This window comes from Desulfospira joergensenii DSM 10085, assembly GCF_000420085.1.
GTDB classification, from domain to species: Bacteria; Desulfobacterota; Desulfobacteria; order Desulfobacterales; family Desulfobacteraceae; genus Desulfospira; species Desulfospira joergensenii.
The window spans coordinates 1093036-1150706 of record NZ_ATUG01000001.1 but is presented as its reverse complement, the minus strand read 5'-3'; the positions used below and the strand labels follow the sequence as shown (position 1 = coordinate 1150706).

The window sequence follows — 57671 nt, the reverse complement described above, 5'->3', positions numbered from 1 at the left end:
GGGCGTTGCATCACGAAATCCACAATCCCGGGCATCTCTTCAATTTTATCAAGTCCTTGAATGGACACGATCTTACCGGGTTCGTGAAAGAAGAAACGGCAGGATACATATTTTTTCCTGTCAGGAAGGAAGTCTTTATCTTCAACAGGCAGACCGCAGGCCTGCTTGATCGTGGGAATGACGAGATTGACACCGGTCTGGTTATAGACGATCCGCGTACAGAACCCGCCTCCGCTGAGACGGGAAGTCACCTCTATCACATAGACCTTATTGTCATGAAGGATCAGATCTCCTTTGGTGGGGCCGTTTTCTATCCCGAGAATTTGAGCCGCTTTTTCAAAGGCTTGGATTGCCTGGTCCTTGAACTCATCATACTTGGAAGGACTGTCTCCGCCGTCTTCAACAAAAAAAGGATAAAAATCAGGATTTCTGTCATAATTTCTATCCCCATATGCGGTGCAATGCAATTTGTTGTTGACCATCAATCCTTCAATGCTGATCTGGGCCCCGTCCAGATATTCTTCGATTAAGGCCATGCCGTCTGTTGACAATCGCCTGGCATCTTCAAAGGATGATTTCAGATCCTTTTCATTTGCAATGAACCGGACGCCCCGTGAAGCAGAATTATCGCTTGGCTTAATGACAAAGGGGTAGTCCATGCCAATCGAAGCCATATCTTTCACGATCTGAAATTTGGGAATCAATACACCGGTATCTGCCAGCATCTCGTAGCGGGCACATTTATTTGTGGTTAGATAGGCGGTTTTTTCTGAAACGCCGTTCAATCCGAATTCCTTTGCAATCGCGGCAACAACAGGGGATATTTCCACTCCCAGGGTGAGTACGCCGCAATACTCCTGATTGAGATTTTTCAGGGCCTTTATGGTCTCTTCCCTATCCTTTACACTGGCGATCAGGGAAATATCTGCATTCGTGAACGCCACAGACTTGGGGTTGTAATCCACTGCAATCGTTTTGATGCCCAGCTTTTTTGCCTCAACATAGGCGGGAACCTGGTCCGGGCCTGCACCTAAGACGATCAGGTATTTATCGTCACAAGCCATTATCCTAAATATATCCCCCCGTTCACGTTCAATGTGTGCCCGGTTATATAATTCTGTTCATCTGATGCAAGGTGAAGGCAAGCCTGGAGGACATCATTGATTTCCCCTGGTTTTTTAACCAGGGTCCCCTCCACCAGTGTTTTCCCCATCGGCCCCTCAAGTTCTTTTTTGGTCATATCTGTTTTAATGATCCCCGGGGCAATGGCATTGACCAGGATATTATCTTTGGCTCCATATCTGGAAAGACCTTGGGTCAAAGAGATAATTCCGGCTTTTGAGGTTGCATAGTGCAATGTCTTGGGGCCGCCGTACTGCCCTGAAACAGAGGCAATATTAATGATTCTTCCCCAGTTGTTTTCCGCCATAACAGGCATAAACTCCTGGGCGCAGATGAATACGGATTTTAAATTCACCTTCATCAGAAGATCCCATTCCTCATCGGTGATATCCCAGAAAAAATTCTGCCGGTTCATCCCTGCATTGTTGACCAGAATATCCAGGCGACCCAAATTATGCATAATCTCATTTTTCATCCTGACGACATCCTTGCGTTCAGACACGTCCGCCTGGATGGCCATCGCCCGACCGCCCTGGTCAATGATTTGATTAACCGTTTTGTCTGCCTCTTCTCTGGATTTCCGATAATTGACAACAACTTGGGCGCCTGCCCTGGCAAATCCAACAGCAAGGCCTCTTCCAATACCCCTTGATGCCCCTGTAATTAATGCAACTCTTTCTTTTACGCCCATGATTACTCCTTAACCATTTGATTGATCATTGAAACAATCGCCTTTACATCCAGTTCATACTTGGCGGCCAGGTCATTTGGATCCCCTGATTCCGTAAATCTGTCATTAATACCGATCCTGTATTGCTTAACCGGGTATTGGCTTGTAACAGTTTCAGAAACGGCGGCTCCAAGCCCATTGATTACATTATGATCTTCCGCAGTGATTACCCGGTTAGTTTTTTTAATCGAAGCAAGAATTAATTCCTTGTCAATGGGTTTAATGGTAGAGATATTAATCACCTCAATATCGATATTTTTTTTGCCCAGAATATTGGCTGCCTCCATGGCTCTTTGGACCATGATCCCACTGGCAACAATGGTTAAATCTTTGCCTTTTTTCAGCACTTGCCCCTGGCCGATTCTGCTGTTCCTGCCGGAGAGGGTTTCTGTTTTTGAACGGATCGTTCTCATATAAACAGGTTTTTTTAAGGAAATGGCCTCTGCCAGTAAATATTTCATCTCCCTTTCATCCGCAGGCTGCAAAACAATTGTATTGGGTATGGATCTAAAAATGGCTATATCTTCAATGGCCTGATGGGTAACACCGTCAGGTCCTGCGTCCGCACCGGAGTGGCTCCCGATAAGAACAACGGGAAGATTGCTGTAAGCGATAAGGGTCCTGTACTGCTCAATCGCCCTCATGCTCAGGAAGACTCCAAAGGTCGCTGCAACAACAGGGATGCCTGTGGATGCAAAACCCGCAGCCGCTCCGACCATGTTCTGTTCGGCAACACCAAACTGGAAGAATCTTTTTGGAAATTTTTTAGCAAAAAGATCGGTGCAGGTTGCACCGGCCACATCCGCGTCAAAAACAACAAAGTTATTATCATTTTTGCCGCAGTTTACCAATTCGATTCCGAAGCTTTCTCTTGTCGACATCATTGGCCGTCAATATCCTTTATTGCCCTTTGCAGTTCTTCCTGGCTGGGCACATTGCTTCCATGCCAATTCGCCTGATTTTCCATATATGAAACGCCTTTTCCCTTTATGGTGTCCGCAATGATGACGCTTGGCTTGTTTTTTATATTTTTAATTTCAGTAAACGCAGTCTCCATGGAAATAAAATTATGCCCATCACAGGAAACAACATTCCAGTTAAAAGAGGACCATTTGGCGGCCAGACTGTTCAATCCCATAACCTCGTCGTTGCTTCCCATAATCTGAAGTTTATTATAGTCTACAATGGCAATCAGGTTATCCAGCTTATGGTGTGCGGCTGACATGGCCGCTTCCCATACCTGTCCCTCATTCAACTCTCCGTCACCGAGTATGGTATACGTTTTATAACTCATCCCCGTGTATCTGGCACTCAAAGCCATCCCTACTCCGGCAGACAGCCCCATTCCAAGAGAGCCTGCCGTCATGTCCACACCAGGAGTTTTTCCCAAAACAGGATGTCCCTGCAGGTCGGAGCCTATTTTTCTCAATGTATGAAACTTTTTTTTAGAAACAACCCCCAGATCGATCAATATGGCAAACAGGGCAGGGGCGGAGTGGCCTTTTGACAAAATCAGGCGGTCACGCTCTTCCCACTGGGGTTGTCCGGGGTCATAATTCATTTCATGGTAGTATAAATATACAAGCAGATCGGTAATGGACAGGCTTCCGCCGGGATGGCCTGTTCCGGCGGCACAGACCATCTGTAGCAGATCCTTCCTGATCTGTGCTGACTTTTTTTTTAAAAGATCAATTTTCATATAATTTAAATACCTTATCGATGTCATATATTTCTTTTAAGTTGTTGTAGATCTCATCTTCAAACGCAAAAGAGGATATAATAATCACATCAGGGGATATTTCTCTCAAGTTTGTTTTATGGTAGATGGGTTTTCCAAACAGGGTTTTATCGATACTTTTAGGATCAGAATCAAAGAAGCCTTCAATCCGGTCTAATGTCCGGGGATGCAGTCCCAGTAAATCGTTCGCATGCTGGCCGGCTCCGTAGAGGAAAATACTTTTCCCCTTATTTTTTTCAAAAATAGTTTCCAGCCTGCAGATGATTTTTTCTTTCATTTGGTTCTGGTCAGCGGAATTTTTTTCTGAGGATTTTATCAGGGATTCCAGATATTGAGCACTTATCTTGCTTACGGGTCTTTTACGGCTGCTTTTTTTGGCCAATACCTGGAGCACATATTTGCCTCTGGTGTTCTCATTGACTTCTTTAATCTCCATCCCCACTTTGGCCAGCAGATTATCCATACTGGGAATAGTGTAATTGAAGATATGCTCGGGCGTATAGAAATAATCTGTGGGAAATTCAGCATTCGGTACTTCAATAAAGAGCAGACCGTCTTCTGTTAGATGATCACAGGCAGACTGCATTTCTTCAATCGGATTTTCCAGATGCTCTAAGACAGCGCAATATGCAATCAGGCTGTATCTCTTGTGTTTCGGTAAAAATTTTAACGGCTGATTATAAACAACAAACCCTTTTCTCTGTAGCGAGGAATTGTAAAAATCGGTTACCTCAATGCCCTCAACCTCCCATCCAAACTGATTTGCGATGGTTAAGAACTCCCCGGAGGAACAGCCGACATCCAGCAAGGTATGTTTTTTAAACCTATTTTTATATTTATTGATAAACTCGATTCGATTCAAATTGATTTTATGAAACCTTCCTTTTTCACCCTCTAAATGAAAAATTCCTTTATGTTTGTAATAGTCTGCATGATGAAATATTCCTACCCGGGGATTGATAAAGATCAGACCGCAGTACATGCAGATCACATTATTGAAAACATAGGTTCCCCCGGAAATTTTTTTGGTCTCCCGGAAAATTAGTTTAAAATCCTGCCCCCCGCATATGCAACATTCTTCAATCATTTTATCCATAAAAGTCTCTATTCTTTGGATCGAAACTCCAGATCAATTTTCAGTTGGTCAATCATTTCTTTAAATTCATATAGGGGGATGCATTTTTCATTTAAATATATGATCTTATCCCAATCAAATTTATCATTCAAAAAATCCATGGTCATATCTTTCCAATCTATTTTATCGGGTAAAAGCATTTGTTCTTGAGCGTACTGCCATAAAGATGTGCCGGGATAGGGTGTCATATGGTAAAATCCATGAACGGTTAGCTGGCCTTTATTTTTTAAAATAAAATCTCTTGTCATCAGAATATCGGCCTTTGTTTCACCCGGGGTTCCGAAAATAAATGGCGCATAGCATTCTATATGATATTTGCTGCACAGGTCTATAAGTTTCTGGTGATCTTTCACGGAAATCAGGTCCCCTTTTAATTTTTTCAACAACGAGTCGGAACCGGTTTCAGCACCGAATTTTAGAGTGTTGATCCCCATTCCCTTGGCTTTTTTTATAAGTTCTTCGCTTACCAGGTTCGATCGAATAAAGGCTTCAAATTTTATCTTTTCGTTTATTTTCCTGTTCACAACAGCTTCGGCAATTGCATAAAACCTTTTTTTATTCGCAAAGAAGAGGTCATCAAGAATGAGGATGCTTTGAGCCTGATACTCATCTACCAAAAACTCGATTTCGCTGATCACTCTTTCGGCAGAGTGAAATCTGACATTTCCCCACATGTTCTGGGATGCACAAAATATGCATTTATACGGGCACCCCCGGGAGGTATACAGGTATACATTTCTTGCTTTCTTTCCAATATTTCTGTCAGGGAACGACAGAGCGTCAATATCCTTGATATAGGGTTGCTTCTCATTTACCAGGATTTGATTGATATGGTGATAGCAGATCCCTTTAACTCCGGTCAGGTTGTCGTGGCGGTATTCCCCGTCGTTCATATAGATCCTTACCAGATTTTCCGCGATAAATTCACCCTCACACATAACCCCGATATCAACGGAATCCATAAGCGTTTGAGGGGCGGCGCTGATATGAGTCCCTCCGAGGATTACCGGAATGGACAGCTTTTCCTTTACCTTCTGTGCTATTCTTTCTGCAATATCTATTACCTGGGTTGTGGAACTTAGCATTAGCAGATCCGGATGGTGTTCATAAATCTCCTCTTCTTTTGCCATCATTCTGATGTCGACTTCATCTTGAAACACTTTTTTTAAATGGGCGGATAGATAACCAACACCTAATGGGAATTGATGTTTCCAGATTTCATCACTTTTATAGCCTACTGTAAAAATAGAAATTTTCATAAATAGCTCCGTTTATAAGGATCTTATAAAAGAAAAAAGCCTGTATGTATTTTATCTCTCGCCAGACTTAAAAGCTCTCTTTTGATTTGCGTAAAAATGGTGCCTATCCTCTTTTAACATTAAAAGCCTCTGAAAATAATGTCAGACTCAGGATAGTCGGGTTTATCATTTCACAGGGTGATTTGAGTCGGCTTGTATCATCCATCTCAGAAATGGAAAGAGCCAACCGGTAAAAATAGTTATCTTTGGCGATACGATAGGTTAACATCCCGATTGGGGCCTCTGCGGCTTTATCAACCCTGAGCGATAGAAAAAGTCCGTTGTCTCCAATTTCAATGTTTTTTTCGGTCATCCCCACGGCACTGGCCCCTGAAACCAAGAACGATACGGTTGATCCGTGATCAAAAGGGTCTTTTAGGGGAAAGGTCTCTGGCTGCATCCCGCCGTTATGTGACCTGTAGAATAATGAATGTCGATCAAAAGAAGAGGGAATCAGAGTGATATGTCCAAGTCGCAACGAACCGATCGGGATGTCATCCCAGTCAAGCTGATAGCTCAATTTAACCTCAGATTTTTTCTTTGAAATTGAGTAAAGCTTATGGACATCACCCATTATCGTCGGCACTCTCACGGAAACGACGATAGATGCGCCGTCATCCGTATCATAAACCAAAGGCTTGACAGGATTGAGGTCCGTTACCTTGGGTTTTCCAGGAGTCTCAAAGATAAGGTGGCCGGAATAAAAATCCGCCCCAAGGGAAATATCATCGTAATAACCGTGCGGAAGGGTCCCGATCAGGGGATTTTGGGAAACATTTTTAAACCAGAGACTGTCAATGGCCAGACCCCGGCGGCAGTTCAAACGGATGCGGATGGAATCGGTCTCAATGGTTAAATATTTTCCCTGTTGATCAATTTTTCCTGTGTTCAGGCTCGGGGATTGCAATTCGTTGGAATGACTGAAGTCACTTGGAGGCGGTTCTGTCTTTTTAGATTTGAATTTTTTTTCAAAAGCCTTCAACCGTTTACAATAAGCTTCCCATCGTTTCCGGGTGATATGAGTCCTAAAATCACTGCTCCACAGGTAACATAACTCTTTCCAGTCGTTCATAGATGCCTGGGATTTTTTCCCCAGAGCGTTGTAAATCCGCCAGCATGTTGTATTGATTCTCAAGTCATCCCTGCCGGTCACGGCCCAGCGGGTGATATTGTATTTTCCCTGCTTCTTTACCGGGGTCGGGCATTCTGATGATTCAAGATGAAGGGAGTTCCCCCCGTTTGCGTGTTTTAACATTTTCAATACATCGCTTGGGAATATCAATTCGAACCGGCTGTCGTCAGCAAGTTTTTTAAATAAATTTTCAATTCTTGCCCATTCACTCATATCCCCCAGAAACGCCTCGGTCTGAAAACGCCCGGGCCTGAAATCAAAGATTTCCACATCATTCCCATATAAGGGAAACACTCTTCTGGTATCTGAAAAATGTGTCGCAAGATATTTAAGATATTCATTCAATTCTATTTCATTGTGAGAATATCTTTGAAATTTCTGGAAAGAGATGGAGTTGTTCCATATCAACGCGATCCTGTTTCCATGTTGGTCGCATGCATATTGGGGATAATATCGCCAGTCAGGGTCCCATTCAGGATTGGAACGGGCAGGATTATCCCATTCCATAACAATTGCTCTGTATCCGGCGTCCAGATAATGTCGGATTAAACCAGAAGAGTAGGCTTGTTCATTTACAAGAGCTACAGTCGGGTGTGTTCCTAAAATTTTTTTATATATGTCATTGCCAATACTTAAGTTCTTTATATTGACTTGAGCTGGCACAAGAGGGCCAATGATTTGGGAGTACCCACTGCCAATAAACTCGCAAACGCCTTCATTTATCAAATTTCGCAGTTCATCCACCCATGAAGAGTCTATTTCTGCAATTGATTCCAAGGTGTACCCTGTCAGTTCGATTCCAATGGGCAAAACAAGTTTCCGGGCTAATCTTAAAAGCGGCCAGTAACACTTTCTTATGACTTCTTTCCTTTGTTCAACTTCTATGGATGAAAAACAAATATTGATATGAAAAAAAGCATACAAAGAAAGTGATTGCATTAATTCCTCCATCCGACAGATATTTTAGACAAACGGTTTATCCTCATAGCTCTTTATGCAATCTTCGGGTTTCGATGACAAGCAATCTTGTCAACCACCTTTTATACCCCTTTGAACATAATCAAGAGTAATTTGTTTCATCTTATCTGTAGCGCCAATAATTTCCCCCATTTCATTTTAATACTCATACAGGTTTTTCACTTAAAAATAGTCTGACACCAAATCGCTGTACTGAGTCACTCTTTTCTTCTGGCCTTTGATTTGGACTTTCAGGCGGCGAGATAAAAGATCTTTTTCCGCCCTGATTTTTTTAATCAGTCTTAATATGCTTTCCTTCCGGAATTCATCCGTGTTAACGCAAAAATCGCTGAGCTTGATGCTGTCCATGAAGCCTGCTACTTTGGGCAGGTAATTGACTGCGATGACAGGGGTTCCTGCGATGGCGCTAAATACAGCCGAGTGCAGGCGGATTGACAAGGTAAGATCACAGATTCCGTAGAGGCCGATCAACTCCCGGGGATCATAACGATTCTGTATGATATAAAACTGAACATCTTCATCCAGCAGTTCTGAAAATTTTTTGGCTGTCTTGCGATCATCGTCAAATTCATATGTCGACTGCGGGATAAATATATAGCTTGCCTGATCTTTGTGAGCATTCAGGCAACCCGCCAACTCATCCATGAAACTTCCGGTCTCTTCAGATGGCAGGAGTCCGTCTAAATTCCTCATTCCGATGGCAATTTTGTCTTTGTCCCCGTCAAACCGGATGCCTTCTTTATCAAGAATCTTTTCAATAATGACCGGATCACACGGCTGCGCCCCAATGGTTGAATCCGGGAGAAGATGAGTGGTTTTGGGAGAATGACTTATGTCTTCAAGCAGATGTTTTGAATCCTTGTCTCTGACAGTCACGATATCTGCGTTGTCAATAATCCAACCGGTTAGTTCCCGTCCCCATTCTGTTCTGAGAGGACCTGCACTCATGCCGTAAAGCATGACAGGTTTATGATAGACTTTTGCCAGGAAGACATATAGGGCAAGCAGTGGGATAGGGCCCCTGAAAATATCAATGGATAGATCAATCAACCAGTTCCCGGCACCCAGAATCAGGATGTCGGCCTTTTTTATTTCCTGTCTGATGCGGCAGATGGGTTCATGATTATCATCCGGATTCAGTCCGTTGAACCATTTTCCCATGGCCTGATCCCGATTCTCATATTCAATATTTTTTATCATCTTTACGCCATAGGTTTTTTCTTCCCATGAATTGGGATGACGGGAAAGAACATGAAAATTAAAACAGATATGCGGATGTTGTTTCCTTAATTGTTCGCACATTACAATCAGCGGCAGATCATCACCTGCATTTTCGATTCCGTAGGCACCGGCAAATAAAATTGTTTTACACGTATCCATAATGATCCACCGCTTTTGTATCTATTGAATCCAGAAGAATAACCTTATGCGTCTGGTATTGCTTTTTTTTAGACATTTCAAATCCTTTCCGAAATCAATGCTGCGATCCGGCGCGCGCCATCCATTTTGGGTATTTTTTTAAACTGCTCTGCCATTTTTATACGCCGGTGCTCATCGCTCAAATACCTGGAAATTGTATTGGCGAGTTCCATTTTTGAAACCGAATCATGGACTCCCATATTCAATGCTATTCCCTTGTTCACAAAAATGGATGCTGATTGTGAATGATCGCCGGTTAAGCAAAGATAAATTGCAGGAACCCCCATTGCCGAGAGTTCATATGCCGTTGTGCCAAAAGAAATCACTGCCAGATCTGATCCGGCCATAATTTCAGCCATATTCTGGACATCGTTTTGAATCCGAAAGCATTGCTTGGTCTTTAACAGCAGTTCATGGAGTTCTTCGTGATGTTGAAAGCCCTTTCCTAAAATGACAATGGCGTCAAAATTCTGCTGGACCATATCAAGTGCGGCAACCGCCTTCAGGGTCAGTCCCTCCGGATCACTTCCTCCCATTGTCACCAGAATCACAGGCCTTTTATTTTTTATTCTTTTGCTGGTTTTGGTGAACTCTTTTCGCAAAATCACCCATTCCCAGCCAGCGTACAGGACCCCTTTAAAACCGTCCCAGTTCATCTCCCTTAACTGGGGAACCGGAGGATAAAAAGCCAGATCAGCATCAAGCCTTCTGTCGCTCGGATCATCGATGGTGACGATTAAGATCCTGCCGGACCTTAAGTCTTTTAATACGTCGCTGGGCAGATCGTCCCTGACATCGAGAACAACGGCATCCGCTTTGGTTTCCTGAATGATACCCTTCATCCACTGGTGGTAGTTAAAATTTTCTGCAGCCCCGGGAGTCATGACGGCATATCCATGTTCACGGACTTCCTGGAAACCGATTTCAGCCGATCTCATGGCAAAAACGACCTTGCATCCCTGATTGCCCCGGAGTTCTTCGGCCAGGGCAAGGCATCTCATCATATGTCCAAACCCCACTTCATGGGATGCATCACAGCGTATTAGGATTGTTTTATTATTCATGGGGTTCAGGTAAGGGATAAAATGTCAGGTATGATTTGTTTATATTCCCACAGGCCTGCCTTTTTTATGGCCTGCCATTTTTTGAATTTTTCCTGGAGTTCTATATTCAGCAGTTTATGTTCTACGGTCTGATTGATCGAGGCTATATCCTCTCTTTTTTTTAGAAATTCAATTGCATCATCCAGTTCAATCCACTTGTTTTGCGGCCACAGATGATCATACAATTTAGAGAACATCAAAAAATCATTTTCCTCATCAACAGTTAACCTTAATTTATCTGAGACAAAGTGTGTAGGGGGCGGCGTTATCTCAACGATCCGGAGCATTTCAGGGTGATCTGACATGAAAACAGAACCCACATGCTCAAGGTCCAGAGGATTATTAGACCTATCGGCGATGTAAAAAAGGGATCTGGCGGAATGGACTCCCTGGCCTCCGAATGCCGTGCCCAGATTTTCGCACCAGGTCAGGTCTCCGTTGAATTTTAAGAGAGCCATGATCTGGTTATCGATGAACTGGGGATGGATTAAGGGGCAGTCACCCGTGATTCTGACATAGTAAAGGTATTCTTCGTTGCTGAGAATTTCTGTATAACGGGAAAGCACGTTGTCCAGACTGCCCCTGTACACATTCATGCCATTGGCATTGCAGAAATCTGCAAGGGGGGTATCAGAAGGTTCGTCTGAAGTGGCGACAATTACTTTGTCGACCAGTTTACATCGTGAAGCCCTGTTATAAATATGCCAGATTACAGGTTTTCCGGCCAGGGGCTTCAGCACTTTCCCCGGAAGCCTGCTTGATGACATTCTCGCCTGGATGATGGCGATTGCTTTTTGTTTCATTTTCTAAAAATTCTTTCGTATGTGTTTCAACGGGCGCAGCCCGTCTTCCGGATCAGCCCTCCATTCCCTATCGGAAAGTTCTGACGCGGCAGGCTCTTTTTGCCCATTCCCATCAGCAATAATACCGCCCCTGGTCTCATCAATTACGTAGCGTATTTGATCCGGCAGCCAGCAATGCCGTGATTTGTACTCGGCGCCTTTTCCTTCAAGATCCAAATGAAACTCAATTGTCCTGGCTTTCCACCTGTGTACGGCCCGGAACAGTACCCCCGGGCTTACACTGTGATCAGACCATCCCACAGAGTATTTTATTGTGGAAAGTACGGGTTGAAGGGCCGAACGGAGGGTTTCAATGGCCGCAAGGTTGCAGTCTGATTTCGGAGTCGGATAACTGGAAACGCAGTGAAGAACCGTAAGGTTGCTACATCCATTCTGGCAGAGAACATCTGCAGAGGATTTTATTTCGTCCATTGTTGCCATACCGGTTGATAAGATAATGGGTTTTTCGGTTTCTGCACATTTTTTCAACAGGTCTTCCCACAGAAGTTCATAGGAGGCAATTTTAAAAAAATCTGTGTGCGGCAGAAGTTCATCCACAGCTTCCAGATAAAAAGGGGTGCATCCGAACTGGATCTTTCTGTCATGGCATCGTTTTGCAAGATGGGGAAGAAAGGAGACCGGAAGTTCCCATTCCTTTCTGGCCCGGTGCGTTTCACTCTTTGCCAGGATTTCTTTGGAAAAGAGCTTCTCGATTTTAAATAACTGGAACTTTACGGCTGAACATCCAATTTCCGCAGAGGTATCAATGAATTCAAAGCAGCGGTTTAAATCCTGATGATGATTACTGGATATTTCTGAAATAAATGTAACAGCCATTTTCATCTGCTCTTTCGTTTGAATACCATAACCTCGGATTTAAATTCTTCTTTTATGCAGCCAAATATTTTTGAGTCAATTGCAAGACATTCATAGTTGGGGAAGAACCGGATGTAATCTTCCCGGGTTGTCTGTTTGATGACACCGACCTTCCCCGGTTTTTCTGCCAGTTTTTGTCCTCCTCTCTGGTTTCTTAAAAGCAGATAATCCGGTCTGCATTTATCCACGAACTTGGCATAGTTTTCCACAACGGCCGGTTCCATTTCCTGAAAAGAGAAAAAATTGACAAAAAGATCAACTTTTCCTCTTAGGCAAGGGATCTGCCAGGGCATAAGAACTGCGCTTTTATAAGATTTCTCAATTTCATCTATTTCAATGCGTTCATTTCCCCGGGTTAGTGAATATTCAAGGGTATGCCTTTTTCCAAACACCTCCTGCAGATATCGTGTCGCAATATATGCGGTTGGCGGGATATCAATATCGATATAGCAGTAGCGCTCAAAATTGCTCTTTAAAAAAACTTCTCCCAAAGTCCCGTACCCTCCGCCGATTTCAAGTACTCTCCGGATGGATGAGGTGTCCACGTTTTTTTTCAGAAAGGTCAATCCTCTCAAATAGTTCAGCATTGAGCGGCTATACCAGTTTTTACCGAATAAGTAGTGCTGCGTGGGATTGCCCACTTTGCTTTCACTGATATGGCTCAACCTAGGTTCAACATCCTGGTCTGCAGCAAGAAAAATCCGGTAGTCGTCCATGGCTGAAACAAAGTACTGTTCTTCTTCTTTTCTGTAATGGGGGACAAAATGGGTTCTCACATCCTCTTTTCTGAAGGATTCAATGCCAAATTGTCTGATATTTGTAATGACCTGGGCGAGTAATGAGGACCAGAAATTTGTGGGCTGATATATTTTAGGGGCTGCCTTTAAATCTGACAACATTACATCCATTAAACTTTGCTTCTTATCTTGGCCTGATTCCAGTTGATTTGCCATACATCATGCCCCTTTTTTAGTCTTTTTTAAATCTAAACAGATCATTTTAAAAATAACCATCGTCTTCTAAGTTTAACTTGAAAAGAGATTCAAGCAGCCATAGTACTAATAAGTATCGGTTGCTGCTTATTAAAATTTTAGGTTGTGGTCAGTTCTGGATTGGCGGCTTCCTCTATTAACAGGTTCTTTTGACAAGCATTGAATTTTAATATCCAAGAGTGATTATGAATTTTTTGACTCGTTCCTAAATAGCCGTGTGATGATTCGGTGGGAATACGCATTAGATGCCTCAATCACTTCTTATTGTATCCTATAATTTCTTTACTTGACAGAAAATGCGGATTTGTTCCGGAATTATATTCAAATCCTTGCCTAACAGGACTTCCTTTTTCTCCCACATTATTTATGGTCTTATCTCTGGTCGTGCCACGGAACTGGATGGATGGGAAGATGACATAGTGATCTTCAAATTCAACGGTAAGGTGGGAATCATCGCTGGGGCACATGACTTCATGAAGCTTCTCACCAGGCCTTATACCGATGATTTTCTGGGGGAGAGCCGGAGCCATGGCCGAGGCAAGATCAGTGATCTTTACGGACGGAATCTTCGGTACATAAATTTCTCCCCCGGACATGCGTGAAAAGTTCTTGATGACAAAATCGACACCTTCCTGAAGGGTGATCCAGAACCGGGTCATTTTGGGGTCGGTTATGGGTAAGGAATCTTTTTTCTTTTCAATAAACTTTTTGAAGAGCGGAACCACAGACCCTCTTGACCCCACTACATTGCCGTATCTGACAACGCTGAAAATGGTCTTTTTTGTGCCGGCAAAGTTATTGGCAGCCACAAAGAGTTTGTCCGAGCACAGCTTGGTCGCACCGTAAAGATTGATCGGATTCGCAGCTTTGTCCGTGGACAGGGCGATGACTTTTTCAACGTGATTATAAAGGGCAGCGTGGATAACGTTTTCTGCTCCCTGGACATTGGTTTTGATGCATTCCGTGGGATTGTATTCCGCTGCCGGAACCTGCTTGAGTGCAGCGGCATGGATGACATAGTCAATGTCGTTCATGGCCATTAATAAGCGGTCTTTATCTCTGACGTCTCCGATGAAATAGCGCATGCACTTCTGGTTGAAAAGCTGCTGCATCTCAAATTGCTTGAGTTCGTCTCGGGAAAAGATAACCACTTTTCTGGGTGTGTAGTTTTTGATTATTGTTTCAGTAAATTTATGCCCAAAAGAGCCTGTGCCGCCGGTAATTAATATGGATTTGTTGTTTAGCATAATTTTTATCACCTGATTTTGTTGAAGTTACTCAATTAAGTTCGCACTTGACATGGAGTGTGAAATATATGCGGCATTGAGCTCCGGCTGTGAAATATTATCCGTTTTGTATAGTGCATCCTGGTTTTCCCAAAGCACCCCGTTCCATTTTCCGAAAAAATAAATTGAATCATCTGGGTTGAATCTTTCTTTTTTTGTATTTATGGATACCATATCTACATTGGGAAGATAAATACAGTTTCTTTTGCTCGGGTATTTTTCATTTATTTTAAGGCAGAGATCCATCATGAAAAAACGGCCCGATATTTCTGAAAAACCTCCGTTTTGATGAAAGAATTTTTTATCGCTACATAGGAAATGATCAAGAATCTGGAAAGGGCGCTCTTTATTTGCAACAGGGAAGGTGGCTGCTAAATGCCTGTAAGCGGATACAGGCGTGTGGTTCTTATCCAGTACGAGTCCTGCGTGTAATAAACTGCCCTTCGAGTCAATGATTTTGGCTCCAAAAATTTTTGAGTTCCCATATTTTTGCATACTCTTTTTAATTGAGATAAGCCAGTTCGATAGAGGAATGATTCCTTTTTCCATAAAAATAAGCCTTTTCCCGGCAGCAATTTTGGAGGCGGTGTTCATCATCTCCGGAAGGGGCTGGTCATCTGTAATTCTCAGGCAGGTGACATTCCCCTCTAAAGTATTTAAAATATCCGAACATGCTTTGGGTATGTTCTTTGGTTCAATTAAAATGACTTCATATGCACCTGCATTTTTTGAATGTACTGCAATAGCCTCAAGCTGCATCAGCAAATGATCTGGATTGTCTGTCAAGGCTGCAATTATGGACCAGTCTTTATCTGTTTTAGTTAAGATTTTAATTGGCGGGGAACCCTGGATCTGGTTGGCAGAGACCGCTTTTTGCGCAACATCCGCCACGGCATCAACGGCATCCGTGCGGCATGATAATTCATTATTCAGATAGTTGTCTATGTCCTCTGTTTTAGAGAGTGTATTAAAATCCATATTTTTTAAAATGGCATCTCCCAATTCCGAAGGCGTCATTTGGACGGCAACCTTTAAATTTGAGAAAGAATAGGGGGATTTATACTCCATGTTTAATTCGAGCTGGACAAGCGGCTTGCCAAAAGAGAGGGCTTCAAGCCCTGTTGTACTTGGCCGAGTCATAACGCACAGGTCGCTCATGGATATCAGGTCATAGGTGTTTTCGTCATTGTGAAAACAATTTGTCCTTTTGAGATGTTCTTTGGGGATCGATGATAACCAGGAGTTGATTTGCGCCTGGCTTGCAACTGGGTGAAATTTTAGAAAAAGACGGTTTCGGTCGGTATTAACCATGGAGTCAAATAAAGGGATCAATTCCTGCGGTATAGGCAGCCTCCCTGAAAGCAAAATAAGTATGACAAAAGAATCCGTACAATTGTATTGCACTCTTTTTTTGTCTCGGATATTGTTTTTTTTCTGATGTGCGATTTCATTGGCCAGATGGGTATTGCCGACAGGCAGGATCTTCTCTTCAGGGGCCTCATAATCCACCAATTTTTTTTTTATTCTATTTCCCCAGACAAGGTTGAGAGTTGAGTTCTGTACATGGCCTTTAAGCCCGAAATCAAGACCGTAGTAAAGCCCCTCTTGAAAGGTAAGCACCGGTATATTGAATTTTTTGGCCCAGAATGCAAACATCTTTCCCCAGCGATTAAGTTCGTGAAGGGCAAAGCAGATGTCAGGCTTTGTTTTCTGAATCAAATTTCGAAATCCGATATATTCGACGGCGGTGGCGTATAAGGTTTTATCGATAACGGTAACAGGCACTGCGTTAAACAGATGGCCGGAACTCAGCGTTTTTACAAATGTTTTTTTAAGACGAAGATAATTGTCTTGAACGTCTGTATGGTCTTTATCTGATACACAATCAAATACATGTGTATAATTCAGCCCCAGGTTTATAGCTGTGATTTCTTGGGATCGTTCAGCCTGGCCAACTACATATTGGATGTCAGCACCTTGTTTAGCGAGCCTGTCCATAACAGGGGAAAGAAAACGGGTATGATGGGATAGTGCAATATAAACCAGCGCTTTTCTGTTTTTCCAGAAATCAGGCATTTGTTTTTCCTGTTCGGGCAAGCAGCATCATGATATCTGCTAGTTCGATTTTTTGTTTGTGACTGTCTATCAGTGCTTCAATCATATCCAAAAGCTTTTTGGAACAGCGGACTCTTTTTTTATTTCCCCTTGATGCCTCTGGGAGTTCCGGGTCAAAGATGATGCAGGAAAGTTCTTTTTCTCCCACCAGGGTACTGATGCAGGCGGAACAGGCCACAACAGCGTCAGCCATCATCATTTCCCAGGGATTGTTTAAATCGTGGAATGAATAGGAGGCAATCTGTTTGAGATCTTCCTCATAGATTAATTCAATTGTCTGCTTATGAGTGTAGCTGCCCCTTACCTGATCTTTCCCCACACTGAACATGAGATGGAGCCTTTTTCCGAAAGGTACGAGAGTCTGAAGCAGTTTTTTATATTCATAGATCATGGCCACATTATGGGGGAGGTATAGAACGGTCCGATCGGCCGGGATGGAAAGCTGGTTCCGGTAGTGGTAGCTTGCCTTTACCCCGTTAAGATGAAAGCCTGTGGCCACGGGAGAAAAGATGGCTGCCTCGTATAATGGAATCTGCCAGATGTGGTTATGGCCAAGATGGTTTTTCATATGCGCACGGCTTTCGGGACATCTTGTGATGACACCATCCGGCAGGGAGGGGGAGAGGGTCCATTTTATATCAAGGGGTAAAAGCTCATACCCAATCGAGACAATTCCGTGCTGCCTGGCCCAGAGAGTTGCCGAATGAAATACCCGCTCTTCCATATCAGAGGATCCCAGGGGGGTTGGTATCTGAAGGATGAGTCCGCAGGTCTGCTCCGGCGGGATTAGCTCAAGGGTGGTCTGCATGGCGTTGCCTCCCCCCAGATCATCCAGGAGCAGGGTGTCTGCCACGGAAAGACCGTCTGAAAAATATCCTTCACTCAAAGCTTCCCGTTTGACTGAAAATGCCTGGTGTGGGTTTGCAGCTGTTTTTGTTGTTGTCTTAAACGATTGGGGGGTTAACGATTTTAATTTGGGAAGAATATCTGAAGACGACTCTGGAACGATGAATATTAGGTCAATATACTGCTGGATTCTTATTTGGAATGTTTCCAGGAAAGATATAATGGTCGGGGTTAGCTGGTTGGATTGAATCAGCCAGAGTATTTTTTTGGTCGCTTTCATCCGGGCAGCCTCTCCTCCGGGAATTTCAGGTAAACCAGCAAGTAATTCTGATTCAATATAGGTTTATTTGGCGGTATGATCAACATAAAACAGACCTTATCATCCGTTCTGATCAAGCTCGGTAATCAGGCTCAGGAGGTGAGAGGTTCGGGAAGGGGTGGCGGACAGGGCAAATCTTCCGGCCTGGGCCAGGATCTCCAGTTTTTTTAAGTTCTGGACCTCCTCGGACAGATCAACATCCCGGATGGCGGAAGCCGAGGCGCGGACGTTCACCCGGGTTGTGCTGATTCCTGCGATGGTGGAGGTCAACTGGTTCTGGACAGATCCAAGACTTGCCCGGATCCTGTCAATATCCTTGAGTGCTTCATCTGCCAGTCCGATGGCCAGTTGAGCCTCTTCTCCGGACAGGACCTGGATATCGGCAAGGGTTGACAATTGGGTGTTTGTTACCCGGGTACTGGTATGCCTCTGGATGGAGTTGGCCTTTAGAAGGCTGCCTTCTGCGATTTCAGAGCCCGTCATCAATATCATGGTATTGGATAATTCCGTCTCCTGAATAAAAATATCTTCATCCAGAGACGAGCCCTCCGGGTAGAAACTGCCGTCTGTCCCGGTAATATCATTGGCCAGGAGGGTCCCTTTTGAGAGCAGGCTTCCCTCGGCCAGTACAGAACCCTTACCTATAGCCATGGGCAGGAGAACGGTTTCCCGGTTGAGGGTTCGGATGTCTCCCCCGATATCAGATCCGTTTTTGAGCATGGAAGTCTTTTTTAAGATGGATTCACCGGGCAGGATAAAATCATTTTGAACCTCCAAAACCTCAGCGAATGAAGCCTCTCCTCCTACGGTTGTGCCTGAAACAATAAGGGTTTCTGAATCATTGGAGAACTTTGATCCAGGATCCAGGACAAGGGGATCCGCCAATCTTATGGTCTCTAATAATTCCAGGGGCAAGTAGATTGAGGATCCCTGGAAGATCAGGGAATTGTCTCCAAGGGAGGAACCCGTCCCCAGGATCAGATCGGAATTGAGTTCCATATCACTGGCCAGGGTGACCGATTCTTTCAGGGTCATGTCTGAGAGCAGGGTGGCGTCGGCCCACAGGTAAGAGCCATACTGGATGGCTGTGCCTTTCCCCATACTGGATCCTGCTGCAAGCGTCATATCCTGATCCAGAGTCATGGCCGAGGCCAGGGTGATTTTATCGCTCGAAACCAGGCTGCTCTGTTCCAGGGTGCTGAGTCCGGCAATGGAAGATCCTGCGGCCAGGTTCATGGGGCTATTGACGGTAAGGTTTGCAATCAGAATCACATCTTCAGGTCCGATCAGTGAGCCTGTATTGAAGGAGGATGAGGTGTTGATCTGAGATCCTGCTTGAAGATCCATGTCCGCGGTCAGGCCCATGACCGCTGACAGGCGCAGCCCCTCGGCCCCGACAATCGATCCCTGGTTGAGACGGCTGCCTGCCGCAATGGTGCAGCCCGGAGGCAGGGTCATGGTCACTCCGGTCAGCGTGAGAGAAGAGAAGAGCGACACCCCGCCGGGCCCGACTGTCGAGCCCTGGAAAAGCCTGGAGTTGTCGGCCATTGACGATCCCATGGTCAGGGTCATGGGATTGGTCAGGGTCAGGTCAGCGGAAAGGGATGCGCTGTCTGGGCCGATCACGGATCCTGCGACAAGGCTGGTGTTGTTACCGAGAACACTTCCCGCCCTCAGGGTGGTCAGGGCCGTGGGATTCATTGCCGTTTGGAGAGAAAAGGCTGGGGTTCCTGCAACAGAGCCGTTGGCCAGAACAGAGCCCGCAGCAATTGAGCCGGAGGTAAGAAAAAAGGTGTTGACTCCGGTCGTGGTTTTGCTCCCCGCAAGGAAAAGGGGGCCGTTGAGCACGCCGCTGGTTGTGGATATTGAATTGCCGGATTCGATATAGGTCCCGGCAGCTAAAACCGTGCCTGCCGCCAGGGTGATGTCATCTCCGGGGTTGCCGGTCGCGGTGATCTGGTTGATTGTTGCGGTTCCGTTGAGGATTGAGCCGTCCCCGAAAACAGTGCCTGCAGTCAGGGTAGATCCGCTCTCCACAATATAGTTCCCAGTGGTCGGCCCGGTAGTGGAGATTACGGCCGTGTCCGCGAGGGTCGTTCCGGCCCCTATGGAGGACCCGGCTCTCAGAATCGATCCGGCAATCAGGTTGAATCCGGCCGGGATAGGGCCGGTGTCGGCAATGACAGCGGTTCTGCTCAGGACAGCTCCCGAGGTCAGGACAGAACCGGTCTGGAGAATGGAATTGGCCGTAAGGTCGTAGGAACTGGATATGTTGGGTACCTGGTTGCACCACGCATCTCCCCCCAGAATCGTACCCGAGGCAATCTCGGAGTTGGCTGCCAGAGTGGAGCCGGCGGTCAGGGAATAGACCCCAGTGGTGTTGGCAATCCCTGCCACAACCGCATTTCCGCCCAGGGTGGTCCCGGAAGCAATGACAGATCCGGCCCTGAGAACAGAGTTCGAGGAGATCAGTGCGCTTCCGTTCAGGGGGCCGACTGCATTGATCTGGGCAGTTCCGGTCAGGGTGCTGCCCGAGGCGATCACGGATCCGGCCGCAAGAACAGAGTCCTGTTTGACCATGCTTGACGCCGTGGTGGCCAGGGTGGCGTCAATCAGTACATCTCCTTTGTACAGGGTGCCTGCGCTCACGATATTGCCGGCAGGGATCTGGGTGCCCGGGCCCAGGATGCTGTCTTTGGCAAGGATGGAGCCTGTTTTAACCAGACTCTCAGTGAAGGTCGTTCCTTCAGAGTTTACACTCAGGGTAACGGGCAGGTCATCCGGGGTCAGCACAACAGAGTCCTTGCCGAGGATGGTCCCCGGAAGTAAACGGGTGGTCTCCTCGATGAAAATATCTTCTTGAAGCTGGTCCCCGGAGATGTTCTGGTTCATTGTCCAGGAGGAGGCGAGAATGGACTGGGCAGCCAGAATCGAACCGGCCTTTACAAGAGCGTCCTGCCCGGTCAGGGTATCTCCTTTGATTTCCAGGCCGGCATCGGCCACTCCGATGGGATCTCCCTTGCTCAGATCCCGGATATCCAAAGGAGAAGCGGCACTGCCCTGGATGTCCAGAACCCCGAAAGTACTCAGGTCTTTTCCTCCGAAGATATCTCTGCCCTCTATTTCCAGGTCCGGGCCGGGCTCGACGAGGATGCCCCTGCCGTCGGTTGCGGTCAAGGAGAGCCTGCCTGCCGGGTCCACCGAAGCAACCACCCCGTGCTGGGCCGTCCTCTGGTTGATGGCCTTGACCAGGGCGCCGTCCCCATCGTTTTCCATGACCGTGATTTTGCCGATTTTTACATTGTTGATGGAAAAGGCTTCATCCGTGGTTCCTGCCTGGACTCCCGTGTCTGTGCCTGAAGCCACACGGGCCGAAACCCGGATGCCGGTCAAATCGGATATCTGGTTGACGGCATCGGCAAGGGCACCCAGGCCGTGTTCCGGGTCATTGTCAAAGAGCATCTCAACCGGCGTGATCTCATAATGCTGCCCAGTATATCTGTTCTGGATACTCAAAGCGGCAAGGCCTTCCTTATTTCCGGTAATTTCCAGTTCCCCAGTGTTGATATGGCCTATTTTTCCGGAAGATGACCCATCTATGGAAAGATTGACCACCTCATTGGAGTAGGCCCCGATCTGGAATGCCTTGTTGGTGAAGTTGCCGGAAAGCAGTTTTTGGCCATTAAAAGAGGTGGTCTTGGCAATGGTATCCAGCTCTTCCATGAGCTTGTCAATATCCGCCTGGATGGCTGCCCTGGACTCTGTAGTCTGGCCGTCCTGGGCCGCCTGGATGCTCTTGGTCTTGATGGTGTTCAAAATATTGACGGATTCTTCCAGGGCTGCGTCGGCAATCTGGACAATGGAGATGGCATCATTGGCATTCCGGATGGCCTGCCCCAGTCCCCTGGCCTGGGAATTTAAGGAATCGGCTATCAGCATTCCGGAGCTGTCATCGGCTGCCTTGTTCACCCTCAGGCCGCTGGACAGCCTTTCCAGGGAGGCGGAAAGGCGCCCGTCGTTTTTACCCAGATGGCGGACAGCCGTCTCCGCACCCGTATTGCTTTTGATACTTAAAACCATAATATATGCCTTACATAGCAAGGAGCGTACCAAGCTGAATAGCGGATGTTTTAAGGAAAATTTAGCGTTTCAGGGACATCGGCGGACCCGTGCCCGGTATAATTTTCCCAATAACAGGGCAGGGAACCCGGCAATAGTTTCGCCCTGCATCCTGTTCAGGAGTTCATGAATGGGAATGCCTGTAAAAAATAAAAAGGTGTTGACAAAACCATCCCAAACCTATAAAGTGCCTCTGTTTTTCGGAACCATCTGCGGGCCGTTAACTCAGTCGGTAGAGTATCTGCCTTTTAAGCAGAGAGTCGCTGGTTCGAGCCCAGCACGGCCCACCAGCCAGAAGATCTGAAAAACCCACGCGTCCCCATCGTCTAGCCCGGTCCAGGACACCGGCCTTTCACGCCGGCGACAGGGGTTCGAATCCCCTTGGGGACGCCATTTAAACGACAAAGGCTTTCAGCGTTTCGCTGAAAGCCTTTTTGCTTTTATGCACCAGTTCCGGCGCAGCAGGGTCCCCGTGGCTTGGAGATGAAAGCTCTTTGTCCGATGATGTACAGGGGAGTGACCACATTCGGAATGATGTCAAATCTGATTGTATCAGCCGTATCTGGCCTCTGCCGTGTCAAGTGAGATCAATCTTCGTTACATCAGGGGTTTCATCAGGTCAATGATCTCACCCGGTTCCGGCCTGACCGTGTGGTCCGGGTTCACTTTCCTGTGTCTGATAATCCCGTTTCGGTCAATAATGAATCTTGCGGCCATGGGAAGCTCCCAGGAAGCGTTGCCGTTGAACCGCTCAAGATCAATACCCAAGGTTTTGTAGACTTCTTTCAATTTCTCCGGGAGGATAAAGTCCAGATTCAATTTCTTTGCATAGGCGTTGTCTTTATCCGCAAGTACGGGAAAGGTGAGGCTGTTTTTCTTTACTATCTGTTTGGTGTATTTTCCCAGTTGGGGGGAAATGGAGATTAAAAATCCGCCCATGTCCCGGATCTGTACAGAAATTTCTTGCAGAGCTGCCAGCTCTATATTGCAATAAGGTCACCAGATACCCCGGTAAAAATTGATGGCCAGCGGCCCCTGTGCCAGCAGGTTCGCTGAGCGGACCAGATTGCCTTTTTCATCGGGCAGGGTAAACTCAGGAAGGGGCTCACCCGCTTTTATCACTTTGTCAGCGATACCTGATTTTACAAGGTTTGCAGCCTCCTCAAGCATTATGGAGACCAGCTCCGGCGGTCTTGTGGCAATGGTCTTTTTCTTTATGGCAGTCAGTTGTTCTTCAAGTGACATATTATTCTCCTTAAAATGGAAACCGGTTGAAATGGGTATGGGTGAAAACATGATTTTGAATATACGTTCAAAATAAAACCGCCTTGCATATTGTCAATGATATTTTGAACAATCGCTCAAAATAATTTGTAAATCATGGAAATGATGTATACTCTATCTTAAAATCCAAGGATTCAAATACAAACGAGGACCGGTTATGGCAAAATCCCTATTTGATAGAAATGAGGTCATTGATAAGTCCATTCAGCTTTTCTGGAAGAACGGCTTCAGTTTTTCATCCATGCAGCAGGTGGTGAAAATCACAGGTCTCAATCCCGGATCCATTTATCATGCCTTTGGCAGTAAAGAGGACCTGTTCCGGGAAGCCCTGGAGGCCTATGGCCGGAAAAGTCTTGCCTTGATATCCAGCACGCTGGAAGCGGCGCCTAGTGTTGGGGAAGGTATTCTAATGATTCTGGAAAAAAATATTCAGGAATCTGCCAAAAAAGATTACTGCAGTTGTTTTCTGGTCAAAACCCAGTTGGAACTGGCTGCCGCAGGTAACCGGCTCCATGTTCTGGCATCTGAAAAGCTTGGTGAGATCGAAGCTCTTTATGAGAGTTATCTTGAAAAGGAATTCGGCCAGCCTTTGAGCCGGAAGCGTGCAACCAGTCTCATGATCAATATCTTCGGCATGCGGGTGTACGGGTATCGGCAGGGCTCTGCTGAACGCATGCGCCAGGGGTTGCGGGAAGGACTGCCCTGGCTGCCCTGGTCATAGAGCATAATCTTGAGTCCGGCACCTGAGTCAATAGGAAAAATCCAGCCGGAAAAAACGAGCGGACAGGCCGCCTTTTTTGATCAAAGTAATTGACAGAATCTCTATTCATACGTATAGTTTATACACAGATCCGGTGACGGATCAAAACCATGCCCGAAGGGTGTGGCACCCGATCCGAGGCCGGAAGAACAGCAGCCCGGAGCTGTCCGGGTAAAAAGAGGTAAATAAAATGCTGACCGCAATATCCAATTTAAGCAATTTTACCGGATACAGGGTCCAGCCGGCTGTTTTACCTGAAGTTCAGCTGAATAACGATGATTCCTCCCAAAGTCAAAAGCCTGTTGATGACAAAGTAACCGTTTCCCAGAAAGAGGACTCCCTCAAGCAGGCCTACGCCCAGAAAAAATCAAAACTGGAACAGACCTACGACAATGAAACCCGGAAGCTTGAAAGGGAGTACGCCCAGGAGAAAGACCGGATCGAGAAAGAGTTCAGGAGAAAAAGTCAGGCCCTAGGAATTGACCTTTACGCCTGAGACTGGACCGGGATCTTTTTTTATCCATTCCTTCCCCTTGCCCAGAAACAATATGGACTTTATTGCCTTTGAACAGGCCCATTATGGGGCTGCAATTCAAAGGCTTTTTATTTTTCAAAAAATTCATTTGTAATAAAAAATTAAACTTGATATTTGCGTTTCAGTATCAGGTAATTATGGAAGGCTCAGGCAAAATGAAAAATATCATTGAAGTGGAGAACCTGAACAAGGCATACAACGGCACAATAGCAGTTGACGATCTCTGTCTGGCCATTGAAGAGGGAACCTGTTTCGGGCTTCTCGGACCCAACGGGGCCGGGAAGACCACCACCGTGGAAATCATGGAGAATATCCTGGATCCGGATTCGGGCCGGATCCTTTACAGGGGAGGAGACCGGGGAACTTCTTTTAACCAGGAAGTCGGGATCCAGTTCCAGCACACTGAACTGCTGGCATATCTCACCGTTGAGGAAACCCTGAAGACCTTTGCCGCATTTTATAATCGCCACCTGCCCATAGACCGGATCCTGTCCATGTGCATGCTGGAAAATATCAAAAAAAAGCTGAACAACAGGATCTCCGGGGGCCAGCGCCAGCGCCTGCTCCTGGGACTGGCCCTGATCAACGATCCGGATCTGATTTTCCTGGACGAACCTTCCACCGGCCTTGATCCCCAGGCCAGGCAGCATGTCTGGCAGATCATCAAGGATATCAAAGCCCGGGGCAGGACCATTGTCCTGACCACCCATTACATGGAAGAAGCCCAGGTTCTGTGTGATATGCTGGCCATCATGGACAGGGGGAAGATCATCGAAACCGGATCTCCCCGTGAGTTGATTGATAGTCACTGCTCAGGAATGGAAGCCAAAGATCAGAACCTGGAATGCGTATTTTTGAAACTGACCGGAAAGAACCTGAGGGAATAGGCAGATGGGAATGAAAAGAATGTGGGTCCTTTTTCTGGCCAGGAACTATGAATTTTTCCGGGACCGGGCCGGGTTCGGCTGGAATATTCTGTTTCCTTTTCTGATTGTGGCCGGATTCGGTCTTCTGTTCGGGGCCGACTCCGGCCAGGAGTTCAAGGCCGGGGTATTCCCGGTTTCCGGCCCGGCCAACAGCGCCCCGGCCTGGATGGAGTCCCTTGATATCCCGGAAAAACTCAAAACCTATTCCTTTGTAAAGCTCATCCCCTTTGATTCCCGGGAAACGGCCATGGACAGGCTTGTCCATCATAAGGTAGATATCCTTTTGAAAAACGGGGGCAGGGCGGTTCAATACTGGATCAGCGACTCCTCCCCCAGGGGACGGCTCATGGAAAAGGTGGTCAAAGAGGCCATGGTGCCGGAATCCCAATTTGCTGGAAAGGTCATCCGGCAGGAGATCCAGGGAGATCAGGTCCGGTATATCGACTGGCTGTTCCCCGGAATCCTGGGCATGAACATCATGTTCTCCGCCTTTTTCGGGGTGGGGTATGTGATTGTCAGGTACCGGAGAAGCGGGGTGCTCAAACGCCTCAAGGCTACCCCGGTCACATCGTTCGAGTATCTGACCGCCCAGCTCCTTTCCCGGGTGGTGATTCTCATGGGATCGTCGGCCCTGGTCTGGGCCGGCTGTGACCTGATCTTTTCATTCCAGGTCAGGGGATCCTATTTGGATGCTTTTTTGGTGTTTCTGGCCGGCACCCTCTGCCTGGTATCATTTGGTCTGATCCTGGCCTCCCGGGGCACCAACGAGGAACTGACCTCCGGGGTGATCAACTTTATCTGCTGGCCCATGATGTTTTTGTCGGAAGTCTGGTTTTCCATTGAAGGCTCGTCGGACTGGATAAAAACAATCTCTTCTTTCCTGCCCCTGACCCATTTTCTAAAGGCTGCAAGACGGGTGATCAACGACGGTGCAGATCTTTCCCAGGTATCCCATGAACTTTTTCTCATGATCCTCATGAGTCTGGTGTTCTTAAGCCTGGGTTCCTGGATGTTTTCCTGGACAAAATAAGCCCGGTAAAGCGTTTTGGAAGATTTCAAGACTTCTATCGTTTGTTTATGTGTAACCTCCATGTTTATAAAAACAGCGGAATGATGTATACTGTCACACTTTAAATTTAAATTGTTCCTAGTCTTTCGGAGGTGAAAAATATGAAACCGGTTGTGGCCCTTCTCGGCCGGCCCAACGTGGGAAAATCAACCCTGTTCAACAGGATCGTCCGGTCCCGGCAGGCCCTTGTGGACGATCTGCCCGGGGTGACCCGGGACCGCCACTACGGGGATGCCCTCTGGGAGGACAGGGAATTTACCATTATCGACACGGGCGGCTTCCTGAGCGAGGATGACGATTATTTTGCCTCCCAGATCAAGGAGCAGCTTACCGCTGCCGTGGACCAGGCCGATTTCCTGGTCTTTATCATGGACGGCCGGGCAGGGCTTTCCCCCTATGACCGGGACCTGGCCGATCTCCTGCGGAAAACAGAAAAGCCCGTATTCTACCTGATCAACAAGATCGAAAGCCACCGTCAGGAGGATGAACTGGGGGAATTTTACGCCCTTGGGATTGACCGTTTTTACCAGGTGTCCGCCGAGCACGGCATCGGCGTGGGGGAGTTTCTGGATGATCTGGTCAGGGATTTTCCCGAACCCGGAGAAATTGAAGAGGATGAAACCGCCCCCATCCGGGTGGCCATTGTGGGCCGGCCCAATGTGGGCAAGTCTTCCCTGGCCAATCGGCTGTTCGGGGAAAAACGGGTGGTGGTCAACGAGAAAGCCGGCACCACCCGGGATGCCATAGAACTCAGTGTGGTCCATAAAAATCAGGAGTTTGTCCTTGTGGATACGGCCGGGATCCGGAGAAAGGGAAAAGTCAGGGAGAAGCTGGAAAAATTTTCCATCCTAAAATCCCTAAAATCCCTGGATGACTGTGATGTGGCCCTCATCCTCATTGACTGCGAAGAGGGGATCACGGACCAGGATATCACCATTGCCGGGTATGCGGAGAAGCGGGGGTGCGGTGCCGTTTTTATCCTGAACAAATGGGATCTGGTGGACAAGGAGGAAAAAAGCGAGAAAGAATTTTTAAAGGACCTCCGGTACATGTCCAAGTTTTTATCCTATGCTCCGGCTCTGACCGTTTCGGCCCTGACCGGCCAGCGCTGCCATAAGATCCTGGGATTGGCGGCAAAGGTCTATGGAGAATACTGCCACAGGATCAACACCGGGACCCTGAACCGGATCATTGAGGATGCCGTATACCGGGAGGAGCCCTCCCTTCACAAGGGCAGGCGGCTGAAATTTTTCTACGCCACCCAGGTGGCTGCCAAGCCCCCCTGTTTTGTCTGTTTTGTCAACTATCCCAATGCGGTTCATTTTTCCTATCAACGGTATCTGAAGAACCAGCTCCGTCAGATGATCCCTTTGAGTCTGACACCCATCCGTCTCTATTTCAGGGAAAAAACCGGAAAAATCGATTTTTCCGGCAAGACAAAAGAAACCGAGCGGATTCGAAAGAAAAAGAGCCGGATCACGTCCAAACGGCAGAAGCTTCGCAAGGAACAGAGCCGGAAAAAAAGACAAAGGGATAAAAACCAGGCAGGGTAATGGATCTCTTTGAATCAAATACCCGGGAAGATATGGAGGGATCCGGCCCCCTGGCGGACCGGATGCGGCCCCAGAGTCTTTCCCAACTCATCGGCCAGGAGCATATTACCCGGGAGGGAAGTCTTCTGCACCAGGCCATTGCCCATGACCGGGTCTTTTCCATGATTCTCTGGGGACCTCCCGGATGCGGCAAGACCACCCTGGCCGGGATCATTGCCAATGAAACCCAATGCGATTTTATCAGAATCTCTGCGGTCCTGTCCGGGGTCAAGGAAGTGCGCCGGATCATTGAAAAGGCCGGGGAGGTCCGGCGGCTCTACAAGCGCCGCACCCTTCTTTTTGTGGATGAGATCCACAGGTTCAACAAGGCCCAGCAGGATGCCTTTCTCCATCACGTGGAAACCGGCCTGATCACCCTGGTGGGCGCCACCACTGAAAATCCCTCCTTTGAGGTGATCCCGGCCCTGGTGTCCCGGTGCCGGGTTTTTGCCCTGAAAAGCCTTGAATCCGATGATATCATAAAGATCCTGGAAAGAGCCGCAGCAGATCCGGAAAAAGGGCTGGGGATCTCGGAAGAGTTTTTTTCCCAAGAGGCCCTGGAACACATTGCCCGGGTGTCGGACGGAGATGCCAGGACCGCCCTGACCAATCTTGAAACGGCGGCCATCCACTTCCAGGGCCAGGAGACCATCTCCTCCGCCGACGTTGAAACGGCTGTGGAGAAAAAATCCCTGCTCTATGACAAGGCCGGGGAAGAACATTATAATCTGATCTCCGCATTCATCAAGAGCATGCGGGGCTCTGATCCGGACGCGGCCATGTACTGGATGGAACGCATGCTGGCCGCCGGGGAAGATCCCTATTACATGATCCGGCGCATGATCCGGTTCGCCACCGAAGACATTGGCCTGGCCGATCCCGGTGCCCTGACCATGGCCTTGAATGCCGGGGAATCCTTCCGCATCCTGGGCCGGCCCGAAGGGGACGGTTCCCTGTTCCAGGCCGCCGTATACCTGGCCACGGCCCCCAAGAGCAACTCCGTATATGCCGCCCAGAAGCAGGTGAGGCAGACGGTTGAAGACAAAGGATATGCCCCGGTTCCCCTCCATATCCGTAACGCCCCCACAGGTCTGATGAAGAAGATGAACTATGGTAAAGGGTACCGCTACGCCCATGACCATAAAGACGGCTTTATCCCCCAGTCCTATCTTCCCGACAATCTGGAGGGAACCCGGTTTTATTTTCCCACGGACCGGGGATATGAAAATACGGTTAAACAGAGGCTGGAAGCCTGGCTGGAATTAAAAAAAGGAAAGCCGGGAAAATAAAGAAGAGTTTTCCCTTCTTATCCATCCGGCCTCGGCTTAAATTCTTTTATCCTTTTTTTCAGGACGAATTTCAACTCTTCCGGGCTGTTCCGATGGAACCGGATCCGGACGTAAAGATCTGAAATCCTTTCCACCTCAAATTTCAGATCCGGCCGTTCCCGGCAGATTCTGGAGGCATAATCCACAGCCCCCTGGCCCTGAGCTTTGGGGGGCAGCCCTGCCCGGGCCAGGCGCCGGCAGAATTCAAGATAGGCCTTTTTCACCGGATCCCGGGAAGAAAAAGAAGAACCGTGGATCCGTCTTAGAAAGAGAAAAAACAAAACCAGGACAAGACCGGTGCCCCCCAGAAACAGGGCCATGGTTTTGGCTGGACTCAAGGGAGTGAGGATCCCCAGCCGCTGGAGAAGGGCCTTCTGGGCCTCATGGGAAAATCCCGTGAACCAGGCCTCCCACCTGAGGTTGATACTCTCCATCAAATATTCCAGTTTTTTAAAAATTGAGATCCGATCCAGGGAAGTTCGGGCCGGGCTGCCGTCCGGGTTCTGAAAGATCCGTTCCGGTGATACGGAAAGGGTGGGATCGATCCGGATCCATCCTCTGTCCGGCACAAAGACCTCGGCCCATGCATGGGCGGAAGACTGGCGGACGATGAGATGATTGGCATAGGGGTTGAGTTCTCCCCCCAGGTATCCGCCCACCACCCGGGCCGGAACCCCGAGCACATTCATCATAAAAGCAAAGGCCGAGGCATAATGTTCGCAGTATCCTTTTTTGTTTTCCAGGAGAAAATGGTCCAGGGAGTCTGCATCGATCCTGCCCGGGGACAGGGTATAGATAAAACCGTTTGTCTTGAAAAAGTCCAGGATCCTCTGGATTTTTTCCTCAACCCCCGGGGCGCCCATAGCAAGGTCTCTGGCCAGGCGCCGGGTTCCGGGATTGCTGTCCGGGTCGATGGAAATCAATGGGACCCGGCCCGGGTCCGGAACAGGGCCCGGCCTGGAAATCACCCGGTAGGTTGTTTTTCTGCGGATTTTCCACCGGGATCTCAGGGTATGGGATTGGGTGATAAGGGCATTTCCCTGGACCTGAACCGGAACATCCAGTCCGAACAGCCAACGGCTGTGATGGGGTTCCAGGATAATGGTGTGGGGAAAAAGTTCCTTGGATCCGGGGCTGGCCTTTGCCGGAACCCCCTGCTGCTCCGCAGGTAGCCATGATTTTCCGTTGAATTGTTCAAATACGATCCCCCGCCAGTAAAGGCCCCCGGCCGGAAGGGTTTTAAATTGGACCCGGAATGCAGTGGAATTGTCCCTGGCCAGACCGGAGACACTGCCGGGGGTGAGTCTCTCCGAAAAACCGGTCCTTCCCCTCCGGATATCCTTCATTCCGAACACTCCGTCCTGGAGTCGGGGAAAAAGGAAAAAGAGAAGAATCACCAGGGGCAGGGCCTGGCCCATGATCCGGCAGGCCAGGGCAAGGCTTGCTCGGAACCGGCCCGTAAGATCGTTGATCCGGATCAGGGAAATGGTGGTCACCAGGACGGAAAAGAACATATAGAGCAGGATCCAGAGGGAGTCGGATTGAAACAGACTGGTGATGATGATGAAGTAGGTGAGCAGGATGGTGATCATCCTATGGCGGTGGGTGGCGGTCTCAAAGGGCTTGACCGCAGCCATGACTGCCATGAGTCCCACAAAGGTGTTCGAGTCCAGGCGGGTTTTATAGGTGAGGATCAGGCCGGCCAGACCGGCAAAGGCAAGGAAGTGCCTGAAAATCCCCCCGGGCAGGGGCCACCCGGTTTTCAGCCGGACCAGCATATATCCCCACATGATCAGACACCAGGCATTGATCCAGAGGGGCAGCCCCGGGGTATGGGGGGCGATGGCAATCACCAGGGCCAGGATGATGGGAACCACATGTCTGTTCTCCTCTTTCACGGCCTCTCCCCTTCCCGGCCGAACAGGGCAAGGGCCCTGAGGCAGGTTTTTGTATGGGGGCTTCCCCCGGAAGGCCGGATGAATTTACCCGGCAGTTTCAGGCCAAAGATCTCCCGGTTCCGGTCAGACGTAAGAACCATGTGGCAGAGGAGGGAGAGCCTGAACTCAATATCCTTTACCGGGACAGCATGGAAATCCAGGATCTGGAACCGGTCTGCCTTGGTCGTGAAATCTTTGATGAACAATCCCTGTCCCCGGGAAACCGCTTTCCAAGCCATCCGCCCCACTTCATGTCCGGGCTGGTAAGGCGTCAGACCCTGGAAATCGTCGGGCCCCTGCCGGCGGGTATCCATATCTCCTTCAAAACCGTTTCCGCCTCCCGAGGCCCGGATCCGGCCCGGCAGGGGGGAAGGATAGACCAGGCAGCTCATCTTCAGGGGGATTCTCGCCCGGATGCAAAAAAGTCCAAAGGGGTAAACCGAATTCAAGGCCAGGACCCGGGGGGAGACCCGACCCCGGGCCGGGGCCGGGATCTCGACTTGAAAGAGGCTATTCATCTGCCGTTCTATGGTTTGGGGCTCATCCATACCCGGATTCCCGGGGAAATAAGATTCCAGGGAAAACCGGTCCCTTTCCTTTGAATGGATCCGGATGTGGAAGACGGCCTTTTGACCGGCAAACACCGGCGGTGCCGACACAAAGGTGATTTCAAGGCCCATCAGATTTTTAAACGAGTAAAACAGGGAGATCAGGGCCATGCCGCCCAGGAGAAAGACCAGGATAAAACCGGCATTGTTGTTGTAGTTGACAGAGCCTGCCAGCATGGCCCCCAGGATGGCCAGGAAAAGAATTCCATGCTGGGTGGGAAGGATTGAGAGATGTTTTTGGGTTACTTTCATGGATAGGGTTTCCGGGTCCCCGGGGAAGGGCAGGGGGACTAAATGGGAACCGGCAGTTCCGTGAACAGTTCCAGAAGCCTGTCTTCGGGAATCTCTTCATAGGTTTCCCCGGCCCTGAGCCGGTGGCCTGCCACCCAGGGCAGTACTTCCTGGAGGTCTTCGGGAAGGGTATGATCCCGGCCGTTAAGGCAGGCCCAGGCCCGGGCCGCCCGGGACAGGGCCAGGCCGGCCCGGGGGGAGAGGCCGATCTGGAAATTCCCGGAGTTCCGGGTAAAATCCAGGATATCCTGGAGATAGTCCAGGAAAAGATCTGATACATGGATCCGGTCCACCCGGTCCTGGATTTTCAGGACATCCCTTTTTTCCATACAGCAGTCCAGGGCCGCCATGACCCGGTCAGCACCGATGCCTTTTAATATGCTTTTTTCAGCTTTCCGGTCCGGGTAGCCCAGGCGGATCCGCATGAGAAACCGGTCCATCTGGGATTCGGGCAGGGGAAAAGTGCCGGCCTGCTCCAGGGGATTCTGGGTGGCAATGACAAAAAACGGGGATTCCAGGCGCCGGGTCTCCCCCTCAATGGTGACCTGCTCTTCTTCCATGGCCTCCAGCAGGGCGCTCTGGCTTTTGGGGGTGGCCCGGTTGATCTCATCGGCCAGGAATACCTGGGTGAAGATGGGACCCGGGTGGAAACTGAAACTGGCCGAATGCTGGTCAAATACGGACAGACCTAAGATATCTCCGGGAAGCAGGTCAGAGGTGAACTGCATACGCTGGAATTTGAGCCCCATACACTTGGCCAGCACCTTGGCCAGGGTGGTTTTGCCGATACCGGGAAAATCCTCGATGAGCAAATGGCCCCGGGCGAATAAACAGGTCAGGGCCAGACGAATCTGGGGCTCTTTTCCCAGAACCACACTGCCCACCTGGGAGACGATTTTTTCAAATTCCGGTGTCATCATGGGCGATCCTTTTGATGGGAACCAAATGAAAAAGTTCTAATTATAGATCCTTTCGGATCTTCCATTATCCCATAAACCGGCAGCCGGGAAAAGAAATAATTAATGATCCCGGCTACAACTGGAGGGATAAGTATGCCAATGACCAAAAGGGCGGGTATGTGCCCCGGTCCAACCTTCCCTATTCCTTTTTCAGACAACCGGTTTTATCATTTCCACTGACCGGGGATATGAAAATGCGGTGAAGCAGCGTCTGGAGGCCTGGGTGGAGCTGAAAAAACTTAATAAAAAAGAAGTGAAATGTTAGCGGCTTTTCAGGAAGGTAGACTATTTTGCAGGCCAATCAGCGGAGGCAACCGAAAATGGAATTAAGGAAGCGATTTTTTATATATAGGTTTCATTCAGTTGCAGGGTCGGTATCCTGCAACTGAATGATTCTGTTCAAAATGGAGATTATGACGTTCTTCGCCTTGAAATCGCGGCAGCGACCAGAAGGCCCGACCCAAGAAGCATCATGGAAGCGGGTTCCGGTACCGTGGAGGCTTCAATATTATCGATTTGGTAATATCCTGAACTGAAAGTCACAGAAGTAAGAAAAGAAAAGGTTTCGTCAAAGGCAATGGTCTCATACCCAAAATCCAGATCCAGAGCAATGTAAGCCGAGATATTCGTCCCGTCGGTATAAGTTCCTGTGACAATGAGATCGAAAACGTCATCATCTCCATACTCATAGTTCCATAATTCTGAAAGGTCGATGGATGTCAGATTGAACAAGGAACCATCCTCAGCTGTCAGAATCGTATCGGTATAGGAATCGTTGTAAATAGCAGCAGATCCTGTGTAATCATCGGACAAAGACCCCCATGAGTAGAAGATGCCGTTCTCATCTGCCGTGAGAACAAAATCACTTTCCATATACGGGTTAGCAACCTCAGAACCAGAATCAGTGGACAGGTCGTCAAATGTTAAAGTGGTCGCGTTTGCCAGGGGGCTCAGAATCATGACACAGCTCAGAAAAGCGAATAATAAAATTGTTTTTTTCATTTTTTATTTTCCTATTATTTTGAATTTGAAATATTAGATCAATTTGGCAACAAAATCGCCTTCATGGTTGAGAACGGCCCAGACCGTTTTGGTGCTGGGATCAACACCGTAGGTCCCCACTGCATATCCGGATTTCCAGGGGCCGCGTTTAAAGGTTTTGGTCCCGCCGGTGTTCAGGTCAACAGCATTGACCCATTCATCGTCTTCATTCCTGGCGGCAATGGCAAAATTCCCCCTCATGAGCTGGGAGGTGCGTATTTTCCTGGGGTTATAGGTAAGAGAGAGGGTGTATGTGTCAGTTTCCTGGCTTTCATCTTCACTGGGCAGCTGGCCGGTAAGATCACCATTATACAGGCTAAGGTTATCCGCCATCCCCCACAGTGTGAAGATTTGGCTTGCGGCATCATCCACCTGATCGGATTGGGCCCAGCCTGTGTTGACGGCTTTTGTCAGATCCCGGCCCACGTAATCGGTCTCGCTGTTGCCGTTTGTCCCGTCAAGAATTTTTGCGGTGGTTCCGGAATAGCTGTCGACCACATCTGTGTAGGAGTCACCCTGGGCGATTTCAAACTGCTGGCCGTTGAGGCTGTATCCGAATCTTTCCCTCAGGTAAAAGGCAAAGGAGGGGCAAGCAGAGAGGCTGACCGAACCGTAATCCTGGCCGTGGCTGGACGAATAAAAGTCCACGGTAACCCTGGGGCCGTCCACGGTGACAATATAGTATCCGACGGTGTAGAGTTCATGCTGGAGGGGGGTTTCCCGTCCGTCGTCTCCACTCCTGGGGGTATAGAATTTATAGCTGTTGGAGGAAGTGATGATCTGGGACACCTTGGCAGATCCGTCAGCGGTGTAAACCAGGGACCGGTGATGCATGTGGTCGTGGCCGCCCATGTAGTATCCCACGCGGTTGTTATAAAGACTGGTCAGGAACTGATCCCTGGGACCCGGGTTGGAGGTTAGGCCGCCTCCGAACAGGTTGTCCTTGTGATTCTGGCCGATGAGGTTTTTATGGGCAAAAACAAAGGAATGGTTTCCTTCAGGGTTGGAGGACAGCATGGCATCCACCCAGTCCACCTGGTCTACCATGTTGTCGTTGTAGCTGCTGCCGTTGTAATCGGTTCCGTCTTTCCGGTGAAACTGGTCGAGCATGACGCACCGGACATTGTTGTAGTCAAATGAGTAGGTCAGGCCTACCAGTCCTGAAATGTCCGCCGGCTGGAAGTTGGTAGCGCCATATAGGTTGGAGCCCTGTCCCAGTGTCTGGGGGAAAAGAACCGGAAGCTCATTGGCGGCGGTTGAGCTGGATTCGTGGTTGCCCCTAAGGGGAAAAAACCCGATGCCGGCATCGTAAAGGGCCTGGGAATGTTCTGCCCTTGTGGGCATGGAGCGCACCTCGTTGACCGATTCATTGTTACAAAGGTCACCTACCTGAATGACAAATTTAACGTCCTGCTGGATGAACTGTTCATTCAGGGCGTCGATAATTCCTGTGGCGCAAGTCATCTCGCCTCCGGGAGTGCTTTTCCACTGGGTGTCGGACATAACCCCGAACTGCCAGGCATTGCTGGAAATGGCTGCACTGGCTTTTCCCATGCGGAAAAAGGGCACATTGAGGGCGGACAGCCCAAGGCCGGCCAGTCCGGCACCGCCGTATTTTAAAAATTGTCTCCTATCCATGGTTTTTTTCATCGATCTCCTCCGAAAATTAAAATTAGTAATCTTTTGCTGAAAACTTCCATGTTTTGTCCAGGAATTTTAAAAAATCCAATGTGTTGCTTATTCATCTAAAAAAAGGGCGGTTGAAACTCTGAAAGCCTTTTGGGGCCGCCTTCAGTGTTTGTGCACCTTCTTTAAGAAGGGGAGCGATACACCGGGTTGAATCACCGGACAATCCAAACGGTAAAGCTGTGGAAAGGAATACTCCCTGATTGTTAGAATCAGATGTTGCGTTTACTATCTGTTTGTTTGGCGATTAGTATAAAACAGATGAATCCCGTTCATTGAGGCTTTTCATGGGGCAATCAGGGTATCGACCGGATTTATGCTTGGGAAGGGGCCGGGATCAGGCAAAAAGTTGAATCAGAGGCGTGAAAATCAACTCCTCCCGGCTGGATCGGATTCCAATCGGGTGACCTCAAATAAACCGTTTCGTATTTCAACTCTGGACAGATGGGAAAATCCCTCGTCAAAGGATGGAGGCTCCAGGCACTTATATGCCCCTGCCACCCCCTTTTCCGGTATTGCACGGTGTCCCCGGAGCCTGTTCCGGCCAAGGGCATCCTCCAGGGAAGAAGCAAAATAGTATCCGTGCAGTACAATACCGTGTTCCATTATTTTTGGGATATATCTCTGCCGGTCCCCACGGGTAAGATTGGTGTTGTCAATGACAAAGGACTGCTGAATCTCCAGGCAGCATTCAAAGAGCTTTTTTTCCCGGTGTCTTGTCTTGAGCATATCCAGGTTGATCCGGATATGGGTGTCGGCAAATCTTTCTTTGTAAAATGTGGATTTGCCCGCTGCCTGAATCCCTGTGAACAGAATCGCTTCCATGCCGGAGTCTTTACAAAGCAAAAGGATCCCTGTCAAGCAAACGGATCTGAATTAACCATCTTCAAACAATCAAGCCCGGGGGCAGGGAGAATCAATCCGGTCTGAACCTGAACTGCCGGTCCGGATCTTTGGCGGGAACTCCAGGAAAGTGGGATCTTTCCGTTACGGCAAACTCTCCATCCCGATTGATGGTCAGGAGAGTGGAAGACCGGGTGCCGTAAGTTGGGCTTTGGACAAACAGGGGCGACAGAATCCGTTCCCATTCGATTCCCACCCCGGTATTTGGAAGTTTTGAATCTTCGGGTTGTTGAGAATCTTCCAAAATTGTGAAAAGATTTTTTTTGTCAAGCCGGGACGGTTCTTTTTTGCGTTCATGCCCTTTGTCCGGATTCAATGCCTGCTCCAGCATGGCTTTGCCCCTGGATACCTTGGGCCAGTCCGTGTCCAGAAAACAATTGCTGAGGCCGTGGATTCCGGGACTGACCAGGACGGTCTCCCGGGCCCGGTTGGAGTACCAATAGAGTATGATATCCCGGTTTCGGATCTCCCCGGCCAGGAGGTTGAATCCATTGTATAGGTCCGCGCCCCGGTCCAGGATTTTGAGAAAATCCCGGATTTTGCCCCGGGATTCCAGGAATTCCGGAATGATACTTCCCCGGGAGGGTGCGTTTTTTCTAACCTGGGTGGGCTCCCTGTAATTGGTCAGGGCCGCAAACCTGCCCCGGGCGTGAATCCCCAGCCAGGTGCCTCCCTGTTCCAGATCCCTGCCAGCCAGGATGGACGGGGATTCATCCCAGAAATCCATGGGGGCCGTGGGGCGGGAGTAGAATTCGTCCCGGTTGGCTGCCAGGACCAGGGGCCAGGATTTTGAGGCTTTAAAGCTGAACAGAATAAGGCACATGGAGAATTCCTTGTTTTTTGCGTTTTGGTCTGCTATCAACCCTAGGTTGACGGCTAAAATGTAATGGTTCGTCCGGTAAAAATCAATATATAGGAAAATGAATATTAAAACGGAGGCATGATATGAAAAACGCTGTCATAGTAAGTGGTGTAAGAACCCCGGTGGGCTCGTTCGGTGGATCCCTGAAGAACGTTCCAGTGGTGGATCTGGGCAAGCTCGTCATGAAGGAAGTGCTCAAGCGGGCCGGCCTGCGGCCTGAAGCCTCTGGGGAACAGGCAGACTTTTCCCCTCAAACCCTTAAGGACCAGGGCAGGATTGATCTTGAGTCCGGAGGGTATGATTACGATGATTCACTGGCTCCGGTATTCCTGGACGAGGTGATCATGGGCAATGTTCTCCAGGCCGGCCAGGGACAGAATACGGCCAGGCAGGCCATGATCAATGCCGGTATCACAAGATTCACACCGGCCGTGACCGTCAACAAGATCTGCGGTTCAGGACTCAAAGCCATTGCCCTGGGGGCCCAGGCCATCATGGCCGGCCAGGCAGATGTGATTCTTGCCGGGGGGCAGGAAAGCATGAGCAACGCACCCATGGCCCTGTTGAAGGCGAGATGGGGTCATCGCATGGAGCTTACCGGCCAGGGACCTGTCCATGACCTCATGGTCTTTGACGGGCTGTATGAGATCTTCTACGGATATCATATGGGCATGACCGCTGAAAATATTGTGGACCAGTACGGGATTTCCCGGGAAGAACAGGATCAGCTGGCCTGCCTGAGCCATGAAAGGGCCCTTGCAGCGGTCCAGGACGGCACATTTGCCCAGGAAATCGTTCCGGTGACTATCTCTTCCAGAAAGGGAGACATCATCGTGGACAAGGATGAGCGCCCCATGGAGACCAGCATGGAAAAGCTGGGCAGACTTCGTCCGGCCTTTAAGAAAGAGGGCAGCGTGACTGCGGGCAATGCATCGGGAATCAACGATGCCGCCGCCGCCGTCCTGCTCATGTCCGAGGAAAAGGCAGATGAACTGGGCCTTGAAAAACTGGCCAAAATCAAGGGATTTGCCTCGGGCGGCGTGGATCCTGCTTATATGGGGCTGGGACCGGTGCCTGCCGTGAAAAATGTGATGAAACAGACCGGCATGACCGTTGGGGACATAGATCTCATTGAGCTGAACGAAGCCTTTGCCGCCCAGGCCATCGGCTGCATGAGGGAGCTTTCCATTGATGTGGAAAAACCCAATGAACTGGGTTCGGGAATTTCCATCGGCCATCCCATTGGATGTACCGGTGCCCGCCAGGTGGTTACGGCCATCCATCAGATGAAGAGGAAAAATTACTCCACCGGTCTGATCTCCATGTGCATCGGCGGTGGCATGGGGATGGCCATGATCATCGAAAAATAAAGTGTGTCGGGTCGAATATCTACCCATCTGCGGCGTTGCTCCAGGCGTTTGAAATCCTCACGTACAGGAGTACGCTCCGGTTTCAAACGCCTTTGCTCCCTGCACCTGGGTAGATTTTCAACCTGACACCTGGATTCGGTTCTGGTGGAATTCTAAGGGTAATCCGTATTCTAACAAAAATATACTGACGGAGACAAGCCGCAGATGTTTGCGTTGGAGGGAAAAGTGAAAATACTCGCATTGGAACAGGAATTAAAACACGATAAGATCCCTGAAGATCTACTTAGGGAGGAAGCAGCACGAATTTGGGAGCTTCAGAAGAATGGAGCAGTGCGTGAAATATTCTTCACGAAAGAAAAAAAGGAGGCAGTACTCCTTCTGGAGTCCGGGAGCGTTCAGGAAGCGGAGGAATTACTCGCCAATCTGCCTTTAGTAACTGAAGGATACATTCGATTCATAGTAAAAGAGTTGGTGCCTTACGATGGATATGAAAGACTCTTTAAATGATTGTATTATGGGGGTTCCAACCGTTGTTGCAGAATACTGCCTGGGGCGGCTTGGTCTTTCCGGTACTTTTCGCCGGGATCCGGCATGGGCAGAACATATGCCTTACGGGGATGGGAGAGAAAGGCAGCGGCAGGCCGGGCAATCTTTTTCTGAAGGTCAATACCCGGCCATCTCTGCTGAATTCTATTCGGAGACTCCTTCCCTTTTAAAGAAAGAACGCCCGGTGGGATTAATAGATGGTTACGCTGTGCTCTTTTTTTAATTCCAGGATCATTTCATCCACGTATTGTTTCTGCCGGGTATTGTTCAGCTTCCGTTCCAGATCGGCCCTGGCCTCTTCAAAGGATTTTGTTTCGGCGGATTTTTTGTCATAGACTTTGATAATATGGTATCCGAACTGGGTCTTCACAGGATCGCTGAGGCCATCTTTCTCCAGGCTGAAGGCCATGTTTCCGAATTCAGGAACCATTTGCTCCTTTGAAAACCACCCCAGGTCTCCCCCTTTTTTACCGCTGGGTCCCGTGGAAACATCCATGGCCACATCTTCAAAGGATTCTCCCTTGAGGACACGTTCTTTGGCGGCCTTGGCCTCTTCCTCGGTATTGCACAGAATATGTTTTGCCTTGACCTGCGCCTTTCCCATGAATTCAGCTGAATTCTCATTGTAATATTTTTTGAGTTCCTCTTCAGAGGCCTTGATTCCTGCAAGGGTATCGGTCATGAATTGCCGGATCATGAGGCCCTGCTTCACCCGGTCCAGCTGTTTTAAAACTTGGGTATTGGCATCATATTTCTCTTTTTTTGCCTTAAGATAGATGAGTTTTTCCTGGACAAGCTGGTCAATAAATTGTTTTTTCCCCTCTTCCGAGGCAAATGCGGTTTTATACTGGGGAGGAAGCTGCTGCATCCTCTCCGTCACTTCCTGGTCGTCGATTTCCAGATCCCCGACTTTGGCCACCACCTTAGCATGGGCTGCCGGCAAAAACATCAGGCTGATCAATATGCTCATTACGATTTTTTTCATAGGTTTGCTCCTTAGAATCAATTTAAAATGAGGTAGTATATACCCCCGGAAAGAGAAAGTCCCGGAAAATATAGAATTTTATATTAAAAAAATATCATTCAACTTTGGTTCGTTGGTCTGTGAATGCCCCATACAAGCTCGCCACAAATGTTGCCCCAATTGATAATGAGCAGGCAATTGTAATGCCTGCCCAACCGTAAAGATCCCGACAGGACCGGGAACGATCGTTGAAACACTGCCTCCTTCGATACGACCTGGGATGTAAAGAGAAGATCCAAAGCCGATTTTCGATGCCGGGATGCGATCTGCTATAAGCAAAAACAGCAAAGGCTGACAGGAGTATACCCCTAAAAAAAGCGGAAGAAGCCCCAGCACAAGAGAAAAGGTTGATGTAAACCATCCCATAAGATGAAGAGCAATATTCACGGATAATGAATTTTGATACAGAAAATATTATTAGAAAGTCCGCAAGAACGGAAGACTCAAAAAAAATCCGGAAAAATGCCTGAAAATCTAAACAGAGATAGACAAACGAGATAGTAAAAATATGGGCCATCCCGAAATCCCCTCCTTTTCAGGACCGGCTCTGGATTCCGGATTAAAATGAGACAATCTGATCAGTGAAGAAAGCCTGTCTGGACAAGGCTTTCGGGCCGAAACGAAAATTAAAAAGGCGCTGTAACATCCTTTTCCCGCTTTTTTGGCTTTCCCTGCGGCCTGAGCCGCCTCCCAAGTTCTGTTTTTTTTTCTCAATTTCCGGGGATTTGGGTTTACTTGAGCCCATATAAATGGTAAGAATTTCCAAGATTTATCTTGAACGTGATTGAGATGGAAACAGAAGACTAAAGAGGTGGTTTTATTATGGATATTCCTAGGAAATTGGGTATACTGATTTACACGGCTGTTCCCGCCATTGTCGGAGGCGGAATTGTCTATCATTTTTTTGGAAGCTTTGTTCAGGTCATTGTCTTTGAAATCCTTCTGGCCCTTGCTGCGCTGGGAATCATCAGCAGCTAATTCAGAGGTTCTTTTCAATGTGAGTAAAGCCGTATCCGTGCAAGCCCATTGCATGTTACGGCTTTACATGGTTTTTTAATCCTTGTTTTCCGGGCCCATCCATTGGTGACATTTTGGAACAGAATATTATCAAAAGAGCAGTGTTTTTCTTTTTCCTTGCCCTGTTTTGCATATCCATCTTCCTTCTGGGCAACCTCATTGCACCTTTTTTTGCCACCATCATCCTGGGGGTCGTGACCACCGGGATATTTAAACCGCTTTTCAGAAGGGTTTCCAAAAGAACATCCCCAAGGGTCGCCTCGATACTGACCTGCATCATCATTTTTTTCACGGTTTTCATTCCCGTGCTTTTTTTTGTCGGTATCCTGTCCAGGGAAGCCCTGGGATTATACAGCATGGCCAGGGATGCCGTTTTTTCCAACCAGTTGATTCACGTACTTGAGAATACCCAGGCCCTGGAGCGGATCAATGATCTCCTGGCCCGGGCCGGGATAGAAAAGACCGTCTCCTGGAACGAGCTGATCAATCCTGTGTCCGAATTGGGAAAACTGGTTGGGTTTTCCCTGTTCCAGCAGGCAAAATTCGTCACATCCAACCTGCTCAGCCTGGTATTCTATTTCTGTCTCATGCTCATTGTGGTCTTTTACATGTTCATGGACGGGGAAAGGTTTATCCGTTATCTTTACGACCTGTCCCCGCTCCAGGACGAACATGATAAAAAGCTATTTGACAAGTTCAATGACATGGCCGGTGCCGTCCTCATCGGAAACGGGCTGGGCGGAGTGATCCAGGGCTTTGCCGGCGGGATGCTGTTCTGGTTCCTGGGACATAATTCCCCTTTCCTGTGGGGGGTCATCATGGGGTTTCTGGCCTTTCTCCCCATTGTGGGCATCGGCGTGGTGCTCATCCCCACGGCTGTTTTCTATTTTTTAAAAGGCCATGCAGCAACGGGTATGTCCATATTCGTCTTTTATGGAGTTCTCTCCTGGGGGGTGGAGTATCTTTTTAAGCCAAAGGTCGTGGGGGACCGGGTGGCCATGCACCCTTTGATTGTTTTTTTTGCCATTATCGGCGGGTTAAAGGTCTACGGACTGCTCGGAATTATCTACGGTCCTTTGATCGCCACCCTGTTCTTAACCTTGGCTGATATTTATTTTTCAACCTTTCAATCCATGGTGGAGCCTTCAAAACAGGCAAACCGCCTTAACGTTGGGATGGACCGGTAAAGTTGATTGAGCCTGAAAAGGTTTTAAAAATTAATTTGGAGTAAAGAGTTAGATGATTCAAAAAGAGAGCAATGTAACCAGCATCGAGAAGGAGATGAAACAATCCTATCTCGAGTATGCCATGAGCGTTATCATCGGACGGGCCCTTCCCGATGTAAGGGACGGCTTAAAGCCCGTACACAGGCGCTCCCTGTATGCCATGCACCAGGCACGGAATGATTATAACAAGCCCTATAAAAAATCCGCCCGTATTGTGGGTGACGTCATGGGTAAGTATCATCCCCACGGGGACTCTGCCATTTACGACACAATTGTCCGCATGGCCCAGGACTTTTCCCTGAGATATACCCTGGTGGACGGCCAGGGCAACTTCGGGTCTGTGGACGGGGATTCTCCGGCGGCCATGAGGTACACCGAGATCCGGATGTGCAAGATTGCCCATCAGATGCTGGCCGACCTTGAAAAAGAGACCGTGGATTTTATTCCCAACTACGATGAAACCCTGGATGAACCTGCGGTCCTGCCCACAAAGTTTCCGGCCCTGCTGGTCAACGGATCTTCGGGGATTGCCGTGGGAATGACCACGAATATTCCCCCCCACAATATCAACGAGGTCATCAACGGATTAAAGGCCCTGATCGACAATCCGGAAATGGATATCCCGGAGCTCATGACCCATATCCCGGGGCCGGATTTTCCCACCTACGGACATATTTACGGGACCAAGGGGATCTATGAGGCCTATAGCTCGGGCCGGGGCATCATCACCCTCCGGGCAAAGGCCGAGGTGGAGGAGAACAAGAAGACCGGCCGGGAAACCATTGTTGTCACCGAGCTGCCCTACCAGGTGAACAAGGCCAAGCTGGTGGAGAAAATTGCCGAACTGATGCGGGACAAGGTCATTACCGGGGCCTCCTTTGTCAGGGATGAGTCGGACCGGGACGGCATGAGGATCGCCGTGGGCCTTAAAAGAGATCAGTTCTCCGAGGTGGTTATCAATCAGCTCTACAAGCATACCAATATGCAGACCAGCTTCGGTATTATTTTTCTGGCCGTGGTCAATAACCGTCCCGAGCTGCTTACCCTCAAGGAGATCCTGAATTATTTTATTGAACACCGGAAAAACGTGATCGTCCGGAGGACCCGGTTTGATCTGAACAAGGCGGAGGAAAGGGCCCATATCCTGGAAGGCCTGAAAATCGCCCTGGACAACCTGGACGAGGTGGTGGCCCTGATCCGGGCATCCAAATCCCCGGAAGAAGCCAAGACCGGATTGATGGAAACCTTTGACCTGAGCATGGTCCAGGCCCAGGCCATTCTGGATATGAGGCTCCAGAGGCTCACCGGTCTTGAAAGGGAAAAAATCAACTCCGAATATGAAGAGCTGCTCAAGGCCATTGCCTGGTTCAAGGAGATCCTTTCCAGTGAAACCGTGGTCCGGGGATTGATCAAGGATGAACTCACCGAACTGGAGGAAGAGTACGGGGATGAGAGGCGGACCCGGATCGTAGAGAGCACGGCCGACATCAGCATCGAAGATCTGATTGCCGAGGAAGACATGGTGGTAACCGTGACCCGGAGCGGATACATCAAGCGGAATCCCGTGACCCTCTATGCCAGCCAGCACCGGGGCGGGAAAGGCAAAACCGCCATGGGCACCAAATCGGATGATTTTGTGGAGCATCTCTTTGTGGCCTCCACCCATGCCACTTTCCTTTTCATCACCAATTTCGGCAAGGTATACCAGTCCAAGGTCTATGAACTCCCCATGGCCAGCAGATCCAGTCTGGGCAAGGCCATTGTCAACCTGCTCAACTTTGACGAGGGGGAGAAACTGGCCACGGTTCTGAGCGTGGATGAGTTCACCGAGAATCGTTTCGTTGTCATGGCCACCAAAAAAGGACGGGTGAAAAAGACCGATCTCATGGCTTATTCCCGACCCAGATCCGGGGGACTCATCGGCGTCCGGCTGGCCGAAGAGGATGAACTGATTGCCGCAAGGATCACAGACGGGAACATGGATATTTTCCTGGGGTCTGACGGCGGCAAAGTGATCCGGTTCCATGAGGCCGATGTCCGGGATACGGGCAGGGGCTCCATGGGGGTCCGGGGCATGAGAATCGACGAGGATTCCAGGGTGGTCGGCATGGAAGTCCTGGGAGAAGAGCAGACCCTTCTGACCGTAACGGAAAACGGATATGGAAAGCGGTCCTCCGTAGAGGAGTACAGGAGCCAGGCCCGGGGCGGCAAAGGAGTCTTTTCCATCAAGACCTCCAAGCGGAACGGGAAAATGGTATCCCTGGCCCTGGTGGATGACCACGATGAACTCATGATGGTCACGGACAGGGGCAAGCTCATCCGGACCTCCATCGAAGGCATCAACGTGATTTCAAGGAATACCCAGGGCGTCAAGCTCATCAATCTGACCCCGGGGGAAGCCCTTATCGGCATAGCCCGCCTGCCCGAGGAAGAAGAGGAAAACGGGGAAGAAGAAACCCCGGATGAGGCAATGGATCCGGATGAAGACATCAAAGATGAAGGAGAGCAGACAGACCCGGCCCCATAAGGGCCAGGGCCATAGGAAGCGTCTGAGGGAAAGATTCCTGAGCCGCGGACTTGAGGGCTTTCATGACTATGAGGTCATTGAGCTGCTGCTCTCCCTGAACACACCCAGGAGGGACTGCAAAGATACGGCCAAGGCCCTGCTCAAATCCTTTAAAACCCTTCAGGGGGTGGTGGAGGCCGACCTTGAGGCCCTCTGCCGGGTCCCGGGAGTGGGCCCGGTGAATGCCATGGGCATCCGTCTGGTCAAGGCAGCCGCAGACCGGTACCTTGAGGCGAAAATTCTGTCCAGGGACGTGGTCAGCCAGCCCCGGGATCTTCTGGACTATCTGGATCATGCCATCGGGTTCAAGGGCAGGGAGTATTTTGTCGGAGTTTTCCTGGACGCCAAGAACAGGGTCCTGGCCTGTGAAACCCTTTTTGAGGGGTCTTTGACAACCAGCTCAGTCTATCCCAGGGAAGTCATTGCCCGGGCACTTCACCACCGGGCCGCGGCCATGATTTTTGCCCATAACCATCCTTCCGGGGATGTGAGCCCCTCCGAGAGCGATATCCGGATCACCCGCAGGCTCTGTTTTGCTCTGAACTATGCGGATATAAGGGTTCATGAACATATGATCGTCGGCAATCATGACTATTTCAGCTTTGCGTCCGAAAATCTGATTTCCCGGTTTAATGAGGAATTTCAAAAGAACAATGAATGAAAAAGAAGATCTGCCGGAATGTTTCGGCAACCTTGAGAAAGTTTTCCCCATGACCGGTTCCGGCCTGCGCCAGACCCCGGATGACTGTTTTTTCCACTGTTCGGTAAAGACCCGGTGTCTGAAGAGGGCCATGGCAGGAAAAGAGGGGGCCCGGGTGGAAGAGGAAGTCATAGAGAGAAGTGACAAGGCCGGGCTGATCAATTTTTATGAGCGGTGGTCCCGGAAAAAACAGGTGCATCGAAAAAGGGTGAAGGATGAAGACTGAAGGCTAAAGGAAGAAAGATATGAAATCTGTGAAAGATGTTGAGATAAGGGGAAAGAGAGTCTTTGTGAGGGTGGATTATAATCTGCCCATGGATGAGAAAGGCAATATCACCGATGACAATAGGATCCGGGCCACCCTGGATTTGATTGAGTTCCTGAGGCAAGCCCAGGCCAGAATCATACTGGCCTCCCACCTGGGACGGCCCAAGCAGGGGCCGGAGAAAAAGTTCAGCCTGGCCCCTGCGGCAAAAAGGTTATCCGAACTTGTGGGCCAGGAGGTGGTTTTTGCCCGGGACTGTGTGGGTGAAGGGGTTGAAGCCATGGTTTCAACCCTGGCAAACGGACAGATCCTGATGCTGGAGAACCTGAGGTTCCATGAAGGGGAAAAAAAGAATGACCCCGACTTTGCCCGGAAGCTGGCAGGCCTGTGTGATGTCTATGTGAACAACGCATTTTCCGTATCCCACAGGGATCAGGCATCGGTAACAGGCATGGTAAAATTTGTTCCCCAGGCCTGCGCCGGATTTTTGCTTGAAAAAGAACTGGGTTCATATTACGATTCCGTTGAAAATCCCAAAAGGCCTTTGGTTGCCGTCATCGGCGGTGCCAAGGTATCCAGCAAGCTGGCTGCCCTGGAAAACATGCTCAATTTCGTGGATAAACTGATCATCGGCGGGGCCATGGCCAATACCTTTCTCAAGAGCCAGGGTGTAGATACCAAGGGATCCATGATTGAAGCGGATCTTCTGGGCAAGGCCGCTTCCATTGTGGATCAGGCCGGACAAAAGGGAATTGAACTTCTCCTGCCCCTTGATCTGGTCGCGGCGGAAAAATTTGAACCCTCCGCCGCCTTCAGATCCGTGGGGCTGGATGAGATTCCTGAAAACTGGATGGCCCTGGATATCGGGCCCGGCACGGCAGAGCGGTTCGGCCAGGCCCTGAAGGACGCCGGTACCATTGTCTGGAACGGTCCCATGGGGGTATTTGAAATGGAATCTTTCCTGGCCGGTACAAAGGCCGTCGCCCAGGCCATTGCCGACTCTCCGGCCTATTCAATCGTAGGAGGCGGGGATACGGGCCTGGCGGCAAAGGTCTGCGGGGTGACGGACCGGATCAGCTATATCTCAACCGGAGGCGGGGCCTTTCTCCACCTTATGGAAGGCAAAAAGCTTCCCGGGGCTGTCGCACTTGAATAGTCAGTAATCAATCGGGCAAGGGAGGACGGATGGATTTTTGTACCCAAAGAGAATGTCTGAGCAGGGAAGCGAAATTGAGACGCTCCTATTACGAAGTGCTTCGGGATGAGCTGGATCAATTTGTCCTGGGCTATTCCCTGGTGGGGTCCTATAATAATTTCTTACGGCTGAGGACCCCCTACCCCTTTGTGGAGCTGCGGGAACTCAAACCCCGGGCACGAATCCCTTCGGTGGAGTTTGACGCCCAGAATTCTTTTCTCATCATCTTTTCCGAAGACTATATCGGGGCCAAACATAAAAAGTATATCCGGTATTTTGATGCCAACAAGACCACGAAAACCAATTTATTAAGGCACAAGTACTTTCCCAATGTGGAGAATTTTGACCGGAACCTCAAGTACTTTGACACCGGAGATTTTTTTTCCCTGCTCCGGCCCCTCCTGGCCGTTGACTACGCCCTCTTGATCCAGAGAAACCAGCGGGCAAAGGTTCAGTATGCCTTGACCCATTTCCACGTGCGGGTGGACTGGCCCATTGCAGATGCGTCGGAGAATCTTGCCAAGTCCCTGCGCTATATATCCAAGGACCTCTATGAAAAAGGGGATAAATACGCGGAAGATCTGCAGAAAAAATTGTTTGAGTACTACGGGATACCCGTGATGTCCGGAGGCAGGAGAACGGCGGCCATTGTGGCGGCCCAGTACTTCAGACAGCTTGACGGAATCACAACGGTCTATGTCTCTTCCAGTGAGTCGAGAAATCTCTTGAAAATTGATGAAAGGGGGATTTCAAAGGCCGTTCTGGTCAAGCTGTCCGTGGACAAGGTCAAGGATCTGGCAGAACTGGCAGGAATTACCCAGAACTCCTTTACCAAAAACTATGTCATTGCCCGGCAGGGCAGATCCTATATCTGTATTCTGAGTGTCCGGTATGATCACACCAGCCATGCCCTGCCTTCGGAAGGGGGGCGGCTCAGGGAACTGAAAGCCGATGCCAACTGGCTGACCGTGTCCCAGGAGCATATTCTGCCAAAGCCGTCTGTGATGCACCATTCGCCCATCCCCTACAAGATGATTTATGTTTAGAAACGAGCAAGAGAAGCAAAGAAAAGCTTGAAAAGCGAGTAAATTAGGCGATTCTTACCTTTTTTGTTGTGGTTTCGCGATCATGTTTGTTTATCCAATTGGCGCGGCATCCTCAATTCTCAATTGCTTCATCATGGCCGTCTCATTGCAGTTGGGAAAATTGACGCAGCTAACGCAGTCTGACCAGACTTTTATGGGAAGCTCGTTTTTATGGATCACGGAAAATCCGAATTTTTCAAAAAAGGCGGGTTTATAGGTGAGGGTAAATAAACGCTTTACCTTGAAATAAAAGGCTTCCTGAATGGCCCTTTCCGTCAGAGCCGAGCCGATGCCCTGGCCGTTGAAGTCCGGATCAACCGCCAGGGAACGGATTTCGGCGAGATCCTCCCAGCAGAACTGAAGTCCGCAGCATCCCACCACTTTACCCGTATCCGGATCTTCATATACCCAGAAATCCCGTAAATGATCATAGAGGATGCTCAAGGGGCGGGCCAGAAGTTCTTCTTTTCTGGCATAAAATTGAAGCAATGCATGGATGGCGTTCACATCATTGAGTACGGCTTTTCTTATCATTGTAAGTCCTCTGTCCTTAACAGCGCCCTGACCGAGTCAGATTTTTCCGGCCCGGTTATCTTTCCGTTACCGGGATTGATATACACCATTTTTGTCCGGTCCGGTATATCAAAGTATTGGAGAGGCTGATTTTCCAGTACGGCCTTCATCGTATCGATCCAGATGGGAAGTGCCGCCTTTGCTCCGGTTTCATATCTGCCAAGGGTGGATGAATCGTCATTGCCCACCCATACCCCCAGGGCGGTTCCCGGGCTGAACCCGATGAAAAGGGCATCTCTAAAATCGTCGGTGGTTCCTGTTTTTCCGGCGATATCCTTTTTGATTTCCAAGGCCTTTTTTCCGGTGCCTTCGGTAATCACCGCCTTGAGCATATCTGCCATCACGGCGGCATCCTTTCTGGACATGGCCGGCTGTTTCTGCTCCTGGGTCTGAAAAAGGATTCTTCCGTCCAGATCCTCGATTCTGTCGATGGCAAAGGATTGTACCCGGATCCCCTTGTTGGCAAAGGGAATATAGGCCCGGGTCAGTTCCAGGAGGGTCACTTCAAAACTACCCAGAGCCAGGGACGGATAAGGTTTGAGGGGGGAGACAATTCCGGCTCGTAGGGCCAGATCGACCACGGACCGGGGGCTGATTTCCCGGATGAGTCTCACTGCGGGTGTGTTTTTGGACAGGGCCAGGGCTTTTCTTAGGGTCATTTCCCCGGAAAAAGTACCTGAAAAATTTTTGACTTTCCAGGCGGTGTTGTTGTCCAAATCCAGGGAGAGGGGGGCATCGGCCAGGGTATGCGCCTGGGAGAATCCCTGTTCCAGGGCCGCAGCAAACACAAAGGGTTTAAAGGCGGACCCGGGCTGCCTTCTGGCCTGGACCGCCCGGTTGAACCGGCTGCGCTTAAAGTCTCTGCCCCCTATCATGGCGAGAACGGCCCCGGTTTTTACATCAAGGGCGACAAGGGCGCATTCAAGAAAGGACGGGTCAAGACCTTTTCGGGTCATGCGGGCCTCAAGGGCTGCCATGTGTTTGTCCACGGATCCTTCGGCAATCTTCTGGAGGTTCAGGTCAAGGGTGGTCCGGATCCCGGCGCCCCTGGAATACAGGCCCTTAAGATCGATTTGATTTTCCAGTTCACTCCGGACAAATTGTGTGAAATAAGGGGCCCTGTCCGCACCCGGATCGGAATCGCCGCTGAGGACGGGCTCTTTGTCCCCCGCTTCATATTCAGACCTGGAGATCTTGTCCAGTAAAAGCATCTGTTTGAGCACAACCGCTCTTCTTTTCCGGGCAAGTTTTGGATTGTTCAGGGGAGAGTAGGCAGAAGGGGCTTTGGGAAGGCCGGCGAGCATGGCTGCCTGACCCAGAGTGAGGCTGTCAGCAGACCGGTTGAAATAGGTCCGGGCTGCAGCTTCGACACCATAGGAGCCTGATCCAAGGTAGATTTGATTCAAATAGAGTTCAAGGATCTCATCTTTGGTATATCTTCTCTCTATCTGCAGGGCCAAAATCGCTTCCCTGATTTTCCGGACCAGGGATTTCTCCGAAGAGAGAAACAGGGTCTTTGCCAGCTGCTGGGTCAGGGTACTTGCCCCCTGTTTGAATCCGCCGGCTTTGAGATCGTGGATAAGAGCTCTTAAAATGGCCTTTAGGTTTATGCCTGAATGGGTGTAAAAACCCCTGTCTTCGGTTGTGATCAGGGCCGTGATCAGGAATGGGCTCACTTCTTCCAGGGATACGGGGAAACGCTGCTCCAGGAAGAAGCGGGAAATCACCTGGTTGTTCCTGGAATAAAGGGTGGTGACCGATGGGGGCTTGAATTGTTTGAGTCGGTTGATTTCGGGAAGGTCATGAACCAGTCCAAAGAAGGTACCCAGCAGAAGGCCTGCAAGAAGGCCTCCGGCCACGAGGAGAACGATGACCCCCGGTTTAACCTTTGTCATTATTTTTTTAAAAGAGCGGTTACCGCGTTTTTCAGATCCTTGTCTCGAAAGGGTTTATAAAGGACCTGGTTAATCCCGGATTTTGAAAGGGCTGAATCATCCACTTTTAAATTGCCGTCATTGCTTTCCACAAAATCACTCTGGGTGGTGATCATGAGAATGGGGAGGGCTTTGCGGGTAAACTCCTTTCTGACCTCCCGGGTCAGTTCCAGACCGCTGATATTGGGCATGTTCAAGTCAGTGATCACAAGTTGGGGCCTGTCTTTGATAATCTGTGGGATCGCATCCTCGGGACGGTGGAAGCAGGTGGGTTCAAATCCCATGGCCGATAATTTATTCTGGTAGAGTTTGAGCATCATCTTGGAGTCATCAATGATAAAAATGGCAGCTTCGGCCTTTTCCGGCTCCGGGGTCTCTTTGATTTTTGATGTCAGGTTCTTGACCAATTCCTTTTTTCCCAGGCTGGTCAATTGTTGTAAAAAGCTCTTTCTGGCGTTGGGGGAGGCGTTATTGAGAACATGTTCCTGGGCGATTTTTTGAAAAGATTCCTCTTCCACCAGGAAATTGAAGATATTGCCGGCCTCGGAATCGATCAGGGCGGCCACTGCCTTCACAGAATCCTGGGATTCATCCCGGATGATATTTTTCAGGCCGGCCACCAATGGTTTGGAAAGGTTGATATCAATGGCCCGGGCCGCACTCATCCGAACGGCCTCAACCTCGTCCTGGAGTCCCTGGGCCAGGCAGATGGCGGTCCTGGGGGAGGGGATTCTTTCCATGGCTTCAAAGGTGGCCTGGCGGATATTGGCATCCTTGGGATGGGTGTTGATGATATTGAGCAGAGCCGGAACCGCAGCCGGATCACCAATATACCCAAGGGTGGTCACCAGGTGCACCAGGTAATCGGCCTCGGCATTCCTGAAGGCTTTGGTCAGGATGGGGGTGGCCTTGGTTCCCAGTTTCATGAGTTGATCAATGGCCGTGTCGCGGACAATTGTGACCGGGGAACTTAAAAGGGAGGCCAGTCTTTCCAGGGAATAGATATCCTGAATTTCAGCCAGGGATTCCACGGCCAGTTTATCGGTTTCCTCGTCATCTCCGAGAAAACCGATGAGAAGGTCTACGGCATCCGTACCCCCGGTCTCGGCAATGGCAAAAATGGCTGCCCGTTTGACCTCCCGGTCAGGATGGACCGCCATCAGAGATATGGTGGATATGGCTTCCGGCAGCCTGAGTCTGCCCAGGGACTGGATGGCTTCCACCAGGATATCCTTGTCCCCATCCGAGGCGATGATATCCTCCAGGGCCTGGGCCGTGTCCGTGAGCATGAGATCTCCGACGGCCTGTAAAAATAGAATCCGGGTTTTTTTTGTATTCTCTTTTATGTACTCGATAACCAGATCTGTGTTGCCGTAAGCCATGTCCAGGATGAGTTCGTAAAGGGACTCCTGGACCTCCGGGTTGGAAATTTCAAGGCGGGTGAGATACTCCAGCAGGGGGAAGACAATTTTTTCAGGTCCCTTGGCCAGTTCCGACAGGGCCTTTTTCTGTACATTTACATCGACATTCGAATCAGAGGCAAACTGAAGCAGGGCCTTTGCCTTGACGATATCCTCCTGTTTCAGGCAGAAGGTCAGTTCATTGATGAATTCTTTTTCGCTAATAGATCCCATGGTCTTCCTATTGATTTTTAAACTGGTAGAATACCGAGTTCAGGTATTTCTGGGAAACAAACAGATCCGTATCATTGACAAGGGATTCAGTGGCTCCGATCAGCAGATAACCGTCCGGTTCCAGGGTTTTTGCAATGTTTTCGTAAATTCGCCTCCGATCCTCGGTGGTAAAATAAATCATCACATTCCGGCACAGGACGATGTCAAACTTTCCCAACCCTGTAAAGGGTTCCATCAGGTTCATCTTTTTAAACTGGGCCATGCTTCTGATCTCATCCTTGATCCGATACCGGTCCTCATGGGGAGTGAAGTATTTGGCCAGCCTGGCAGGCTCAAGGCCCCGGGCCACCTCAAATTTATTGTAGAGCCCGTAACTGGCCTGGGCAATGGCCGCATCCGAAATATCCGTGCCAAAGAGCCGGATGTTATACGCCTGGGGGGTAACGCCCATCTCAAGAAGGGTCATGGCAATGGAGTATATTTCCTGGCCCGTTGAGTTTGCCGCGCTCCACAGGCGGATGCTCGGTTTTATGCCCGGAGTCCGGGTGCTTCTTTTGTCAATGAGGTCGGGAAGGATCTTATGCTGAAGAAGCTGAAACGGGGATTTATCCCTGAAAAAATAGGTTTCATTGGTGGAGATGGCGTCAATGATTTCATTTTTCAGCTCCTTTTTAGAATCAAATTGTGCTTTTTTTAAGAGTTCTCCGTAGGACTTGCACCCCAGGCGGTTGAGCATGGGACTTAATCGTGTCTCCAGAAGATACTCCTTACCGGCGGTCAAGGCGATTCCTGAAATATCAAGAATGTATTTTGAAAAGCTTTTAAATTCCTCAGGAGTTACTTTGATTTTGCTCATGTTGTGCCGGTAAGTTGGAGGTTATTTTGCAATTGACTTTACGATTTCATCTGCAATTTGGGGCAAGGGAACAATTACATCTGCGATCCCGGATTCAATGGGCTCTTTGGGCATCCCGAAAACCGTACATGTGGCTTCATCCTGGGCAATGACAAAACTGCCGCTCTCTTTCATCTGGACCAGGCCTTTGGATCCGTCCGATCCCATTCCGGTCATGATCACCCCGGTGGCACGGCCCACGTAATGTTGGGCAATGGACCTGAAAAGATAGTCCACAGAAGGTTTACAGCTGTTCTCGGGCGGGTCGTCTGTGATCTTTATTTTTCTGGAAACGCCGTCGGCGGCCGCAACGATTTTCATCTGTTTTCCGCCGGGGGCGATAAATACCTTTCCCGATTGGATGGTATCGCCGTCCTGGGCCTCTTTGACCTCAAGCCGGCTTTTTTTGTCCAGGCTGCTGGCAAGGGATGCCGTGAACATGGGGGGCATATGCTGGACAATGAGGACCGGTGCTTTCAGGCCCGCAGGAAGCATGGGAATCATCTGGGTCAGGGCATTGGGGCCCCCTGTGGAAATACCGATTCCTACGATTTCGGAGCTTGATTTCAGGACACCTGTTGTTTTGCGAATAATCCGGGACTGGGAAATTTGCGGTTTTTCTCTCGGAGAAGGGGCCGGGGAAGGGGGCATTCGATTCCCGCGGATTCTCTGGACAGTCCCCTTTTGTCTTTTTAACGCGGTGACAATGGGGACGATGGCCGCCTTGACCTTTTCCAGGTTGTCGGCCATCCGTCCCTCTTCGGGCTTGGGAACAAAGTCAAAGGCCCCCAGTTCCAGAGCCCGGATGGTCATCTCGCTCCCCTCCCGGGTCAATGTGGACAGCATGATCACCGCAGGAGGGGATTCAAGACCCTGGAGTTCCTCCAGAACCTGGATCCCGTTCATTTCAGGCATTTCAATGTCAAGGGTGATCAGATCGGGCTTGAGGGTCTTGATCTTGGATAGGGCGATTTTCCCGTTGTTGGCGGTTGCCACCACTTCAATCCCGGGAATTGTTTTTAAAACGTCTCCTACAATTTTTCTATAGACAATGGTATCGTCTATGACAACGGCTCTGAGATTGTTCATTATTCTTTAAGAACCTCATCGATATCAAGGATGCCGATCAATTGTTTTTCCGTTTTTAATACGCCTTGAAAATACTTTCCCCTGACTCCTCCGATGTTGGACGGGGCCGGCTCAATATTTTCCTGGCTGGCCAAAACCACATCGCTGATGGAGTCCACGAGGAGTCCGATGGGTTCATCTTCGGAGTTGACAATGATGTTTCGATTGTCCTTATCTTTGTTCACTGGATCCAGTCCCAGCTTTTTTCCCAGATCCACAATGGTGACGATTTTACCCCTCAGATTTAATATTCCCTCAATGTATTCGGGAGCCTGGGGAACCTGGGTAATTTCAAAATGCTTGTTGATTTCCTGAATATTCAAAATATTGATCCCGCAAAGCGCTCCTCCCACATAAAAAGTGGAAAATTCCAGATCCTTGGAAGAGCTGTTCTTTTTTGCCTCGGTCATTTGTATCTCCTTAATCCTTATACAAAAAAAATTATCTGGAAAGGTTCAGGTATTTTCTGATGATCGCCATGAGCTTTTCCCTGTCAAGTTTGATTTCATACTCATCAATCCCGGCGGTTTTTCCCTTTTCAACATGGGCATCGCTGGCCAGGGAGGTCAGGGCAATCACACCCAGGTGGGAGTACGTCGGATCATTTTTTATCCGTTTGGTCAGCTCAAAACCGTCCATGTTGGGCATTTCAAGGTCGGTGACCACAAGGTCGATTTCATCCACCCTCTCCTTGAGCAGTTCCCAGGCGATACGTCCGTCTTCCGCCTCGATCACCTTAAACCCGTCTTCTTCCATGAAGGTCCTGACCTGGTTTCTGAAAAAGGCGGAGTCCTCTGCAAACAGAATGATTTTTTCACCGTCTTCGGCCATGGCCGCTGCCGCATCGGCTTCGATTTTAAACCATTCCGGATTCAGCTTTTTGACCATTTCAAAGATGTCCACCAGGAGGGTAGTATGGTTGTTTATGATCATGGATCCGCTCACGGCCGGTTGCTTCAGAGTGTTCTCATCCAGATCAAGGACCACTTCAAGAGCATCCACCGGCGGGGTGACCATGAGGCCGATTTCTTTATCCTTCACTTTAAAGACGATGACTTCCTGCTGCTCCTTTTTAGGCAGGTCGCTGAACTCCGCGACCTGGGAAAGCTCGTACAGGGGAAGGGCACCGCCCCGGTATTGAACAACTTTTTTGTCCCCGATTTCTTCGATATCCGAGGTCTGTATCCTTTCTATTCTCTCCACCAGGCTCAGGGGAGCGGCAAAGTGCTCTGACTCTCCGTTTTGAAAGGTCAGGAGAGCGGCCTTGTCCTTGTTTGCCTTTTCAGCCTCTTCAGCAGCCCTGGCCATTTGATTTACCTCGGCCGCAGTGGACAGCTCCGCCATTTGGGCCAGGTTGGAAATATCAAGGATCAGGGCTACCTTGCCGTCTCCCATGATGGTGGCACCGGCATAGGCCGTGCATTTTTTCAGGTGCCTGCCCACCGGTTTGACGACAATCTCCTCGGAATCGTGGAGCTGGTCAACCACCAGACCGTACTTATACGGACCGGCGGAAACCACGGCGATGTTGATGGCACTGGCTGCGTGGTAACGCCGGTCTTCCTTGTCCCTTTCAACAGCCTGCTCTTCATTTTCCGGAGTCTCGTTTTCCGGGGCATCTTCTCCGGTTGAAAGCTGCCTGGACCGCCTGTCGGCCAGGTTCTCTCTCCGGTCTTTTCGGGTTTCATTGTCCTCAGGATCCGTATAGGTCTTCTCAATGCCCAGCACCTTGGCCAGGTTCAGCAGGGGAAGAAGCTCTCCCCTTAACCGGACAACACTGGCATCCCCCACCTTTTCAATTTTTTCCTTTACATGGGCAGCCGGCACCCTGAGCAACTCTTTAAGGTTAACCTGGGGAAGGGCATATCTCTCGTTTTCCACCGAGGTAATCTGGCTGGGAATGATGGCCAGGGTCAAGGGCAGTTTGATCTGAATATCCGTTCCCTTTCCGGGAGTTGAGTCTATCTCAATGATACCGCCCAGGCTTTCGATATTGGTCACCACCACATCCATGCCGACCCCGCGGCCGGATACGTCGGTGACCTGTTCTGCAGTTGAAAATCCGGGCAGGAAGATCAGTTCCATCTTGGCCTTGTCCGACATGTCGGCTATCTGCTGCTCGGTCTTCAGTCCTTTGCTGACAGCCGATTTTGCAATTTTTTCAGGCACGAGTCCCCGGCCGTCGTCTGAGATGACGATGTTAACCTGGCCGGCATCATGAAAGGCTTTCAGAAATATCTTGCCTGTGCCGTTTTTTCCCAACTGCTCCCTTTCCATGGGCGTTTCAATGCCGTGGTCAATGGAGTTCCGGACCAGGTGGGTCAGGGGATCGTTAATGGATTCCAGAATGGTCTTATCCAGTTCAACCTCTTTGCCCTCAATGATCAGATCAATGGACTTGTCCAGTTGCTGGGAAAGATCCCTGACCACCCGCGTGAATTTATTGAAAATATTAGCGATAGGCTGCATCCGGGTTCGCATAATGGCTTCCTGGAGTTCGGAAGTAATCATGTCAATTCGCTGGCTGGATAGTTCCGTGGCCTTGGAATTGGAAGAGTTTATTCCCTGCAGGAGTTGATTTCTGCTTAAGACAAGTTCCCCTGCCAGGTTCATGAGGGTGTCCAGAAGCCCTACGCTGACCCTAAGAGAGGTCTGGAGTTTTGAACCGATCTGGAGGTCTTT

49 protein-coding genes and 2 tRNA genes (2 of these 51 only partly in view) are annotated in these 57671 nt (G+C 49.3%); 18 read left to right on the top strand and 33 right to left on the bottom strand.

The features are described 5' to 3' along the window. The 16 genes from F608_RS0105800 to F608_RS34425 form a co-directional block, all read right to left on the bottom strand. Positions 1-1064: the 5' portion of an ATP-grasp domain-containing protein gene (locus F608_RS0105800; RefSeq protein ID WP_022664669.1), read on the bottom strand. It extends 139 nt beyond the left edge of the window; 1064 of the gene's 1203 nt are visible here — the first part of the coding sequence; the start codon lies at positions 1062-1064; its stop codon lies off the left edge, out of view. Then, positions 1064-1813 carry an SDR family NAD(P)-dependent oxidoreductase gene (locus F608_RS0105795; protein WP_022664668.1) on the bottom strand — a complete coding sequence of 250 codons (750 nt, stop codon included), beginning with the start codon at positions 1811-1813 and terminating at the stop codon, positions 1064-1066. The genes F608_RS0105800 and F608_RS0105795 overlap by 1 nt, the downstream gene beginning before the upstream one ends. 2 nt (positions 1814-1815) lie before the next feature. Further along, entirely contained in the window at positions 1816-2736 is a 921-nt protein-coding gene (locus F608_RS0105790) for a transketolase family protein (protein ID WP_022664667.1), read from the bottom strand. Next, positions 2733-3551, bottom strand: coding sequence for a transketolase (locus F608_RS0105785; protein ID WP_022664666.1), 819 nt, complete (start codon positions 3549-3551; stop codon positions 2733-2735). The genes F608_RS0105790 and F608_RS0105785 overlap by 4 nt, the downstream gene beginning before the upstream one ends. Next, positions 3541-4686 (bottom strand): class I SAM-dependent methyltransferase, encoded by a 1146-nt coding sequence (locus tag F608_RS0105780; protein ID WP_022664665.1) that lies wholly within the window; start codon positions 4684-4686, stop codon positions 3541-3543. The genes F608_RS0105785 and F608_RS0105780 overlap by 11 nt, the downstream gene beginning before the upstream one ends. 8 nt (positions 4687-4694) lie before the next feature. Beyond that, a complete protein-coding gene (locus F608_RS0105775) occupies positions 4695-5984 on the bottom strand; it encodes a B12-binding domain-containing radical SAM protein (RefSeq protein WP_022664664.1) in 1290 nt (429 codons plus the stop codon). 103 nt (positions 5985-6087) lie between these two features. Further along, complete coding sequence (locus F608_RS30840) at positions 6088-8094, bottom strand: glycoside hydrolase family 57 (protein ID WP_022664663.1); 2007 nt, start codon at positions 8092-8094, stop codon at positions 6088-6090. Between the two features lie 201 nt (positions 8095-8295). Further along, positions 8296-9513 (bottom strand): polysaccharide pyruvyl transferase family protein, encoded by a 1218-nt coding sequence (locus F608_RS0105765; protein ID WP_022664662.1) that lies wholly within the window; start codon positions 9511-9513, stop codon positions 8296-8298. Between the two features lie 77 nt (positions 9514-9590). Next, positions 9591-10616, bottom strand: a complete 1026-nt coding sequence (gene pseG / locus F608_RS30835) for a UDP-2,4-diacetamido-2,4,6-trideoxy-beta-L-altropyranose hydrolase (RefSeq protein ID WP_084680991.1) — start codon at positions 10614-10616, stop codon at positions 9591-9593. Between the two features lie 5 nt (positions 10617-10621). After that, entirely contained in the window at positions 10622-11458 is an 837-nt protein-coding gene (locus tag F608_RS34430; protein WP_022664660.1) for a cytidylyltransferase domain-containing protein, read from the bottom strand. A gap of 3 nt (positions 11459-11461) precedes the next feature. Further along, entirely contained in the window at positions 11462-12334 is an 873-nt protein-coding gene (locus F608_RS0105750) for an N-acetylneuraminate synthase family protein (RefSeq protein WP_027362513.1), read from the bottom strand. Positions 12335-12336: 2 nt separating this feature from the next. Further along, positions 12337-13281 (bottom strand): putative sugar O-methyltransferase, encoded by a 945-nt coding sequence (locus F608_RS30825; RefSeq protein WP_161626822.1) that lies wholly within the window; start codon positions 13279-13281, stop codon positions 12337-12339. A 338-nt stretch (positions 13282-13619) separates the two neighbouring features. Continuing rightward, entirely contained in the window at positions 13620-14612 is a 993-nt protein-coding gene (gene pseB / locus F608_RS0105740) for a UDP-N-acetylglucosamine 4,6-dehydratase (inverting) (RefSeq protein ID WP_022664657.1), read from the bottom strand. Positions 14613-14639: 27 nt separating this feature from the next. After that, positions 14640-16727, bottom strand: a complete 2088-nt coding sequence (locus tag F608_RS0105735; RefSeq protein ID WP_022664656.1) for a hypothetical protein — start codon at positions 16725-16727, stop codon at positions 14640-14642. Continuing rightward, a complete protein-coding gene (locus F608_RS0105730) occupies positions 16720-17652 on the bottom strand; it encodes a hypothetical protein (protein WP_022664655.1) in 933 nt (310 codons plus the stop codon). Before F608_RS0105730 ends, F608_RS0105735 begins: the two co-directional genes overlap by 8 nt. Positions 17653-17991: 339 nt before the next feature. After that, complete coding sequence (locus F608_RS34425) at positions 17992-22011, bottom strand: flagellin N-terminal helical domain-containing protein (protein WP_022664654.1); 4020 nt, start codon at positions 22009-22011, stop codon at positions 17992-17994. A 253-nt stretch (positions 22012-22264) separates the two neighbouring features. Here F608_RS34425 and F608_RS0105720 point away from each other — a divergent pair. Both F608_RS0105720 and F608_RS0105715 read left to right on the top strand, forming a co-directional pair. Next, positions 22265-22340, top strand: a tRNA-Lys gene (locus F608_RS0105720). 25 nt (positions 22341-22365) lie between these two features. Further along, positions 22366-22443, top strand: a tRNA-Glu gene (locus F608_RS0105715). Positions 22444-22647: 204 nt separating this feature from the next. Here F608_RS0105715 and F608_RS34420 read toward each other — a convergent pair. Beyond that, on the bottom strand, positions 22648-23034 hold the full coding sequence (locus F608_RS34420; protein ID WP_084680990.1) for a redoxin domain-containing protein: 387 nt from the start codon (positions 23032-23034) through the stop codon (positions 22648-22650). 12 nt (positions 23035-23046) lie between these two features. Next, complete coding sequence (locus F608_RS34415) at positions 23047-23295, bottom strand: hypothetical protein (RefSeq protein ID WP_051148499.1); 249 nt, start codon at positions 23293-23295, stop codon at positions 23047-23049. A gap of 196 nt (positions 23296-23491) precedes the next feature. Here F608_RS34415 and F608_RS0105705 point away from each other — a divergent pair, with 196 nt between their 5' ends. From F608_RS0105705 to F608_RS0105680, 6 genes are all read left to right on the top strand, one after another. Beyond that, the gene (locus tag F608_RS0105705; protein ID WP_022664653.1) at positions 23492-24055 is read left to right on the top strand and encodes a TetR/AcrR family transcriptional regulator; all 564 of its coding nucleotides are present in this window, start codon (positions 23492-23494) and stop codon (positions 24053-24055) included. A gap of 229 nt (positions 24056-24284) precedes the next feature. Continuing rightward, positions 24285-24590: a hypothetical protein gene (locus tag F608_RS0105700; RefSeq protein ID WP_022664652.1), complete on the top strand. Its 306-nt coding sequence runs from the start codon at positions 24285-24287 to the stop codon at positions 24588-24590. A 194-nt stretch (positions 24591-24784) separates the two neighbouring features. Continuing rightward, positions 24785-25516, top strand: a complete 732-nt coding sequence (locus F608_RS0105695) for an ABC transporter ATP-binding protein (RefSeq protein ID WP_027362511.1) — start codon at positions 24785-24787, stop codon at positions 25514-25516. 10 nt (positions 25517-25526) lie between these two features. Next, positions 25527-26585, top strand: a complete 1059-nt coding sequence (locus F608_RS0105690; RefSeq protein WP_244154244.1) for an ABC transporter permease — start codon at positions 25527-25529, stop codon at positions 26583-26585. 140 nt (positions 26586-26725) lie between these two features. After that, positions 26726-28177: a ribosome biogenesis GTPase Der gene (gene der / locus F608_RS0105685; protein ID WP_022664649.1), complete on the top strand. Its 1452-nt coding sequence runs from the start codon at positions 26726-26728 to the stop codon at positions 28175-28177. Beyond that, a complete protein-coding gene (locus tag F608_RS0105680; RefSeq protein WP_022664648.1) occupies positions 28177-29505 on the top strand; it encodes a replication-associated recombination protein A in 1329 nt (442 codons plus the stop codon). Before der ends, F608_RS0105680 begins: the two co-directional genes overlap by 1 nt. A 17-nt stretch (positions 29506-29522) precedes the next feature. Here F608_RS0105680 and F608_RS0105675 read toward each other — a convergent pair whose 3' ends face one another. The 7 genes from F608_RS0105675 to F608_RS34125 all read right to left on the bottom strand — a co-directional run bounded on the left by F608_RS0105675 (position 29523) and on the right by F608_RS34125 (position 37792). Next, positions 29523-31442: a transglutaminase TgpA family protein gene (locus F608_RS0105675; RefSeq protein ID WP_022664647.1), complete on the bottom strand. Its 1920-nt coding sequence runs from the start codon at positions 31440-31442 to the stop codon at positions 29523-29525. Next, positions 31439-32341, bottom strand: coding sequence for a DUF58 domain-containing protein (locus F608_RS0105670; RefSeq protein ID WP_022664646.1), 903 nt, complete (start codon positions 32339-32341; stop codon positions 31439-31441). The genes F608_RS0105675 and F608_RS0105670 overlap by 4 nt, the downstream gene beginning before the upstream one ends. 38 nt (positions 32342-32379) lie before the next feature. Further along, a complete protein-coding gene (locus F608_RS0105665) occupies positions 32380-33300 on the bottom strand; it encodes an AAA family ATPase (RefSeq protein ID WP_022664645.1) in 921 nt (306 codons plus the stop codon). Between the two features lie 450 nt (positions 33301-33750). After that, positions 33751-34341, bottom strand: a complete 591-nt coding sequence (locus F608_RS0105660) for a PEP-CTERM sorting domain-containing protein (protein ID WP_022664644.1) — start codon at positions 34339-34341, stop codon at positions 33751-33753. Between the two features lie 33 nt (positions 34342-34374). Continuing rightward, positions 34375-36030, bottom strand: a complete 1656-nt coding sequence (locus F608_RS0105655) for a metallophosphoesterase family protein (RefSeq protein ID WP_022664643.1) — start codon at positions 36028-36030, stop codon at positions 34375-34377. Between the two features lie 405 nt (positions 36031-36435). Further along, the gene (locus F608_RS0105650) at positions 36436-36912 is read right to left on the bottom strand and encodes a bifunctional polynucleotide phosphatase/kinase family protein (RefSeq protein WP_022664642.1); all 477 of its coding nucleotides are present in this window, start codon (positions 36910-36912) and stop codon (positions 36436-36438) included. A 70-nt stretch (positions 36913-36982) separates the two neighbouring features. After that, complete coding sequence (locus tag F608_RS34125; RefSeq protein ID WP_022664641.1) at positions 36983-37792, bottom strand: NRDE family protein; 810 nt, start codon at positions 37790-37792, stop codon at positions 36983-36985. A 122-nt stretch (positions 37793-37914) separates the two neighbouring features. Between F608_RS34125 and F608_RS0105640 the strand changes: the two genes are divergently transcribed. The 3 genes from F608_RS0105640 (at position 37915) to F608_RS36115 (ending at position 39970) form a co-directional block, all read left to right on the top strand. Then, positions 37915-39201 (top strand): thiolase family protein, encoded by a 1287-nt coding sequence (locus tag F608_RS0105640; RefSeq protein ID WP_022664640.1) that lies wholly within the window; start codon positions 37915-37917, stop codon positions 39199-39201. 225 nt (positions 39202-39426) lie between these two features. Continuing rightward, positions 39427-39708, top strand: coding sequence for a superoxide dismutase (locus F608_RS0105635; RefSeq protein WP_161626821.1), 282 nt, complete (start codon positions 39427-39429; stop codon positions 39706-39708). Beyond that, complete coding sequence (locus tag F608_RS36115) at positions 39683-39970, top strand: hypothetical protein (RefSeq protein WP_153307451.1); 288 nt, start codon at positions 39683-39685, stop codon at positions 39968-39970. Before F608_RS0105635 ends, F608_RS36115 begins: the two co-directional genes overlap by 26 nt. On the opposite strand, the gene F608_RS0105625 is transcribed toward F608_RS36115, so the two are convergent. Beyond that, positions 39938-40732, bottom strand: a complete 795-nt coding sequence (locus tag F608_RS0105625) for a peptidylprolyl isomerase (protein ID WP_022664637.1) — start codon at positions 40730-40732, stop codon at positions 39938-39940. The two genes, F608_RS36115 and F608_RS0105625, sit on opposite strands and share 33 nt — an antisense overlap. An 861-nt stretch (positions 40733-41593) precedes the next feature. Between F608_RS0105625 and F608_RS36555 the strand changes: the two genes are divergently transcribed. From F608_RS36555 to F608_RS0105585, 7 genes are all read left to right on the top strand, one after another. Further along, complete coding sequence (locus tag F608_RS36555; RefSeq protein ID WP_022664635.1) at positions 41594-41749, top strand: hypothetical protein; 156 nt, start codon at positions 41594-41596, stop codon at positions 41747-41749. A 113-nt stretch (positions 41750-41862) separates the two neighbouring features. Then, positions 41863-42975 carry an AI-2E family transporter gene (locus F608_RS0105610; protein ID WP_022664634.1) on the top strand — a complete coding sequence of 371 codons (1113 nt, stop codon included), beginning with the start codon at positions 41863-41865 and terminating at the stop codon, positions 42973-42975. A gap of 52 nt (positions 42976-43027) precedes the next feature. Then, complete coding sequence (gene gyrA, locus F608_RS0105605; RefSeq protein WP_022664633.1) at positions 43028-45541, top strand: DNA gyrase subunit A; 2514 nt, start codon at positions 43028-43030, stop codon at positions 45539-45541. After that, positions 45495-46241 (top strand): RadC family protein, encoded by a 747-nt coding sequence (radC, locus tag F608_RS0105600; RefSeq protein WP_051148498.1) that lies wholly within the window; start codon positions 45495-45497, stop codon positions 46239-46241. The genes gyrA and radC overlap by 47 nt, the downstream gene beginning before the upstream one ends. Further along, the gene (locus F608_RS0105595; protein ID WP_022664631.1) at positions 46234-46506 is read left to right on the top strand and encodes a hypothetical protein; all 273 of its coding nucleotides are present in this window, start codon (positions 46234-46236) and stop codon (positions 46504-46506) included. The genes radC and F608_RS0105595 overlap by 8 nt, the downstream gene beginning before the upstream one ends. 19 nt (positions 46507-46525) lie before the next feature. Beyond that, on the top strand, positions 46526-47701 hold the full coding sequence (locus tag F608_RS0105590; RefSeq protein ID WP_022664630.1) for a phosphoglycerate kinase: 1176 nt from the start codon (positions 46526-46528) through the stop codon (positions 47699-47701). A 29-nt stretch (positions 47702-47730) separates the two neighbouring features. Continuing rightward, on the top strand, positions 47731-48786 hold the full coding sequence (locus tag F608_RS0105585) for a hypothetical protein (protein WP_022664629.1): 1056 nt from the start codon (positions 47731-47733) through the stop codon (positions 48784-48786). A 90-nt stretch (positions 48787-48876) separates the two neighbouring features. On the opposite strand, the gene F608_RS0105580 is transcribed toward F608_RS0105585, so the two are convergent. The 7 genes in view from F608_RS0105580 to F608_RS0105550 are tightly spaced (at most 31 nt apart) and all read right to left on the bottom strand, a layout consistent with a single transcriptional unit that may run on beyond the window. Further along, positions 48877-49359 carry an N-acetyltransferase gene (locus tag F608_RS0105580; RefSeq protein WP_022664628.1) on the bottom strand — a complete coding sequence of 161 codons (483 nt, stop codon included), beginning with the start codon at positions 49357-49359 and terminating at the stop codon, positions 48877-48879. Then, positions 49356-51293, bottom strand: a complete 1938-nt coding sequence (locus F608_RS30805; protein ID WP_022664627.1) for a penicillin-binding protein 1A — start codon at positions 51291-51293, stop codon at positions 49356-49358. The genes F608_RS0105580 and F608_RS30805 overlap by 4 nt, the downstream gene beginning before the upstream one ends. Further along, entirely contained in the window at positions 51293-52966 is a 1674-nt protein-coding gene (locus F608_RS0105570) for a response regulator (protein ID WP_022664626.1), read from the bottom strand. The genes F608_RS30805 and F608_RS0105570 overlap by 1 nt, the downstream gene beginning before the upstream one ends. A gap of 7 nt (positions 52967-52973) precedes the next feature. After that, a complete protein-coding gene (locus F608_RS0105565; RefSeq protein WP_022664625.1) occupies positions 52974-53822 on the bottom strand; it encodes a CheR family methyltransferase in 849 nt (282 codons plus the stop codon). Between the two features lie 21 nt (positions 53823-53843). Beyond that, positions 53844-54950, bottom strand: coding sequence for a protein-glutamate methylesterase/protein-glutamine glutaminase (locus F608_RS0105560; RefSeq protein WP_022664624.1), 1107 nt, complete (start codon positions 54948-54950; stop codon positions 53844-53846). Next, complete coding sequence (locus F608_RS0105555) at positions 54950-55399, bottom strand: chemotaxis protein CheW (RefSeq protein WP_022664623.1); 450 nt, start codon at positions 55397-55399, stop codon at positions 54950-54952. The genes F608_RS0105560 and F608_RS0105555 overlap by 1 nt, the downstream gene beginning before the upstream one ends. A gap of 31 nt (positions 55400-55430) precedes the next feature. Next, positions 55431-57671, bottom strand: the 3' portion of a protein-coding gene (locus tag F608_RS0105550; RefSeq protein ID WP_022664622.1) for a hybrid sensor histidine kinase/response regulator. 951 nt of this gene lie beyond the right edge of the window; only the last 2241 of its 3192 coding nucleotides appear in the window; the start codon falls outside the window, past its right edge; the stop codon is at positions 55431-55433.

Coding starts and splice junctions, on each gene's coding strand:
- F608_RS0105795 (WP_022664668.1), bottom strand. CDS start 1,813: ATGGGCGTAAAAGAAAGAGTTGCATTAATTACAGGGGCATCAAGGGGT.
- F608_RS0105790 (WP_022664667.1), bottom strand. CDS start 2,736: ATGATGTCGACAAGAGAAAGCTTCGGAATCGAATTGGTAAACTGCGGC.
- F608_RS0105785 (WP_022664666.1), bottom strand. CDS start 3,551: ATGAAAATTGATCTTTTAAAAAAAAAGTCAGCACAGATCAGGAAGGAT.
- F608_RS0105780 (WP_022664665.1), bottom strand. CDS start 4,686: ATGGATAAAATGATTGAAGAATGTTGCATATGCGGGGGGCAGGATTTT.
- F608_RS0105775 (WP_022664664.1), bottom strand. CDS start 5,984: ATGAAAATTTCTATTTTTACAGTAGGCTATAAAAGTGATGAAATCTGG.
- F608_RS30840 (WP_022664663.1), bottom strand. CDS start 8,094: ATGCAATCACTTTCTTTGTATGCTTTTTTTCATATCAATATTTGTTTT.
- F608_RS0105765 (WP_022664662.1), bottom strand. CDS start 9,513: ATGGATACGTGTAAAACAATTTTATTTGCCGGTGCCTACGGAATCGAA.
- pseG (WP_084680991.1), bottom strand. CDS start 10,616: ATGAATAATAAAACAATCCTAATACGCTGTGATGCATCCCATGAAGTG.
- F608_RS34430 (WP_022664660.1), bottom strand. CDS start 11,458: ATGAAACAAAAAGCAATCGCCATCATCCAGGCGAGAATGTCATCAAGC.
- F608_RS0105750 (WP_027362513.1), bottom strand. CDS start 12,334: ATGGCTGTTACATTTATTTCAGAAATATCCAGTAATCATCATCAGGAT.
- F608_RS30825 (WP_161626822.1), bottom strand. CDS start 13,281: ATGGATGTAATGTTGTCAGATTTAAAGGCAGCCCCTAAAATATATCAG.
- pseB (WP_022664657.1), bottom strand. CDS start 14,612: ATGCTAAACAACAAATCCATATTAATTACCGGCGGCACAGGCTCTTTT.
- F608_RS0105735 (WP_022664656.1), bottom strand. CDS start 16,727: ATGCCTGATTTCTGGAAAAACAGAAAAGCGCTGGTTTATATTGCACTA.
- F608_RS34425 (WP_022664654.1), bottom strand. CDS start 22,011: ATGGTTTTAAGTATCAAAAGCAATACGGGTGCGGAGACGGCTGTCCGC.
- F608_RS34415 (WP_051148499.1), bottom strand. CDS start 23,295: ATGTCACTTGAAGAACAACTGACTGCCATAAAGAAAAAGACCATTGCC.
- F608_RS0105705 (WP_022664653.1), top strand. CDS start 23,492: ATGGCAAAATCCCTATTTGATAGAAATGAGGTCATTGATAAGTCCATT.
- F608_RS0105700 (WP_022664652.1), top strand. CDS start 24,285: ATGCTGACCGCAATATCCAATTTAAGCAATTTTACCGGATACAGGGTC.
- F608_RS0105695 (WP_027362511.1), top strand. CDS start 24,785: ATGAAAAATATCATTGAAGTGGAGAACCTGAACAAGGCATACAACGGC.
- F608_RS0105690 (WP_244154244.1), top strand. CDS start 25,527: ATGAAAAGAATGTGGGTCCTTTTTCTGGCCAGGAACTATGAATTTTTC.
- der (WP_022664649.1), top strand. CDS start 26,726: ATGAAACCGGTTGTGGCCCTTCTCGGCCGGCCCAACGTGGGAAAATCA.
- F608_RS0105680 (WP_022664648.1), top strand. CDS start 28,177: ATGGATCTCTTTGAATCAAATACCCGGGAAGATATGGAGGGATCCGGC.
- F608_RS0105670 (WP_022664646.1), bottom strand. CDS start 32,341: ATGAAAGTAACCCAAAAACATCTCTCAATCCTTCCCACCCAGCATGGA.
- F608_RS0105665 (WP_022664645.1), bottom strand. CDS start 33,300: ATGATGACACCGGAATTTGAAAAAATCGTCTCCCAGGTGGGCAGTGTG.
- F608_RS0105660 (WP_022664644.1), bottom strand. CDS start 34,341: ATGAAAAAAACAATTTTATTATTCGCTTTTCTGAGCTGTGTCATGATT.
- F608_RS0105655 (WP_022664643.1), bottom strand. CDS start 36,030: ATGAAAAAAACCATGGATAGGAGACAATTTTTAAAATACGGCGGTGCC.
- F608_RS34125 (WP_022664641.1), bottom strand. CDS start 37,792: ATGTGCCTTATTCTGTTCAGCTTTAAAGCCTCAAAATCCTGGCCCCTG.
- F608_RS0105640 (WP_022664640.1), top strand. CDS start 37,915: ATGAAAAACGCTGTCATAGTAAGTGGTGTAAGAACCCCGGTGGGCTCG.
- F608_RS36115 (WP_153307451.1), top strand. CDS start 39,683: ATGGATATGAAAGACTCTTTAAATGATTGTATTATGGGGGTTCCAACC.
- F608_RS0105625 (WP_022664637.1), bottom strand. CDS start 40,732: ATGAAAAAAATCGTAATGAGCATATTGATCAGCCTGATGTTTTTGCCG.
- F608_RS36555 (WP_022664635.1), top strand. CDS start 41,594: ATGGATATTCCTAGGAAATTGGGTATACTGATTTACACGGCTGTTCCC.
- gyrA (WP_022664633.1), top strand. CDS start 43,028: ATGATTCAAAAAGAGAGCAATGTAACCAGCATCGAGAAGGAGATGAAA.
- radC (WP_051148498.1), top strand. CDS start 45,495: ATGAAGACATCAAAGATGAAGGAGAGCAGACAGACCCGGCCCCATAAG.
- F608_RS0105595 (WP_022664631.1), top strand. CDS start 46,234: ATGAATGAAAAAGAAGATCTGCCGGAATGTTTCGGCAACCTTGAGAAA.
- F608_RS0105590 (WP_022664630.1), top strand. CDS start 46,526: ATGAAATCTGTGAAAGATGTTGAGATAAGGGGAAAGAGAGTCTTTGTG.
- F608_RS0105585 (WP_022664629.1), top strand. CDS start 47,731: ATGGATTTTTGTACCCAAAGAGAATGTCTGAGCAGGGAAGCGAAATTG.
- F608_RS0105580 (WP_022664628.1), bottom strand. CDS start 49,359: ATGATAAGAAAAGCCGTACTCAATGATGTGAACGCCATCCATGCATTG.
- F608_RS30805 (WP_022664627.1), bottom strand. CDS start 51,293: ATGACAAAGGTTAAACCGGGGGTCATCGTTCTCCTCGTGGCCGGAGGC.
- F608_RS0105570 (WP_022664626.1), bottom strand. CDS start 52,966: ATGGGATCTATTAGCGAAAAAGAATTCATCAATGAACTGACCTTCTGC.
- F608_RS0105565 (WP_022664625.1), bottom strand. CDS start 53,822: ATGAGCAAAATCAAAGTAACTCCTGAGGAATTTAAAAGCTTTTCAAAA.
- F608_RS0105560 (WP_022664624.1), bottom strand. CDS start 54,950: ATGAACAATCTCAGAGCCGTTGTCATAGACGATACCATTGTCTATAGA.
- F608_RS0105555 (WP_022664623.1), bottom strand. CDS start 55,399: ATGACCGAGGCAAAAAAGAACAGCTCTTCCAAGGATCTGGAATTTTCC.